41 protein-coding genes, 5 tRNA genes and 3 pseudogenes are annotated in these 48,144 nt (G+C 73.4%); 19 read left to right on the top strand and 30 right to left on the bottom strand.

From position 1 onward, the window contains the following. Positions 1-201: 201 nt before the first annotated feature. Positions 202-1,290 carry a 5'/3'-nucleotidase SurE gene (locus D476_RS0128495; RefSeq protein WP_017627292.1) on the top strand — a complete coding sequence of 363 codons (1,089 nt, stop codon included), beginning with the start codon at positions 202-204 and terminating at the stop codon, positions 1,288-1,290. 220 nt (positions 1,291-1,510) lie between these two features. Here the strand turns inward: D476_RS0128495 and D476_RS0128490 are convergent, their stop codons facing one another. From D476_RS0128490 to D476_RS0128470, 5 genes are read right to left on the bottom strand one after another with little or no spacing between them, the layout of a single operon-like run. Beyond that, positions 1,511-2,578, bottom strand: coding sequence for a quercetin 2,3-dioxygenase (locus tag D476_RS0128490; RefSeq protein ID WP_017627291.1), 1,068 nt, complete (start codon positions 2,576-2,578; stop codon positions 1,511-1,513). After that, on the bottom strand, positions 2,575-3,564 hold the full coding sequence (locus D476_RS0128485) for an alpha/beta hydrolase (RefSeq protein ID WP_017627290.1): 990 nt from the start codon (positions 3,562-3,564) through the stop codon (positions 2,575-2,577). The genes D476_RS0128490 and D476_RS0128485 overlap by 4 nt, the downstream gene beginning before the upstream one ends. A gap of 4 nt (positions 3,565-3,568) precedes the next feature. Continuing rightward, positions 3,569-5,356, bottom strand: a complete 1,788-nt coding sequence (locus tag D476_RS34880; protein WP_051061866.1) for a glycoside hydrolase family 3 protein — start codon at positions 5,354-5,356, stop codon at positions 3,569-3,571. Then, the gene (locus tag D476_RS34875) at positions 5,353-7,662 is read right to left on the bottom strand and encodes a glycoside hydrolase family 78 protein (RefSeq protein WP_017627288.1); all 2,310 of its coding nucleotides are present in this window, start codon (positions 7,660-7,662) and stop codon (positions 5,353-5,355) included. The genes D476_RS34880 and D476_RS34875 overlap by 4 nt, the downstream gene beginning before the upstream one ends. Before the next feature lie 50 nt (positions 7,663-7,712). Then, complete coding sequence (locus tag D476_RS0128470) at positions 7,713-9,179, bottom strand: MFS transporter (RefSeq protein ID WP_026123940.1); 1,467 nt, start codon at positions 9,177-9,179, stop codon at positions 7,713-7,715. A 263-nt stretch (positions 9,180-9,442) separates the two neighbouring features. Between D476_RS0128470 and D476_RS0128465 the strand changes: the two genes are divergently transcribed. Then, positions 9,443-10,072 carry a TetR/AcrR family transcriptional regulator gene (locus D476_RS0128465; protein WP_026123939.1) on the top strand — a complete coding sequence of 210 codons (630 nt, stop codon included), beginning with the start codon at positions 9,443-9,445 and terminating at the stop codon, positions 10,070-10,072. A 70-nt stretch (positions 10,073-10,142) separates the two neighbouring features. Here D476_RS0128465 and D476_RS0128460 read toward each other — a convergent pair whose 3' ends face one another. From D476_RS0128460 to D476_RS0128425, 8 genes and pseudogenes are all read right to left on the bottom strand, one after another. After that, positions 10,143-11,102 carry an amidohydrolase family protein gene (locus tag D476_RS0128460; protein WP_017627285.1) on the bottom strand — a complete coding sequence of 320 codons (960 nt, stop codon included), beginning with the start codon at positions 11,100-11,102 and terminating at the stop codon, positions 10,143-10,145. A 61-nt stretch (positions 11,103-11,163) separates the two neighbouring features. Continuing rightward, positions 11,164-12,519 (bottom strand): MFS transporter, encoded by a 1,356-nt coding sequence (locus D476_RS34870; RefSeq protein WP_083939678.1) that lies wholly within the window; start codon positions 12,517-12,519, stop codon positions 11,164-11,166. A gap of 474 nt (positions 12,520-12,993) precedes the next feature. After that, positions 12,994-13,788 (bottom strand): IclR family transcriptional regulator, encoded by a 795-nt coding sequence (locus tag D476_RS0128450; protein ID WP_017627283.1) that lies wholly within the window; start codon positions 13,786-13,788, stop codon positions 12,994-12,996. 135 nt (positions 13,789-13,923) lie between these two features. Beyond that, positions 13,924-14,726, bottom strand: a pseudogene (locus D476_RS34865) (3-keto-5-aminohexanoate cleavage protein). Between the two features lies 1 nt (position 14,727). Continuing rightward, positions 14,728-15,075: a beta-D-galactosidase gene (locus D476_RS0128440; RefSeq protein ID WP_017627281.1), complete on the bottom strand. Its 348-nt coding sequence runs from the start codon at positions 15,073-15,075 to the stop codon at positions 14,728-14,730. Positions 15,076-15,080: 5 nt separating this feature from the next. Beyond that, complete coding sequence (locus D476_RS0128435; RefSeq protein ID WP_017627280.1) at positions 15,081-15,917, bottom strand: cyclase family protein; 837 nt, start codon at positions 15,915-15,917, stop codon at positions 15,081-15,083. Positions 15,918-15,998: 81 nt separating this feature from the next. Next, positions 15,999-16,916, bottom strand: a complete 918-nt coding sequence (locus D476_RS34860) for a 3-hydroxyacyl-CoA dehydrogenase family protein (RefSeq protein ID WP_017627279.1) — start codon at positions 16,914-16,916, stop codon at positions 15,999-16,001. Further along, entirely contained in the window at positions 16,910-17,710 is an 801-nt protein-coding gene (locus D476_RS0128425) for an SDR family NAD(P)-dependent oxidoreductase (RefSeq protein WP_017627278.1), read from the bottom strand. Before D476_RS0128425 ends, D476_RS34860 begins: the two co-directional genes overlap by 7 nt. 1,406 nt (positions 17,711-19,116) lie before the next feature. On the opposite strand from D476_RS0128425, the pseudogene D476_RS37125 reads away from it, so the two are divergent. Both D476_RS37125 and D476_RS39460 read left to right on the top strand, forming a co-directional pair. Beyond that, positions 19,117-19,852: pseudogene (locus D476_RS37125) on the top strand (IS5 family transposase); the annotation flags it as partial. Next, complete coding sequence (locus D476_RS39460) at positions 19,812-20,165, top strand: hypothetical protein (RefSeq protein WP_192826444.1); 354 nt, start codon at positions 19,812-19,814, stop codon at positions 20,163-20,165. The pseudogene D476_RS37125 and the gene D476_RS39460, both read left to right, overlap by 41 nt. A gap of 96 nt (positions 20,166-20,261) precedes the next feature. Here D476_RS39460 and D476_RS0128415 read toward each other — a convergent pair. From D476_RS0128415 to D476_RS0128395, 5 genes are all read right to left on the bottom strand, one after another. Further along, positions 20,262-20,338: transfer RNA gene (locus D476_RS0128415), tRNA-Val, on the bottom strand. Between the two features lie 22 nt (positions 20,339-20,360). Further along, positions 20,361-20,432 (bottom strand) — tRNA-Cys (locus D476_RS0128410). Positions 20,433-20,474: 42 nt separating this feature from the next. Beyond that, positions 20,475-20,547: transfer RNA gene (locus tag D476_RS0128405), tRNA-Gly, on the bottom strand. A gap of 61 nt (positions 20,548-20,608) precedes the next feature. After that, a tRNA-Gly gene (locus tag D476_RS0128400) sits at positions 20,609-20,681 on the bottom strand. A gap of 198 nt (positions 20,682-20,879) precedes the next feature. Further along, a complete protein-coding gene (locus D476_RS0128395) occupies positions 20,880-21,311 on the bottom strand; it encodes a roadblock/LC7 domain-containing protein (RefSeq protein WP_017627276.1) in 432 nt (143 codons plus the stop codon). A 425-nt stretch (positions 21,312-21,736) separates the two neighbouring features. On the opposite strand from D476_RS0128395, the gene D476_RS0128390 reads away from it, so the two are divergent. Continuing rightward, positions 21,737-22,579, top strand: a complete 843-nt coding sequence (locus D476_RS0128390) for an aminotransferase class IV (RefSeq protein ID WP_017627275.1) — start codon at positions 21,737-21,739, stop codon at positions 22,577-22,579. Between the two features lie 213 nt (positions 22,580-22,792). Here the strand turns inward: D476_RS0128390 and D476_RS0128385 are convergent, their stop codons facing one another. Then, complete coding sequence (locus tag D476_RS0128385) at positions 22,793-23,212, bottom strand: SsgA family sporulation/cell division regulator (RefSeq protein WP_026123938.1); 420 nt, start codon at positions 23,210-23,212, stop codon at positions 22,793-22,795. A gap of 443 nt (positions 23,213-23,655) precedes the next feature. Here D476_RS0128385 and D476_RS0128380 point away from each other — a divergent pair. Next, positions 23,656-23,729 (top strand) — tRNA-Val (locus tag D476_RS0128380). Between the two features lie 417 nt (positions 23,730-24,146). On the opposite strand, the gene D476_RS0128375 is transcribed toward D476_RS0128380, so the two are convergent. Both D476_RS0128375 and D476_RS0128370 read right to left on the bottom strand, forming a co-directional pair. Then, the gene (locus D476_RS0128375) at positions 24,147-24,536 is read right to left on the bottom strand and encodes a PGPGW domain-containing protein (protein WP_239648851.1); all 390 of its coding nucleotides are present in this window, start codon (positions 24,534-24,536) and stop codon (positions 24,147-24,149) included. A gap of 178 nt (positions 24,537-24,714) precedes the next feature. After that, positions 24,715-25,881 carry an FAD-dependent monooxygenase gene (locus tag D476_RS0128370; RefSeq protein ID WP_017627272.1) on the bottom strand — a complete coding sequence of 389 codons (1,167 nt, stop codon included), beginning with the start codon at positions 25,879-25,881 and terminating at the stop codon, positions 24,715-24,717. A gap of 222 nt (positions 25,882-26,103) precedes the next feature. On the opposite strand from D476_RS0128370, the gene thrS reads away from it, so the two are divergent. Next, positions 26,104-28,077, top strand: coding sequence for a threonine--tRNA ligase (gene thrS / locus D476_RS0128365; protein WP_017627271.1), 1,974 nt, complete (start codon positions 26,104-26,106; stop codon positions 28,075-28,077). Between the two features lie 157 nt (positions 28,078-28,234). Beyond that, the gene (locus tag D476_RS0128360) at positions 28,235-29,473 is read left to right on the top strand and encodes a phospholipase D-like domain-containing protein (RefSeq protein WP_017627270.1); all 1,239 of its coding nucleotides are present in this window, start codon (positions 28,235-28,237) and stop codon (positions 29,471-29,473) included. Between the two features lie 42 nt (positions 29,474-29,515). Here the strand turns inward: D476_RS0128360 and D476_RS0128355 are convergent, their stop codons facing one another. Both D476_RS0128355 and D476_RS0128350 read right to left on the bottom strand, forming a co-directional pair. Further along, positions 29,516-30,637: an acyl-CoA dehydrogenase family protein gene (locus tag D476_RS0128355; protein WP_017627269.1), complete on the bottom strand. Its 1,122-nt coding sequence runs from the start codon at positions 30,635-30,637 to the stop codon at positions 29,516-29,518. Further along, entirely contained in the window at positions 30,637-31,800 is a 1,164-nt protein-coding gene (locus tag D476_RS0128350) for an acyl-CoA dehydrogenase family protein (protein ID WP_017627268.1), read from the bottom strand. Before D476_RS0128350 ends, D476_RS0128355 begins: the two co-directional genes overlap by 1 nt. Positions 31,801-31,901: 101 nt before the next feature. Here D476_RS0128350 and D476_RS0128345 point away from each other — a divergent pair, with 101 nt between their 5' ends. The 3 genes from D476_RS0128345 to D476_RS0128335 all read left to right on the top strand — a co-directional run bounded on the left by D476_RS0128345 (position 31,902) and on the right by D476_RS0128335 (position 34,672). Next, entirely contained in the window at positions 31,902-32,699 is a 798-nt protein-coding gene (locus tag D476_RS0128345) for an SDR family oxidoreductase (RefSeq protein ID WP_017627267.1), read from the top strand. Positions 32,700-32,818: 119 nt separating this feature from the next. Then, a complete protein-coding gene (locus D476_RS0128340) occupies positions 32,819-33,442 on the top strand; it encodes a TetR/AcrR family transcriptional regulator (protein WP_017627266.1) in 624 nt (207 codons plus the stop codon). Between the two features lie 36 nt (positions 33,443-33,478). Beyond that, a complete protein-coding gene (locus D476_RS0128335; protein ID WP_017627265.1) occupies positions 33,479-34,672 on the top strand; it encodes an acetyl-CoA C-acetyltransferase in 1,194 nt (397 codons plus the stop codon). A gap of 12 nt (positions 34,673-34,684) precedes the next feature. Here the strand turns inward: D476_RS0128335 and D476_RS0128330 are convergent, their stop codons facing one another. The 6 genes from D476_RS0128330 to D476_RS0128305 form a co-directional block, all read right to left on the bottom strand. Next, positions 34,685-34,939, bottom strand: coding sequence for a hypothetical protein (locus tag D476_RS0128330; RefSeq protein WP_017627264.1), 255 nt, complete (start codon positions 34,937-34,939; stop codon positions 34,685-34,687). After that, complete coding sequence (locus tag D476_RS0128325; protein WP_017627263.1) at positions 34,936-35,286, bottom strand: DUF6247 family protein; 351 nt, start codon at positions 35,284-35,286, stop codon at positions 34,936-34,938. The genes D476_RS0128330 and D476_RS0128325 overlap by 4 nt, the downstream gene beginning before the upstream one ends. Positions 35,287-35,357: 71 nt before the next feature. Beyond that, on the bottom strand, positions 35,358-36,446 hold the full coding sequence (locus D476_RS0128320; protein WP_239648850.1) for an NAD(P)H-dependent flavin oxidoreductase: 1,089 nt from the start codon (positions 36,444-36,446) through the stop codon (positions 35,358-35,360). Next, positions 36,443-37,180: a CoA-transferase subunit beta gene (locus tag D476_RS0128315; protein WP_017627261.1), complete on the bottom strand. Its 738-nt coding sequence runs from the start codon at positions 37,178-37,180 to the stop codon at positions 36,443-36,445. Before D476_RS0128315 ends, D476_RS0128320 begins: the two co-directional genes overlap by 4 nt. Continuing rightward, positions 37,177-38,010, bottom strand: a complete 834-nt coding sequence (locus D476_RS0128310) for a CoA transferase subunit A (protein WP_040728323.1) — start codon at positions 38,008-38,010, stop codon at positions 37,177-37,179. The genes D476_RS0128315 and D476_RS0128310 overlap by 4 nt, the downstream gene beginning before the upstream one ends. A gap of 270 nt (positions 38,011-38,280) precedes the next feature. Further along, on the bottom strand, positions 38,281-39,045 hold the full coding sequence (locus D476_RS0128305) for an enoyl-CoA hydratase family protein (RefSeq protein ID WP_017627259.1): 765 nt from the start codon (positions 39,043-39,045) through the stop codon (positions 38,281-38,283). A gap of 71 nt (positions 39,046-39,116) precedes the next feature. Here D476_RS0128305 and D476_RS0128300 point away from each other — a divergent pair, with 71 nt between their 5' ends. From D476_RS0128300 to D476_RS0128270, 7 genes are all read left to right on the top strand, one after another. Next, on the top strand, positions 39,117-39,926 hold the full coding sequence (locus tag D476_RS0128300) for an SDR family oxidoreductase (protein ID WP_017627258.1): 810 nt from the start codon (positions 39,117-39,119) through the stop codon (positions 39,924-39,926). After that, a complete protein-coding gene (locus D476_RS0128295; RefSeq protein ID WP_017627257.1) occupies positions 39,916-40,815 on the top strand; it encodes an SDR family oxidoreductase in 900 nt (299 codons plus the stop codon). The genes D476_RS0128300 and D476_RS0128295 overlap by 11 nt, the downstream gene beginning before the upstream one ends. A gap of 6 nt (positions 40,816-40,821) precedes the next feature. Next, positions 40,822-41,277 (top strand): hypothetical protein, encoded by a 456-nt coding sequence (locus tag D476_RS39455; protein WP_083939675.1) that lies wholly within the window; start codon positions 40,822-40,824, stop codon positions 41,275-41,277. 281 nt (positions 41,278-41,558) lie between these two features. Beyond that, positions 41,559-42,344 (top strand): class I SAM-dependent methyltransferase, encoded by a 786-nt coding sequence (locus D476_RS0128285; RefSeq protein WP_017627255.1) that lies wholly within the window; start codon positions 41,559-41,561, stop codon positions 42,342-42,344. A gap of 237 nt (positions 42,345-42,581) precedes the next feature. After that, positions 42,582-43,643 (top strand): ATP-binding protein, encoded by a 1,062-nt coding sequence (locus D476_RS0128280; protein WP_017627254.1) that lies wholly within the window; start codon positions 42,582-42,584, stop codon positions 43,641-43,643. After that, positions 43,640-45,442 (top strand): vWA domain-containing protein, encoded by a 1,803-nt coding sequence (locus D476_RS0128275; protein ID WP_017627253.1) that lies wholly within the window; start codon positions 43,640-43,642, stop codon positions 45,440-45,442. The genes D476_RS0128280 and D476_RS0128275 overlap by 4 nt, the downstream gene beginning before the upstream one ends. 43 nt (positions 45,443-45,485) lie before the next feature. After that, complete coding sequence (locus D476_RS0128270; protein WP_040728255.1) at positions 45,486-45,971, top strand: GNAT family N-acetyltransferase; 486 nt, start codon at positions 45,486-45,488, stop codon at positions 45,969-45,971. 13 nt (positions 45,972-45,984) lie between these two features. Here the strand turns inward: D476_RS0128270 and D476_RS34855 are convergent. Continuing rightward, a pseudogene (locus D476_RS34855) lies at positions 45,985-46,721 on the bottom strand (alpha/beta fold hydrolase). Positions 46,722-47,100: 379 nt separating this feature from the next. Here D476_RS34855 and D476_RS0128260 point away from each other — a divergent pair. Next, entirely contained in the window at positions 47,101-47,484 is a 384-nt protein-coding gene (locus D476_RS0128260; protein ID WP_017627251.1) for a hypothetical protein, read from the top strand. Positions 47,485-48,144 lie beyond the last annotated feature (660 nt).

The following is a 48,144-nucleotide window of genomic DNA, read 5'->3' as shown; positions in this document are numbered from 1 at the left end:
CCGTGGCTTCGAGGTCCGGGTGGTCGAGGGCCCCGGCCACTGCTCCCACCGCGACGACTTCGACGGCTACATGGCCAGCCTGAAGGGCTGGATCTAACCGGCGGCACGCCCCCCGCCGGGGCGGGCCTTCCGATGAGACGGAGGGCCGCCCCGGCGGGCGCCGCCGATCCCCCAATCCCCCGACGAGAGGGCACTGTGACGATGACGAACCGACGCGCCTCCCGCGCTCGCCCCGGCCTGCGCTGGGCCGCCACCGCCGTGGCGGCGGCACTGGCCCTCGCCGGCTGCAGCGGCGGGGACACCAGCGGCGCCGCCCCCGAGACCGCCGACTTCCCCGCCGCCTCACTGGAGGGCATGCGGGTTCTCCTGGCCAACGACGACTCGGTGCAGGCCGCAGAGGAGGACGGAGCCGACGGTCTCGGCCTGTACGCACTGCGCTCGGCACTGTGCGGGGCCGGTGCGGACGTCGTGACCTTCGGGCCCTGGGGGTACCAGAGCTCGATGAGCAGCGCCATCCACGGCGAGGGGTCGCTGGCCGTGGGCAAGCCGCCGGAGATCCCCGAGCAGTACGCCGGGGACTGCGCCGACGCCCCCAGCGAGGGCGTGGTCTACGGAGTGTGCATGGACGACGGCCCGTGCGAGGAGGGCTCCCCCAGCGCCACCCCGGTGGACTCCGTCTCCTTCGCCCTGGGCCACGGTCTGTCGGAGCTGGTCGGCTGGGACGGCGACCCCGACCTGATGGTCAGCGGCGTCAACTCCGGTCCGAACCTCGCCAGCCAGCTCCTGGTCTCCGGCACGGTGGGGGCGGCGCTGGCCGCGCAGCGCACGGGCGTGCCGGCGGTGGCGGTCAGCGCCGCCATCGACCTCGAGACCGGGGGCGTGCCGCCGGAGACCTACCCGGTCGCGGCGGACTTCGCGGCCGACCTGGTGGCCCGCATGCACGGCGCCGAGCTGCTCACCGCGGACTACGTGGTCAACGTGAACCACCCCGCGGCGGCCGACGGTGCGCCGGTGGGCGACGTGCGCTGGACCGAGGCGGGCGTGGGCACCGTCGTCGGCGTGGAATACGCCGAGGACGGCGGGGCCTACGAGATGCAGCTGCGGGCGTGTGAGCCCGAGGCCGAGGACTGCCGCCCCGAGGAGCGCGAGAACGCCGACGCTGTGGCCACCATGGCCGAGGGCGCGGTGTCGGTGAGCCCGGTGACCAGCGATATCGCCTTCGGGGCAGAGCAGGAGTCCGAGACCGTCGACGAGCTCGGGGACCTGGTGTCCTCCCTGGGCGCTGACTAGCCGCATCCGGAAGAACACCGCGCACAGGCCGGTCGCGGCGCGGCGGAGCACCCTCAGCGGGACCGCCGCCCGCGGTCGGCCCGAGGCGGTTCGGTCGGTGCGTGTGTGCCGTGCTCAGGATGCCGAATGCCCCACCGAATGCCCGACGCGATGGAAGCGGGCCGGGGCCGGGGCCTCTACAGGCCTGTGGCAGCGGCCCGCTGTTCGTCTGTGAGGAAGGTCAGAGTTCCCGTCCGACGCGGCGTTCGGGTGGTGGGCCCACGACCACGACGTCCAGGTCGGCCTGCAGCTGTGGCGACGGTGTGGGGGGTGTGAGCAGTTCGGTGCTCTCCTGCGGGACGTAGTCCTGGGTCGGTCGTCCGACTTCTTCGAAGAACCTCTCGAAGACATCGGGGGTGAGGATGCCGAGCATCTGCGTGTTGTGGGCGTCGAAGGCGAAGGTATGTATGGTGCCGGCCGGTGCGTGGACGAAGTCGCCGCGGGTCAAGAGCAGCTCTTGGCCGTTGACGTGTAGCCAGATCCGTCCCGAGAGGCACAGGAAGTTCTCGGTGTGCTGCTCGTGGAAGTGTCGGACGAAGTACGGGCTGTGGCCGCCCAGGGTGCCGATGGCGAAGTAGCGGTGATCGGTGTTCCGCCCCCGCGTGAGGTAGGTGTTCAGGGCGTTTCCCATCGTCACGCGGTCCCCCTCGCCGGCGCGCAGGAAGTACGGCTCGGCGCCCGGGGGCAGCCGGGTGTCCCATTCCTCGCTCGCCCGGACCTCCTCGTGGTCGGGAAAGGTGATCCCGAACGGAGCGCCGAGGGCCGCGCGCGCCTCGGCGGTGGTGCGGACGGTCGCACGGGGCGGGTGGATATGCCGCTCCACGGGCGTTCCGATCTGGTCGATGTAGGCCAGGGAACCGCCCGGCGCCGCCCAGGTGAGCAACCGCGTCAGGTGGGCCAGCATCCGGTAGGCCACCGGGGTGCCCGCAGGCACGTGGACGGAGTCGCCGGGGACGAGGACACGGCTCTCCCTGCCCAGCCATACCTGCACGCTTCCGTCGATTACCAGGAACGACCGCTGCTGGTCGCGGTGTGCGTGGAAGCCGGTTCGCGCGCCGCGTCCGCCGGTGATGTAGGCGGCGTCGAACAGTCCGCCGGTGTCCTGCGTGCGGGCGATGACGGTCCACAGCTGTCCGTCCACTTCGAGCCGGACGCCTTCGCCGGACGACAGGTAGTAGGGAACGGGCTCGCCCGGCAGTCGGCCGCGGAGAGGTGCCATGCGGTGGATGGATTCCAGATCCGTGTTCATGCTCTTCCCTTCTGTTGAAGGTGGTGGTGGAAGAAACCGCCGATCGTGTCGAACGAGAACGTGGTGCGCTCTCCTGGGGAGCGGTCTACGGGAGTGCTGTCATAACGCGTCGCCGCGGCATGGCGGTCGGACTCCAAGCGGCCGTCGTCCATCAGCTTCGGCCCGTCGACCTCGACGGTTCCGGCCGGGTTGAGGAACCCGTGCCGGTAGCCGTCCACGAGGTAGAGGACACTGTCCACCCCGGTTCCCTGGAGCGCCTCGTGCAGCATCACGCTGTGCTTCGGCCGCACCAGCACGTCGTCGGTGCCGTGCGCGATCAAGAACGGCGGAGCCTCGCCGGTGACGTAGGTCAGCGGGCAGGCCGCCCTGGCCCGCTCGGGCATCTGCGCCGGGTGCCCACCGATCAGGCGCGCCTCGGGTGCATCGGCCCCGGACAGGGACGGGATTCCGTGGCCCGCCTCGGCGACCGCCAGGTGCAGGTCCACCGGCCCGTAACCGTCGCAGACCGCCTGCACCCGGGCGTCCGAGGCGTCGGAGCCGGTTTCACCGGGCAGGGCCGCGCGGTGTCCGCACACCCCGGCCAGGGCGGCGAGGTGCCCGCCCGCTGAGGAGCCCCACAGGCCGATCGCCTCCGGGTCGAGGCCGAACCGGTCGGCCCGCGACCGCAGGAACCGGATCGCGGAACGGACGTCGTGCAGCTGGGCCGGGAAGGTCGCCTGCCCGCTCAGCCGGTACTCGATGCTGGCCATGGCGATCCCGCGTGCGATCAAGGTGCGGCCCGGATCCGGAGCCATGGACCGGTCCCCGGTGAACCAGCCTCCACCGTGCAACCACACCACGACGGGGACGCGTCGCTCGCGCCGCTCGTCCGCGGGCGGGAGCACGAGGTCCATGACGAGCGGGCCGGTCTCGCGCTCGGCGAAGACCACCCCGGCGCAGTGATCGCGTCCGAGCGCCTCCGGGCCGTGGCCGAACGAGTCCGCCATCTGCTCACCGCTCCCTTCGGACGCGCTCTTCGGGCCCGTGCTCGTGCGTCGCCGCGGGGTAGCGCAGGCCGTAACCGAACGGGAAGAGCGGATCCGGGCTCTCCTGGGGGACGTCCGGCCGGCCCGCCTCGACGTCGGCCATCGAGCGGGGCAGCTGGAAGGGCAGCGCTCCCCCCGGTTCGAACCGGCCGGACAGGACATCGAACAGGGCCCGGTCGCCGACGCCGTAGTCGGCGAGCAGCGCGGCGCAGCGGTCGGCGATCTCCGGGATCACCGCGGGGCGCTCCAGGTGCACGACCACCACCGTCGGCACGGTGGCCAGCAGGTCCAGGATTCCGCTGAGCCCGTCCTCATCGAAGTCGAGGCGTCCGGCGTGGAAAAAGGACTCGAAAACGCCGGGGCGGGGCTCGTGCGGCGTCACCAGGCGCACCACCGCGAGCTCGGCGCGGCTCGGATCAGGGGTGATCTCGGCGTACTCGCCCGCCACGGCGGGATCGACGCCCTCGACGTACAACCGAGGACGGCCGCGCAGCGGCAGCACGGCCTCGCGGTTCTTCAAAAGCGTCAGCGAGCACCGCTGCGCGGCTTCCCCGGCCATGCGGAATTCGCTGCGGCCGACGGTCTGCTCCGCGGTGTCAGGATCGACATAGCGGCGGTCGTCGAACAGTCCGAGCCGGAACTTCTCGGCGAGCAGACGGGACACCGAGGTGTCCACGCGGGACTCGTCGAGCCGCCCTGAGCGGACCAGGTCCACGACCAGCTCGGGTCGGGCCTCGCCGCCGAACTGGTCGACGCCCGCCTCCAGCGCCTTCAGGACGCGGTCGGCCGGGCCGAGCTCCTCCACCCCCCAGGCGCGGGCCTGGTGGAGCTCTCCCATGACCGGCTGGTCGGTGATCAGCCCCCAGTCGGTGCAGACGATGCCGTCGAAGCCCAGTTCCCCGCGCAGCAGCCCGGAGATGACGCCCTTGTTGAAGCCGAAGCCGACCTCCTCGTACCCGGCCCCGATCGGCACGCCGTAGTACGGCATCATCTGCGTCGCTCCAGCGGCGATCGCGGCTTTGAAGGGGGCGAGGTGGTGGTCGAAGAAGCCGCCCGGATAGACCTGCTCCTTGCCGTAGGGGAAATGCGGATCCTCCCCGTCCTTCTGCGGCCCGCCGCCGGGGAAGTGCTTGACCATGGCGGCGACGCTGTCCGGCCCCCACGTCCCGCTCGGGCCGCGCAGACCGTCGATGTAGGCGGCGACCAGGCGCCCGGTGAGGTCGGCGTCCTCGCCGAAGGTGCCGGAGATCCGGGCCCAGCGCGGTTCGGTGGCCAGGTCGGCCTGCGGATGGAGGGCCACCCGCAGGCCGACGGCCAGGTATTCGCGGCGCACGGTGTCGGCGTACCGGCGCACCAGGTCCACGTCGCCCATCGCGGCCAGGCCCGGCGTCTCGGGCCACTGGGAGAACGCGCCCGCCGGCATCGCGGCTCCCGGGTTGTCGGTGAACGCGTGCCTGGGGTCGGTGGACAGCGTCACGGGGATGCCCAGCCGGGTGTCGGCGGCCCGTTCCTGCAGGCGGTTGTGCAGCTCCGCCATCCCGCGAGGGCTCCCTGTTCCCAGCACGTTGAAGTGCGACATCAGGTGCTCGTCCATCATCTGCCCGGCCGTGCGTCCGGCGGGCGCGGAACCGGGCTGGGCACCGATCACATGGTGGAACAGCAGCCCTGCCTTCTCCTCCAGGGTCATCCGGGGCAGCAGGTCCGCCAGGCGTTCCCCCACGCCGCGGCTCGGCTCCTGATACGGATGCTTCACGGGTTCTCCTCGTTCTCGTTGTGCCGGACACGGAAGGTGTGAGCGCCCGGCCCGACCTCGGTGGGGGCGGCGCCGGGGAGATCGACCGCGGCCCGGGTGTCCTCCGGCACGGTGACGTCGACGGTGAGCCGCCCCTCATGCAGACGCCAGGCCACTTCGGCCCGGCCGTAGGGCGTCTCGTGTGCGGCCGCCGCCCGGGTCAGGCCTCCGCCGGGCCGCGGCCGCACGAGCAGGCGGCGGTAGCCGGGCGCGGCCGGCGCCAGCCCCGCGACGGTGCGGTGCAGCCAGTCGGCGACCGCGCCCAGCGCGTAGTGGTTGAAGGACGTCATCTCGCCCGGGTTGACCGATCCGTCGGGCAGCAGGCCGTCCCAGCGTTCCCAGACCGTCGTGGCGCCCATGTCGACCTGGTACAGCCACGAGGGGCAGGAGCGTTCGAACAGCAGTCGGTAGGCGGTGTCGACGTGGCCGGTGTCGGTGAGTGCGTCGCACACCGGCGGAGTGCCGAGGAACCCCGTGCCGATCCGGTGGCCTCGGTCGCGCACCAGGGCCGCCAACCGGTCGCCCGCAGCGGTGCGTTCCTTACCGCCGTCGAACAGGCCGAAGCGCAGCGCGAGCGCGTACCCGGTCTGGGTCTCCTCGGTCAGACGACCGCCCCCGCGGTGGAAGCGCGTCCGGAAAGCCGTGCGCACGGCGTCGGCCAGGGCGTGGTAGCGCTGAGCGTCGCGGCATCGGCCGAGGACGCCGGCTGCGCGGGCCAGTAGCCGTGCCGACCGGGCGAAGTAGGCAGTCGCGACCAGCTGCGGGGAGGTCATCGCCTGGCCCGGGGCGTCCGGCGGCGCGGTCGGGTCGAGCCAGTCGCCGAACTGGAGTCCTTCTTCTCCCCATAGGCGACCGGGACCTGCGATGGCGTCGACGGCATCCACCCAGGCGCGCATCGACGGGTACTGGTCGCGCAACACGTCGGCGTCCCCGTATCGCTCGTAGAGCGTCCAGGGCACGGTGACCGCGGCGTCGCACCAGCCGGCCATCGCCGGGTTGCCGGGCGGCATGGGGACCGGGATGTTCAGCGGGATCTCGGGGCTGATCACCGGCGGCACGCCCCGTTCGTCACGGCTCTGGTCGGCGGCGAGGTCACGCAGCCAGGACCGCAGGAAGGCCCGGGTGTCGTAGAGGAACGCCGCGGTCGGCGCGAAGACGGCGACGTCGCCGGTCCAGCCGAGGCGCTCGTCGCGCTGCGGGCAGTCGGTGGGGACGTCGAGGAAGTTACCGCGCATCCCCCAGACGACGTTGTCGTGCAGGCGGTTCAGCGACGGGTCCGAGGTCTCGAACCAGCCGATGCGCCGCAGGTCGCTGTGCACGACCACGGCGGAGACGTCGCCGGGGGCCACCTCACCTGGCCAGTCGTCGATCTCGGCGTATCGGAAGCCGTGGAAGGTGAACCGCGGCTCCCAGGTCTCGCCGTCGGCGTCCCCGCGCAGCGTGTAGCGGTCGGTGGCCGCGGCGCCGCGCAGCGGACGCAGGCACGGCTCGCCGTTCTCGAGCACCTCGGCATGGCGCAGTGTGATGCTGTGCCCGGCCTCGCCGCACGGGCGGATGCGCAGCCTGCCGACCAGGTTCTGCCCGAAGTCCACAATGGTCCGCCCGGCCGGCGAGGTGAACACGGCGACCGGCTCGACCGTCTCGGTCCGCCGCACCGGAGGGCTGTCGGCCTCGAACAACACCGAGGTGTCGAAACCGACGACCTGCGCCGGCTCCCACCGGCCGTCGTCGAAGCCGGGCTCACTCCAGCCGGGCGGCTCCCTGCGGGCGTCGTACTCCTCGCCCTCGTACAGCCCCGCCGCCACCACCGGCCCCTCAGCGGCCTTCCAATCGGCACCGGTCCCGAAGACCCCGGCCGTGCCGTCCCCGTACCGGACGCGCAATTCGGCCAGCAACGCCGTGCGGGAACCGTAGATGTCGCGCCTACCGCCGTTGAAACCCAGTCGGCCGCGGTACCAGCCGTCCGCGAGGTGGGCCCCCCACGCATTGCGGCCCGGCCGGAGCAGTCCCGCCACGTCGAAGACCTGGTACCGGTGCCGGTGGTGGTAGCTCGTCCACCCGGGTGCCAGCACGTGGTCACCGACGACGGCCCCGTTGAGCTCCAGTTCGTACACGCCGAGCGCGGTCACCCTGAGCTCGGCGGCCGTCACCTCGCCCTTCAGGGTGAACTCTGAGCGCAGCAGCGCGGCGGAGCGGCCCGCGTCCTCCCGGATCGGTGGGCCCTCGTGAACGGGCGCGATGGCGCGGGCGGTCCAATCGTGCGACATGACGACCTTTCTCGAGCGGCGGCCGGACGGGGCGGGGGTGGGCACGGCGGTCAGGTGGCGGCGCCGGGCTCTTCGGGGCCCCGGAGGGCGGGGATGAAGAGGGAGACCACGAGAGTCCCCGAGGCGATCAGCGCGCCGCTCCAGAACACCCAGGCGAATCCGGCGTCCCGGTAGAGGGTGGTGCCCTCCACGATGCTGCCGTGACCGGCGAGGACGGCGAAGAAGCCAGCGGTGGCGACCGTGCCGAACAGGCTCGTGAGCAGGTTCAGCATGCCGCTGCCCAGACCCTGCTCGCGCTTGGACACCACCCCCACGACCAGGGCCGGTGCCACCGCGACGACGAGCCCGGCCCCGAGGTGTGCCACGCACGAGGTGGCCACGAGCTCGGCCTCGCCGCCGTGGAAGAAGCCCATGAGGCCGTAGCCCGCCGCCATCACCGACAGACCCGCCCACCAGATCCGCCGGGCATCGATCCGGCGCAGGAGGCGGCTGGCCGCCAGGCCGGTCACGAACATCACGAGGTTCCAGCTCACACCCACGACGGCGTTGTGCTGCGCGCTCCACCCCAGGCCGCCGGACACCCCGGGAATGTGCGGGTAGAGGGCGAGCAGGATCGCCATGGCCGGCATCGTGTAGGCCACGGCCTGTGCGAGCCCGCCGGTGAGCAGGACCAGGGCGACCGGGCGGCGCCGGAGGACCTCCAGGTCCAGGATCGGGTGCAGGCTGCGGCGTTCCACCACCAGGAAGAGCACCACGGCTGCCAGGCCGGCCGCCAGCCAACCGAGGGTCTTCCCGCTCGCCCAGCCCCAGGCCTGGCCCTGGCCGACCGCGAACACCACGGCGCTCAGGCCTCCGCCCAGGGTCAGCCCGCCCAGCCAGTCGAATCCGGGGCGCGCGTCGTGCCTCGGGGTCGGCGGGACCAGGACGGCGATGAGCACGAAGGCGACGGCCGTGGCCCCGGCGAGGAACCACATCGCTCCCTCATAGCCCCAGTTGTCGACAAGCCAACCGGCCAGGAAGGGCGCGGCCAGTGCGACCAGGCCGACGCTGCTGCCCAGGATGCCGCTGGCGGGTTTGACGAGTCGGCGGGGGAAGACGTCGCGCACCGCGGGGAAGGCGAGTGCGGCGAACGGGCCGTAGCAGCCGCCGATCGCCCGGCCCAGCAGGAGCAGCGGGAAGCTGCCTGCAGTGGCGGCGATGACGTCGCCGATCACCCCGAGGCCCGTCATGACGAGCATGACCGGCTTCCGGCCGTACTTGTCGCCGAGCTTGATGACGAAGGGCGTCAGCAAGGTGGAGACCAGGGTGAACGTGAGGCCGAACCAGGCGACGTGCGCGGTCTGGAAGCTCTGCGCCACGCTGGCCGTGGAATTGGCGCCCAGGATGCCCGCGGCCGCCAGTAGTTGGGTGGGCCAGGCCAGTGCCACTAGCACCGCCACCAGCCGGGGTGTCCATCTCGGGGCGTCCTCGACCGGGGTCGCGGTCCTCGACTGCGGCTTCGCTGACGTGGGTTCCATGCGGCCGCTCCTTTCGCGCACGGGGGGTGATCAGGAGACGGGGTGATCAGGGGACGGGGGGCAGGAGATCCGCAAGCCGGTCATCACTGCTCGGCATCCACGGTCGGCGTCGGACCGCCGCATCGCGTTCCGACGATGATGAACCCAATACCTAGTGAACACTAGGTATTGGGAAAGTGATTGACATCACATTCCGATGTATCTCTGGAGCGTGCAGCGGGAGGCCCGCCGACCGCAGACGTGCGCCCGGCTAATGTGGCCGCATGGCGAGATCGAGGGGACCGCGCGGCGCCTATGCGACGGGACTGGCCCGGCGCGACCAGATCCTTGAAGCGGCATTGGTGCGCTTCGGCACCGACGGCTATCGGAAGACCTCACTGGCGCAGGTCGCCCGAGAGGCCGGCATCACCGACGCCGGTCTGCTCCACCACTTCCGCGACAAGCAGCAGTTGTTGCTTGCATCCGTGGAGTACTGGCACGCCCGGCTCGACGAGTGGTGGAAGCGCGTGTCGGCCTCGGCCCCCATTCGGCACGCTCTCCGGTGCTACCTGGAGGACGCCGAGGAGACCCTCGAAACGCCGGGCATGATCGAGCTGGCCGTCGTGGTCGGCGCCGAGGCGACCGCCCCTGACCACCCCGCCCACGACTTCTTCAGCGACTGGCAGGAGAAGGGAGTCCGCGAGCTCGCCGACCGGCTTCGCGCCGCGGCCGCCGAAGGCGAACTCAAGCCGGGGCTGGACCACGACGCCATCGCCCGCGAGTGCGCCGCCCTCGTGTCCGGCCTGCAGTGGCACTGGCTCGCCAGCGGACGCCGATTCGACCTCATCGCCATCATGCGCGCACACCTCGACCGGCTCATGCAGGGGATATCCGCCGACGGCCGAGGACTGTGACCGCCCCGCCGGAAGCGGCGGGGGCGTGTCGGCGCAGGACATTGCCGGGGGCGGCGGGCGCGGCGTCGGATCACAGCCCGAGCAGGCGCTCGGCGTTGCGGTGGCAGATCTTCGCGCGGTCGGGCTCGCTGATCGGAGCGGTCTCGATGAACCGGACGGCCTCGTGGTTGCTCTCCAGGGGGTAGTCGGTGGCGAACATGATGCGGTCGGCGCCGAGCGCGAGCAGGCTGCCGAGCAGGGGCGCGTGGGCGCACACTCCGCTCGTGGTGATCACCATGTTGTCGCGCACGTAGTCGGAGGGGCGCGGCTTGGCCAGGCGGATGCCGCGCTGGTCGAGGAATTCCCAGCGGCTGTCCAGGCGCCACAGGAGAGCGGGCAGTCCTTCGCCCATGTGGCCGAGGACGAGGGTGGTGCCGGGGAAGCGGTCGAAGACGCCGCCGAAGAGGATACGCAGGGCGTGGGTGGCGGTCTCCACGCCCCAGCTCCACATGGGACCGATCAGTTCCTCGTGGCCGCGCAGGTTGTGCCACACGTCGTAGGAGTTGGCCGGGTGCAGGTAGATCGGTACGCCGAGGGCCTCGGCGCGTTCCCACACGGGATGGAACTTCGCCGCGTCCAGGTACTCGCCGTGGGTGTGGCCGTTGACCAGCGCTCCGCACAGGCCGAGTTGGGTGACGGCGCGTTCCAGCTCGGCCGCCGCGCCGTCCGGGTCCTGGAGGGCCAGTGCGGCGAAGCCGGAGAAGCGGGTGGGATGCGCGCGAACGATCTCGGCCAGGGCGTCGTTGGCCTGGGCCGCACGCTTGACGGCGAGGGCCCGGTCGAGCTCGGCCTGGATGCCCGGCGCGGTCAGGGACAGCACCTCCATGTCGATGCCGAGTTCGTCCATCTGGGGCAGGCGGACGCCGGTGAAGTCCAGCAGCCGCCGCATGGCGGTCTCCCATCGGGCAGGGTCGAACAGGGCGGCGGCGGGCTCGCTGTAGTGGGCCAGGGCAGCGGTGGTGAAGTGTTCTTCGATCGCGATCTTCTTCATGGGGGGTTCTCCCTCTGGTGCGCGGCCGGGCTTCCGGCGGAGTGGCGATTGGGGATGGGAGTCAGTCGGCCGTGGGGTCCTCGACGGAGCTGAGGGGAGCGGCCGTCCGGCGGGGCGCGCGCTGATCGGCCGTTCGGGTCGGGACGGCGATCGCCGCGGCTGCGCCGACGGCCGCAGCGGCGGCGAAGACGTAGAAGTTCCATTCCAGCCCGAGCCCGGAGTCGAGCACGCGCCCGCCGAGCGCGGGGCCGACGACGGCGCCGACCCGGCCGACGGACAGCGCCCAGCCGACAGCCGACACACGCAGGTCCGGCGGCATGCGATCGATCAGGTAGGCGTTGACGAGCGCCTGGCAGGCCAGCAGCCCGAACCCGCACACGAGCAGGCACAGGTACAGCACCCAGGCGGGCGGGCTCTGGCCCATCACGACCAGGCCGGCAGCGCCGGAGAGGAAGGCGCCGGCCACGACGCGCTTGGGGCCGAACCGGTCGGCGAGCAGACCGCCGGGGACCAGGCCCACGCCGGCACCGATCCACGACAGGGACGCCATGGTCAATGCCGAGCCGATGGAGAAGCCGCCGGTCTGCATGATGGTCGGCAGCCACGTACTGAAGCCGAAGATCAACAGCAGGCCGCAGAAGGACATCCCCCAGAACAGCAGCGTCGTACCGGCCAGCGGACGGGTGAGCAGCGGACCGAGCCCGAGGAACCGGTGCGCGGGCGCCGTGGCGGCGGGCGGCCGTGGGGCCGGAAGCCCGAATCGGGCGGCGGTCCGGTGGGACTCCTCTGCGCGGCCGGTGCGCAGCAGGAACAACGGGCTCTCGGGCAGCCTCAGGAAGGCCCAGGGCACCACGGTGAGCAGAGCGGCCGCGCCGACGAGGTACAGCACGCGGAAGGACGCCTCCGGCAGCAGCCATGCGCCGAGCAGAGGGGCGCCCAGGGAGCCGGCGCAGGAGCCCGCCATGGTGATGGCGATGTTGCGGGCGCGGACCTTCGGCGCGGACATCTCGCCCACGACGGCCATGAGCGTGGGCAGCACCACGCCCAGGCCGATCCCGGCGAGCAGGCGGGATGCGGCGAACACGCCGGGCCCGTCGGCCAGGGCGGAGCCGAGCATGCACAGGGAGAAGAAGGAGAGGCCGAACAGGAGCAGTCCGCGGGCACCCAGGCGCCGCCCTGCGGCCCCGGCGATGCCGGCGCCGACCAGCATGCCGAAGGGGACGAGTGATCCTATGTCGCCGGCTTCCCCTGTGGACAGGTCCCAACCGGGCTCGCGCAGCAGGGCGGGCACGGTGGCCCCGTACACGGACAGGTCGTACCCCTCGAACAGCGCGATCATCGCGGCAAGCAGGACGAACAGGCGCGGCTCGGCGGGGTGTGGTCCGGACGGGGGCCGTGGCGACGGTTTCGCTCCCATGGGGGGGTGCCTCCGGGGGATCGGGGAGAGCGTCGGGGTGGCGGAGAGGACGGTGGCCGTGTACGGACATGAGGACACGCCCTCCTCGCGGGGAGCCGGGCGGGTTCACGCGCTTCGCCCGGTGGAATCAGGTGGCCCGGTGCGGTGGGGCTTCCTGCGTCGTCAGGTTCCGGCTCTTGCCAGGAACCCGGTCATGGGGTGGTGCTCCGGAAGCCGCGGTCTGCACGGCCGACAGGGAAGGTGAGGGAAGCCGCAGGGGGCGCGGTGGTGGGTGTGTGGGAGACGAGCGAACGCCCTGGGGCGGCCGTGCGCCGGCCCCGTCCGGTGTGCGCTCCTGGTAGGAGAGGTTCCCGGGTCGGGCGGTCCCGCCGATCTCGGACAGGTCCATCGGACAGGCCCATTGGGATGCTCCTGATATCGGGCCGGGGCGGAGGGGGCGCGGGAGGGACCTGTCCGAGGCGGCGGGTCACGCCGTCACGGTGTCGGCTCCCCGGGGGCCAGGTCTGCGGTGATGCGGTCCCGGGCACGCTGCAAGGCCTCGACGATCGCCTGCTCGCGCCCGGCGAAGCGTTGCGTCGGCGTGGGCACGCTGATGGCTGCGGGGCCCCAGGCCGCGGTTCGAACGGCGACACCGACCGCGGAGATGCCGAGGGTGTGCTCTTCGCTGTCGAAGGCGATACCGGTGTGCCGGACCTCGTCGAGCTCGCGGCGCAGCGCGGAGCGGGTGGTGATGGTGTTCGGGGTTTCGGCGGTGAGCCGGTTCGGGACGGCGGCCTCGAACGCGGCCTCCGGGAGAGCGGCGAGCAGGGCCTTGCCCGGCGCGCAGCAGTGCAGGGGGAAGCCGGCGCCGACCGCACTGACCGCGCGCAGCCGCCGGTCGGCGACGACCTGGTCGACGAAGACCACCTGATGGTCCTCGACGACCGACAGGTCGACGGTCTCCTCAAGCTCGCGGGACAGGTCCTCCAGGTAGGGGCGGAGGTCGACGATCATCGCCGATCGGGCGGAACCGGCCATGCGCGGTATCTCGGGTCCCAGGCGGTACCGCCCGCGGGTGTCGGCCACGGTGACCAGCCCCTCGGCCTCCAGCGCCCCGAGGATGCGATGGACCGTCGACTTGGCGAGGCCGATGCGTTCGACGACCTCCGCCTGTGTCAGGCCGGACGGGGTTGCCTGGAGGAGGCGCAGCACCTCCGCCGCCCGCGCGATCACCTGGATGCCGCCCGCGCCGCCGCGCCCCGGCCTGGCCGGCTCGTCGACCACCGTCATGGATGGGGTCCTTTCTCACGTGGTGCCTCCCGCACAGACTGCCGCATGGCCGCGGTCCGGGCGGTACGGCACCCCGCACCTCCTTCCTCCCTGCCTCCCCCGGCCCCCCGGGAGAGGCGGACTCGGCTTCTGTGCTCAGGTCTCCCGGTCCGGCAGACCGAGGAGCCTTTCGGTCTCCTCGACCCCGGCGAGGGTCAGATCGAGGTCGCGGGCGAGGGCGACCGCCCGGTCGACCAGGGGCCGGTTGCCGGAGGCGAGCTCGCCCTTGCGGAGGTGCAGGGTGTCCTCCAGCCCTGCGCGGGCGTTGCCGCCGAGCGCCAGGCCCATGCCGGTCAGCGGCAGGTTCTGCCGTCCGATCGCGATGACCTGCCAGACCGCCCCCGGCGGCAGCCGGCGGACCATGGTGAGGAGGTTGTCCGCCGTGGCCGCCATGCCGCCGCGGACGCCCAGCACGAGGNGAGCAGCCCCTCCCCCCGCAGCCGCAGGCACGCCTCCAGGTGGCCCGTGTCGTAGATCTCCAGTTCCGGCTTGACGTCCAGCTCGCGCATGCGGGCCGCCAGGCGGCGCACCCCGTCGGGCGGGTTGCGGAACTCGCCCTCGCCGAAGCTCATCGAGCAGGGGTTCAGGGTGGCCATGCGGGGCCGCAGCTCCACCAGCCGCTCGCGCTCCTCGAACGGCACGCTCAGCCCTACTCCCGTGGAGAGCTGGATCAGGATCGGGCAGCGCGTGCCGATCAGGTCCATGGTCCGGCGTGCGGTGTCCAGGTCGGCGGTCGGCCGCTGGTGCTCGTCACGCAGGTGGATGTGGGCGACCGACGCGCCGGACCGGTAGGCGTCGGCGACGGCCGCGGCGATCCCCTCCGGGGAGGTCGGCAGGTGGGGGTTGTCGGCCTTGGTCGCGATCGGCCCCGTGGGGGCCACGGTGATGACGGCGCCCATGTCAGTCCTCCCCGGGCGGCAGCGCGATGGTGACGAGCAGGGTGGCGGGGAGGGGGGAGCGGTTCTCCACCGAGCGGATCTGGCCCTTGGCGAGGTGGACGGAGTCGTGCCTCCGCAGGATCTCCTCGCGGCCGTCGGCGGTGACCACCAGCTCGCCGTCGAGGACGACGTAGACGGTCTCTTCGGGCGCGGGTGAGGGCTCGGCCGCTCCGCCGGGCAGATAGTAGGAAAGGCCGGTGGAGAACCGTTCGGTCGGCCCGGCCTCGTGGCCCTGCAGGCGGAGTGCGCGAACGCCGTGGTGCGCCGGCGGCCGGTAGGCCGGGGCCTGGCGGAGCCGGGTCACGCGCATGGGGCTCATCCGCGCTCGCCCCGCTCGATCCGGTAGGTGCCGGTCGGGTCGACGATGGCGACCAGGCGGACGATGCACCCGTCGCCGCCGGTCCAGCGCCAGGGGAACGCGGCGAAGGTGACGCGTCGGCCGGTGACCGCGTCCAGGTCGCCGCCGACGTTCTCGAAGCCGATGATGCCTTTGGACAGGATGGCGCGGTGGCACGGCTCCCACTCCGGGAAGTCGTCGAGGACCTTCCGGCCGGTCTCGGCCTCGTACTCCTCGCAGGCCCACGGCAGCAGGCCGTTCGGGGCGCCGGGGCCGTGCGGGCCGATGGCGGTGGCCAGCGGGTGGTCCAGAGCCTGGGTGTCGGTCCCCACCGCCTTGACGCCCTTGTCGGCGAACCACTCCCCGGCCTCCTTGTAGAAGCCGGGGGAGTAGGCGTAGTAGTCGCTGTTGTCCCCGTAGGTGTGGTGCCAGCCGGTGTTGACGATCACGATGTCGCCGGGCCGGATCTCCGGCGCGGCCGCCTCCAGGTCGGCGGCGGTGACGACCTCCCACTTCTTCTTGGGGATCGACACGACCACCCCGGTGCCGAAGAAGGAGCTGAGCGGGACCTCGTCGAGGAGCGGAGTGTTCTCCACGACGTGGCCGGGGGCGTCGATGTGTGTGCCCGAGTGCATCACGGTGCTGATCCGCTGCGTCAGCACGCGGGACTTCGACATGCTGTGCAGGCGCTCGATCTTCACGTCCTCGAAATACGGCCAGCACGGGGTTCCGTGCCCCCACGGGTGGGACAGGTCGTAGAACTCCAGGCCGCTTTCGTTGCGGCCGAGGGGCCAGGTGAAGGAGGTGTCGGTCATGGTCGTCCGCCTTTCATGGAGAGGGTGTGCGGATGCGGTCCGGCCCGGCGGGCGGACCCGGGGCCTGTCAGTGCGGCGGTCTCAGTGCGGGTGCCCCGTCGGGCGGCCGTCCGGACCGCCGTCCGGGGTGTCCGGTGCGGTGGCGAGCTGCCGGGCGATGTGTCGGGCGAGCCCTTCTCCTGCCCGTTCGCGGCTGCCGTGGGGCCAGGTGAAAAAGCCGCGGCCGCTTTTCGCCCCCACGTCTCCGGCCGCCACGAGGTCGCGCAGCAGCCGCGAAGGAGCCGGGGAGCGGTCCAGGGCGGGCAGAACCGCCTCGTGGATGGCCAGGGTGAGGTCGAGGCCGACGTAGTCGGCGTTCTCCAGCGGGCCCATCGCGGCCAGCCGGAGGCCGATGGTGTTGCGCACCACGGTCTCGACCGTCTCGGCGGTGCACACTCCGTGTTCGACCAGCGCGACCGCCTCACGCCACAGGGCGTGCTGGAGGCGGTTGCCGACGAACCCCGGCACGTCGCGCTCGACCCGGACCGGCAGCTTGCCGAGGGAGGCCAGCAGGTCCGTGGTGCGCTCCATGGTCTCCTCGCCGGTGTACTCCCCGCGCACCACCTCGACCACGGGGACCAGGTGGGGCGGGTTCCACCAGTGGGTGCCGACCACCCGCTCGGGGCGGGTGGCGCGCTCGGCGATGGCGCTCACGGGCAGCACGGAGGTGTTGCTGGCCAGCAGCGCCTCAGGCAGCAGGCCGTCCAGGCGGGCGAACAGGTCCCGCTTCGCCGGCAGATTCTCGGTGACGGCCTCGATGACGAGGTCGGCCCCGGAGACGGCGGTGGCCAGGTCGGTGCTGCCGTCGACGGGCCGTTCGGAGCCGCGCAGGCCGTCCACTGCGCGGTGCAGGGCGTCGGCGTCGACGTCGTGCAGGCGTACCGGGTGACCGGCACCCGCGAACACACCGGCTATGCCGCGGCCCATGAGGCCGGCTCCGACGACGGCGACGGTCAGCATGCGGTGTACCCCCCATCGAGGTACAGCACCTGTCCGGTGACGAACGAGGAGGCGTCGCTGAGCAGGTACACCAACGCCCCGCCGAAATCCGCGGGCTCGGCGAGACGGCCCAGCGGTATGCGGGCGACCATGGCGTTGCGGGTCTCGGTGGCCTTCTCGTCGTCCTCGTACATCCAGGCGGTCAGCTCCGACCGGAACACGGTGGGGGCCAGGACGTTGACCCGGATCCCCGCGCCGCCCCACTCGGCGGCCAGGCTGCGGCCGAGCAGGTCGACGGCCGCCTTCGACGGGCAGTAGGCGGAGTACCCGGCCGGGTGGCCCAACCGGCCGCGCGTGGACGACACCAGCACCACGCTGCCGCCTCCGCCGCGGCCGAGCATGTGCCGCCCCACCGCCTGGCACATCAGCCATGGACCGCGGACGTTCGCGGCCTGCACGGCGTCGAAGTCCTCGACCCGCATGTCGGTGACGGGGGCGACGTGGTTCATGCCGGAGGCGACGAGCAGGCCGTGCACGTCGCCGTGTTCCTCGACCGCGGCCGACACGATGGCCGCGGCGTCCGCCGGGGTGTCCGGGCGGCGCCGAACGGTGCGGACCCGGCCGGGCCCGTCCAGCTCCGCGGCCAAGGCGTCGAGCTTGTCGCCGCTGCCGCCGGCCAGCGTCAGGCGGCAGCCCATGGCGTGCAGGGTGCGTGCCGCCGCGCTGCCGAGGGAGCCGGTAGCACCGGTGATGATGAGCGAGCGCTCGGCGAGGTCGAAGTCGGTGAGCGGCGAGACAGCGGGAGCAGGTGCCACGAGTACCCCTTGAGTTCCACGATAAGGATCATTCGTCCCGTATAGCGGTCCAATGTAGGGACGGGGGGAAGCGCGGTCAATGGGTCCCATGCGATATACCGCTGGAATCCGAGGTCGGACGGCCGACGGGGTTCTCAGGGCCGGTACCGGGTTGCCCAGGCTGTTCGGCCCCGTCCGGCGCGGTGAGACCATGCGGCTGATCGCCGGGTCCCAGCAGGAGAGCGGATCGGACGGCCTGGTGCAGCGGTCGGCCGAGGAGAGGGGGCCCGAGTGCGACGAGAAGCTGGCCCGATACCGCCGGGAGCTGGAGGCGGGCACCGCCCCGGGGTGGTGTCAGCGTGGATCAGGGAGGTCCAGGACGACCGCTCGCCGGCGCGTGCTCAGATCAGGCCGGCGCCCTCTACACGGGGCTGGACTTTCGGCTGACCTGACCGCCCCGAGAAACGCGAAGTGGAGACCCGAATCGAACCGGACCTCCACGGCATGTGCCAATGGCTGGTGTCCGGGGGAGTCGAACCGTTCCCCCATTTCCTGGCCCGCAACTGATGCGCGAACTCCGGCGTGAGCAGGGCGCGAGCGCTGAGAACGCACCCGATGAGCCCGGCGCAACTGCGAATCCGGTTTCCGCTGAGCAGCATGACCGACCAGGGCAGGGCAACGTCGACCGGCCCCGCCTGCATGTGGTCGAAGCCGTGGACCGCGACACTGAGCCGGCCCGCGCCCTGTCACCGGACCGACCGGGCGCCCCTCGCCTCCAGGTGGGGGCATGGAGGTGGGCCCAGGAGAACCGAGGAGAAGACGGCTCCCTTCCCGCAGGTAGGGAGATCGCCCTCCGCTTCAACCGCAAGGAACGCTGGGGACGCCTGGTCAAGCAGTGGGGACAGGAGGGGCGTTTCGGCCAAGGGGCGAGTACTTCGGCGCCCCGTATCTCCTCGTCTGCGGGTTGATCTTCGGTAGGCGGGTCCTTTCCTCCCATTCGGCTCTCGAGGAACGGCGGGCTGATGTAGCTTCGAACTCTGAATACTCATCGGGCCTGACCTCTCACTCAGCCGGAGTACACCCGCACCCTCCGGGCAAGGAACGGCATGCGTCGCTGGGATCCGCTCAACGAACTGCAGTTGTCGGTGCTGTCGCGGATCGCTGACGGCGACGGCCTCGGTGGTCCGGAGCAAACCGGTTACCGCCTCTCGGTCTACGCGCTGCGCGATCGGGGCCTGGTAACGGCGGGCAAGCGCCACGGCAGGTGGCAAGCGCACATCACGGAGGCAGGGCGTTTTTACCTGGAACACGGGCGCCATCCGGACAAAACGACCGGAAAGGAGTCCACGAAACGAACACCTCCTGGTGGTGCGAAGCAGGCGAGTCCTAAGAGGTCATCTCATTTGGAGTCTCGGTAGCCCGGCCGGGTGTCGATGGCCGAGCGCCTTGTCCCGGACCGACTGCGGGAACTCTTCCAGCGCGTGGTTCCCGATGCGCCCACCCGCCCGCAGGGCGGGGGCCGGCGCAGATACGGCGACCGCGAGGTGCCGGCCGCGATCATCTTCGTGGCCACCACCGGCTGCACCTGGGCCCGGCTCCCGCCGGTCTTCGGCCCTTCGGGCCCCACCGCGCACCGGCGCTTCACCGAGTGGAGCCGCGCCCGCGTCTGGGCCAAGCTGCACCGCGTGGTCCTGGACGAGCTCGGATCGCGCGGTGAGCTGGACTGGTCGCGGTGCGCGATCGGCTCGGTCAACATGCGCGCGGCAAAAGGGGGGCCTGACGGGCCCGAATCCTGTCGACCGCGGCAAGAACGGGTCGAAGATCCACCTGATCACCGAACGGAGCGGTCTGCCCCTATCCGTCGCGATCTCCGGGGCCAGCACCCATGACAGCCGGGCCCATCAACCGCTGGTGCGCCCGATCGCGCCGATCCGCTCCAGGCGCGGGCCCCGCCGCCGCAAACCCGCCGAGCTGCACGGCGATAAAGGCTACGACTACGCCCGCCTGCGCCGATGGCTCAGCCGACACAGCATCGGCCACCGCATCGCCCGCAAGGGCATCGAAACCTCCCAGCGCTTGGGGCGGCACCGGTGGCAGGTCGAGCGGACCATGGCCTGGCTGGGTGGATGCCGAAGACTGCACCGCCGCTACGAGCGCAAGGCCAGCGTGGCTGCGGGGGCCGGTGCTGCCGGGGTTCACCTTCAACGAGGGGCGCCACACCCACCGGACCTGGCTGTCGGAGGACGGGGTGCCCGAGGTGGCCCGCGCGGCTCGGCTGGGGCACCGGATGCCGGGGATGGGCGAGGTGTACGAGCATGTGACCCCGCCGATGAAGAAGAAGGTCCGTGATGTCCTGGAGGAGCGCTGGCGGCAGAGCCTTCAGGCGCTGCAGCCGGGGGAGCGTGAGCGGCTCATGGAGACGGTTCCACGGGTCGGTGAGTACTACCGTGCTCTGGATACAAGAAGGGCCTCGTGATGGTGCCGGAGGAAGATCATCTCCTCTATGGCTCCATCAACGAGGCCACTGACCACTGACCGAGACCGATGAACGGCCTCTGACCTGCAGTGATGCTGGTGGGCGATACAGGATTCGAACCTGTGACCTCTACCGTGTCAAGGTAGCGCTCTAACCAACTGAGCTAACCGCCCGAGTGGAACCCGGTACGTCTAGAGGCGGAGACGGGAATCGAACCCGTGTACAGGGATTTGCAGTCCCTTGCCTAAGCCACTCGGCCACTCCGCCATGAGCCGTGCGGCGTTTCGAGTGCCCCATACGGCTTCTCCGAGCGGACGACGGGATTCGAACCCGCGACCCTCACCTTGGCAAGGTGATGCTCTACCAGCTGAGCCACGTCCGCGTGTCACGTGAGCGGTACCCCGTGCACATGTGTGTTGTCGCGGACCGCCGGGGCGGTCCAGAGCGGACGACGGGATTCGAACCCGCGACCCTCACCTTGGCAAGGTGATGCTCTACCAGCTGAGCCACGTCCGCATCGGAGGGGGTCGGTCCGGCCGGTGTTCCCGCCGGTCCGCCTCGCTGCGATGTGTTGAACTCTAGCGGATATCGGCGCCAGCGCGAAATCGGAATCGGGGAGTGTGGGCCGGGCCTCCCTCGGGGCGGGCGCGCTCGCGTACGCGCGAGCGCGCCGTGGAGCCGTGCCGGTCGCCGTGCGCCGTCACCCCGGCGCCGTCAGCGCTCCGCGCGTGCGGGCGTGCCCGGCATGTCCGGGCGGGGCGGGGCCGACAGGTACTGGCCCACCCGTTCGATCACCTTGTTCATCTCGTAGGCGATCAGCCCCACGTCGCTGTCGGTGTCGGACAGCAGCGCCATGCAGGCGCCCTCACCGGCGGCGGCGACGAACAGGAAGGCCCCGTCCATCTCGATGATGCTCTGCCGGATCTCCCCCGCCTGGAACTGCCGCGCCGCTCCTCCGGCGAGGCTGTGCAGTCCGGATGCGATGGCGGACAGATGCTCGGCGGCGGAACGGTCCAGCCCGCTCGACGCCGCCATCAGCAGGCCGTCGGTGGACAGGACGATGGCGTGCCGTGTTCCTTGCGCGCGGGTGAGCAGGTCGTCCAGCAGCCAGCTCAGTTCGCCAGGGGCGGTGCTCCGTGTGGTCATAACTCTCAAGCTCTGTCGTGGGGTGGGTTCGTGGGCCGTCCGTCCCGGCCCACCGGGCGACGCCCGTGGGTGGGGATCCCCATAAGCGTTGCCCAGATGATAGCCATTCGTAACCCGTGGGGCCGGTTTCCATCGCGATGTCGGAGTGGTGCGCGGTGCCGCGGGAGACGGCGGATACGCCGGTTACCCAGCGGTCACGGTACTGACCGGGGTGCCCCGTGCCGAGGTTCCGGCCAATGCCGGACACGGGGCTTGCGCCTGCCGGGCGGGCGGTCGTAGCCGGGCCCGCCGCGGAGGCGCCGTGTGGGGCTACAGGGGCCGCCGGGAGGGGCCGCCGGGAACGGGGGCCGCCGATCCCGCCCGATCCGGGGCCGTGCGTGGCAGGATCGGCCGCACAGCACATGTCGACATCGGGGGTGGATGCCATGCGGGTGTGGATCGCGGGCGCGGGCTTCGGCCGGGGCGAGGTCCTCGCCGAAGAGGAGGCCAGGATCCCCGCGCTGGACCACGGGATCACCGTGGGGGACGGGGTCTTCGAGACCGTCAAGGGGGTGGCGGGCCGCCCGTTCGCGCTCTCGCGGCACCTGCGCCGGCTCGCCCGGTCGGCGGCCGGCCTCGGGCTGCCCGAACCCGACCTGGAACTGGTCGCCGAGGGGGTCCGCCGCGCGGTCGAGGCCAACGCGGACACCGACCCCTCGCGGATCCGGATCACCATGACCGGGGGCCCGGCGCCGCTCGGTTCGGAGCGGGGCGCCGGGGAGCCGACCTACATCGTGGGGATCGGCCCGTTCCCCCCGATCCCGCCGTCCGTTCCCGTGCAGACGGTGCCCTGGCCCCGCAACGAGAAGGGCGCCCTCGCGGGCCTGAAGACGACCTCCTACGCCGACAACGTGCTGGCGCTGAAGTACGCCCACGACCGCGGCGCCAGTGAGGCGGTCTTCGCCAACACCCGGGGGAACCTGTGCGAGGGCACCGGCAGCAACATGTTCGTGGTGCTGGACGGCCGCCTGGTGACGCCGCCGCTGTCGGCGGGCCCGCTGGCGGGCATCACCCGGGAGCTGGTGCTGGAGTGGGCCGGGGGGCAGGAGGCCGACGTCCCCATGGCCGACCTGGACCGGGTCTCCGAGGCGTTCCTGACCTCCACCGGGCGCGACGTGCAGGCGATCAGCGCCATCGACGGCCGGGACCTGCCCGCCGCCCCGGGCCCGGTCACCCGCAAGGCCATGGACGTCTTCGCCGACCGCTCCGCCGCGGACATGGACCCCTGACCGCGGGGAGGGCGGGATGCGCGAGTGCCGCGGGCCGTGGGCCCGCGGCACTCGTCCGTATTTCGGGGGAATGATTCGCCCCGCGATGTGTTTGTCATGCAATGCCGTGGGTAAACCACCGGCGGCATATGCGTCTCCGGCGCGTCCGGGCGCGCCCGCACTGGCCCGGAACCGCTCCCGTAGGCACCGGGGCGGCGGGCGCGGGCCCAGACGTCAGGAGTAGAGGTGGCGCTCGATCTCGGCGTCGAGGTCGATGTGGCCGCCCTCTTCCCCGGCCGGGACGATCTCGTAGGTGCGGTGCAGGAACTCGGCGAGGGGGGCCACCGGGGCGTCGAACTGCGCCTGGCCGAAGGGCGAGGAGAGCGCGATGTTGACGGTGCGCTCGTCGCCGCCCTTGGAGGGCCACACCTGGACGTCGCCCTCGCCGACGGGGCGCACGATGCCGACCGTCACCAGCTCGCGGGCGAAGATCCACTCGACCGGCTCGTCCTCGCCGGTGTGGAAGGCCACCTTGATCGCGTAGGGGTCGTCGGCGGTGTAGTCCAGCCGCGCGACCAGGGGGACCGAGGTGCGGTCGGGGACCACGAGCCGCAGGCCCAGCTCGGCGCTGGCGGTGGTGCCGCTACTGTTCATGTTCGCCAAACCTTTTCTCGTCCGGCCCCGCGGGGTGCGGGTCCGTAGTGCCGTCTCACCCGCTCCAACGCGGCCGTCCGCGATGTATGACGCGTAACCGCGGGACTTTTTGCCATCGGATCGCCAAGAGATGCCCAAGCGGAGCCTCGCCGACCCTCCGTCACTGTAATGAGCTGCGGAAACCAGGAATTTCCGGATGATCTGTGTGCCGCGTCACGTGCGGGGACGTGTCGGGTGGGCCCCGCCGCCACCGGCCGTTCACATCCCCTTTACCGAAGGGGTTTCACGTTTTGCGCGCCCTTGGAGCGGCCGGGCGGCACCGGTGATGAGACCTCGATCACACCCCGGGCCGCCCTTCTGGGACGCTCGGGTTGCGCGAGCACCCCGTCGGATGCGCTAGAGTTTTCCTTGTTCGCCCCGCCGGACAGGCGGGGAGACACCCGGGGCGATTAGCTCAGTTGGCTAGAGCGCGTCGTTCACACCGACGAGGTCACTGGTTCGAGTCCAGTATCGCCCACTCCGGATCAAGGTCGGCTCCGTTCCCACGGAGTCGGCCTTTTTCGTTGAGGTTTCGGCCTGCCCGCCGGACACCGTGCCGCCGGGACCGCCCCCCGGACGGCGTCGACCGGAGCCCGGGGCGGCCGCCGCGCGCGGGTCCGCCGACGGTTCCTTCCACACGTTCGGACCAGCGTTGGAGCCGAACGGTTCGGCCTCTACCCCGGTGAGGTGCGCAACACGTCTCCTGGGGAGCCAGAGGCGGTCCACGGGCCATTGGGGGCGGATACCCCGCGGAAACATACGGCCCGAATCCCCGAACGCCCCTCCCGGGCGTTGTCGGCCCTCTCCAGGTGTTCGCGGCGCACTCGGGGGAGAACGTCCCCCCGAAGCGCGCATCGGCCGTCCGTGCGCGGTTCTCAGCGGTCTCCGGCAGGGCTCAGCGGCCCTTCCGGGCGCGCCTCTCGCGCCGCTTGCGGTCCGCCTCCATCGCGACCTTCTTGGCGCGGCGCGCCCACATGCGCGCACGGTGCAGCAGCCCCCGCGCCCAGGCGTACTCGGTCGCGAGGATCGCCAGCCCGAGAACGATGCCCGCGGCCCCGGGGCCCGGGGTCACGCTCATGATGATCCCGGCGATGAGCACGGCCCCGCCGACGATGGTCACCAGCGTCCGCCAGGTCACATGGAGGACGGGATGGGCGTGCATGCGCATCCGCCACACGCGCAATCGTGCCCGGAACCGGCGCCAGCGGCGCGTTCGTGCGGGCGAGGGGCGCGATCCCGACGGATCCGGCTGGTCTTCGAGGCCGGTCAGTGGGGTCTTGGGCATGCGCAGAGGATATCGGCCCGATCAAGCCCGGGTATCGGGACGTGACCATGAATCCGATGCTGACCGGCGCGAACACCGTCGCGATTCGGCGTGTCTGGGCCCCTCCGGGGCCGGTACCGGCGAAGGCGCGGCGCCACCCGAACCCCTGCCGCCCCCGGCGCCACACGCGCCCCGCGCCTCACGCTGACGGCGCCTCTTCGCCCGCGTCGTGCCCGTACACCCAGTCCGCGTTCTCCATCTCGACGTCGGCCAGCAGCCGGGGCCGGCCGTCGGGCGCGGCGCCCTCCCGCACCAGCACCTCCATGGAGCTGCGCCCCAGGGCGTGGATGCGGTCCGTACGCGCGCGGCGCGCCGCCGCGTACCGCGACAGCGCCCGACCCGCCGTCAGCGCCGTGGCCCCGCGCAGGCAGCGCGCCAGAACCACCGCGTCCTCCACGGCCTGGTCGGCCCCCTGGGCGAAGAAGGGGAGCATCGGGTGGGCGGCGTCGCCCACCAGGGCCACCCGCCCGCTGGTCCACGCCGGGACGGGGGCATGGTCCTGCAGCCCCCACTCGCCGACCCACTGGGCGGCGGCCACGGTCTCCAGCACCTCCGGCGCCCACCCCTCGAAGGCCCGGTTGAGCACCTCCACGCGCCCGCCCGCCGTCCACGAACCGGGCCCCGGCCCGTGCGCGGGCACCATCGCGTTGAAGCTGACCCGCCACCCCCCGGACACCGGGTACCGGGCGAAGTACCGGTCCGGCCCGATCCACACCCGCACCCCCGGCTCGGCCGTGGCCTCGGGCGCCTCCGACGCGGGCACCAGGCCGCGGTAGACGCTCAGCCCCGAGGGCCGCTGGTGCTCGGGCCGCAGCAGCGCCCGCACCGACGAGTGCACCCCGTCCGCGCCGATCGCCACGTCCCCGTGCACCTGGCGCCCGTCGGCGCAGTGCAGCGCCACCTCATCGCTGTTCTCCAGGATGTCGGTGACGTAGTGCTCGGTGCGCACCGTCCCCTCGGGCACCGCCTCCAGCAGCAGGGCGTGCAGGTCGGAGCGGAGGAGCGTGTAGAAGGGGGCGCCGTAGCGCTTCTCCGCCTCCTCGCCCAGCGCAGTGGTGTGCAGCAGCCGCCCGTCGGTGCCCTCCAGCACCTCCCGCCGGGCCGGGCGGACCGACACCTCGGCCAGCCGCTCGCCCAGGCCCAGCCGCAGCAGCAGCCGCGAGGCGTTGGGGGCCAGCTGCACCCCGGCACCGACCGGCGCGAACCCGCGGGACTGCTCCAGCACCACGCAGCGCCGACCCGAGCGGTGCAGGGCCAGCGCCAGCGCCAGTCCGGCGATGCCCGCCCCCACGATCACGATGCGCACTCCGCGCCCCCCCCTGTTCCTACCGAGTGTCCACCGGTGTCCGGTTTCCACCTCCGCGGGTTGCATACCCGTGCGGGCGCTCGCGGTACCCCTCCGCGATCCGCGCGGAGCGGCCGGTCGGGGCCCGGCCAACCGATAGCATCGTGCGTGGGAGGCGGCGCGCGGCCGGAATTCAGCGCGCCCGGCCCCTCCCCGCCACGAACACCGAGACAAGGAGCCACCGTGTCCGCCGTGCCAGAGCTGCGTATCACCCTCGCCGGAACCGAGCGTTCGGTGGCGGCGGGGACGACGGCCGGCCAGGCGTTGGAGGCGGACGGCCGGACCGTGATCGCCGCGCGCGTCGGCGGGGAGCTGCGCGACCTCGCCTGGGAGCTGTCCGAGGGGGACGCGGTCGAGCCCGTGGAGATCTCCTCCGAGGACGGCCGCGCCATCCTGCGCCACTCCGCGGCGCACGTGCTCGCCCAGGCCGTCCAGGAGCTGTTCCCCGAGGCCAAGCTGGGCATCGGCCCGCCCGTGGAGAACGGCTTCTACTACGACTTCGACGTCGCCGAGCCCTTCACCCCGAGCGACCTCAAGCGTCTTGAGAAGAAGATGCAGGAGATCGTCAAGCAGGGCCAGCGCTTCGACCGCCGCGAGGTCACCGACGACGGGGCCCGCGAGGAGCTGGCGACCGAGCCCTACAAGATGGAGCTCATCGGCCTCAAGAGCGGCGCGGACCAGGCCGCCGACGGGGCCTCGGTCGAGGTCGGCGAGGGCGGCCTGACCATCTACGACAACGTGCACCCCCGCACCGGCGAGCTGTGCTGGAAGGACCTGTGCCGGGGCCCGCACCTGCCCACCACCAAGGCGATCCCGGCCTTCAAGCTGATGCGGTCGGCCGCCGCCTACTGGCGCGGCAAGGAGACCAACCCGCAGCTCCAGCGCATCTACGGCACCGCCTGGGAGACCAAGGACGCTCTCAAGGCGTACCTGACCTTCCTAGAGGAGGCCGAGAAGCGCGACCACCGCAAGCTCGGCACCGAGCTGGACCTGTTCTCCTTCCCCGACGAGATCGGGTCGGGCCTGGCGGTCTTCCACCCCAAGGGCGGGGTGATCCGCAAGGAGATGGAGGACTACTCCCGCAGGCGGCACGAGCAGGCGGGGTACGAGTTCGTCAACACCCCGCACGCCACCAAGGCCAAGCTGTTCGAGAAGTCGGGCCACCTGGACTGGTACGCCGACGGCATGTACCCGCCCATGCAGCTCGACGGCGGGGTGGACTACTACCTCAAGCCGATGAACTGCCCGATGCACCACCTGATCTTCGACGCGCGCGGGCGCTCCTACCGGGAGCTGCCGATGCGCCTGTTCGAGTTCGGGACCGTCTACCGGTACGAGAAGTCCGGCGTGGTGCACGGCCTGACCCGGGCCCGCGGCTTCACCCAGGACGACGCGCACATCTACTGCAGCAAGGAGCAGATGGCCGGCGAGCTCGACTCGCTGCTGACCTTCGTGCTGGACCTGCTGCGCGACTACGGCCTGGACGACTTCTACCTGGAGCTGTCCACCAAGGACCCGGAGAAGTACGTCGGCACCGACGAGGTGTGGGAGGAGTCCACCGAGGCCCTGCGCGCCGCCGCCGAGAAGCAGGGCCTGGAGCTGGTCCTGGACCCGGCCGGGGCCGCCTTCTACGGCCCGAAGATCTCGGTCCAGGCGCGCGACGCCATCGGCCGCACCTGGCAGATGTCGACCATCCAGGTCGACTTCAACATGCCCGAGCGCTTCGACCTGGAGTTCACCGCGGCGGACGGCACCCGGCAGCAGCCGGTCGTCATCCACCGCGCGCTGTTCGGCTCGATCGAGCGGTTCTTCGCCGTGCTGCTGGAGCACTACGCCGGGGCGTTCCCGGCCTGGCTGGCCCCGGTGCAGGCGGTCGGCATCCCGATCGCCGACGAGCACGTGCCGTACCTGGAGCGGTTCGCCGAGCGGCTGCGCGGCGAGGGCCTGCGCATCGACGTCGACTCGAGCGACGACCGGATGCAGAAGAAGATCCGCAACGCCCAGAAGCAGAAGGTGCCCTTCATGCTGTTGGCCGGGGACGAGGACATCGCCAAGGGCGCCGTGTCCTTCCGTTACCGGGACGGATCGCAGAAGAACGGCGTGCCGCTGGACGAGGCGGCCGAGGAGATCCTGGCCGCCGTCCGCGAGCGGCGGTAGCCCCCGGCGGCGGCCCCGCCGCCCGGACCCGGCCCCGTGTCCCCCTCCGCTGCGCGGCGGGGGACACGGGCGTGTCGGGGTCCGCGGCGCGGGCGGCCCCGAACGGTAGCTTGGTGCCCGTCCGACGCCGGTCGGGCAGGGACCGGAGACTGACGCAATGGTACGAAGATCCACGGTCATCACCGTCGTCAAGCGGGTGGTCGCGGCGCTGCTGGCGGCCCAGGCGGCCGCGGTCCTCGGGCTGGTCGGCATCGACCTGTGGCGCAAGCGGGTGCGCCCGCGCCGGGCGCACTTCCCCCGGACCGCGCCCAAGGAGCTGCCGGTCGGCGAGACGCTGGTGACCACCTACACCTACGGCGAGGACCTGTTCTCCGACATGCTGGAGGCGATCCGGGGGGCCCGCACCCGGATCCTGTTCGAGTCCTACATCATCAAGGGCGACCAGGTCGGGCGGCGCTTCAAGCGGGAGCTGATCGCCGCCGCCGAGCGGGGCGTGGAGGTCCACGTCATCTACGACGGGTTCGCCAACCTCGTCGTGCCCCGCTCCTTCTTCCGCTTCCCGCCGTCGGTGCACGTGCTGCGGTTCCCGGTGGTGCACCCGGGTGTGCTGCTGCTGGACGTGCGCAAGCTCGGGCGCGACCACCGCAAGATCCTGTCGGTGGACGGCGAGGTCGGCTTCGTCGGCGGCTACAACGTGGGGTCGGCCTACGCCACCGAGTGGCGCGACACCCACCTGCGCATGGTGGGCCCGGCGGTCTGGGAGCTGGAGAACGCGTTCTGCGAGTTCTGGAACCGGCACCGGCGGGCGGGGCACCCGCGGCTGTCGGCGTTCGGCCGGGCGCAGTGGACCCCGGCGGTGCGCTCCCAGCGCAACCAGCCGGACCTGCTGGTCTACCCGATCCGGGGCATGTACCTGGACGCGATCGACCGGGCGCGCGAGCACATCTACATCACCCAGGCCTACTTCCTGCCGGACCGGGAGATCCTGGACGCGCTGGCGGCGGCCGCCCGGCGCGGGGTGGACGTGCGGGTCCTGGTCCCGGACGAGTCCAACCACGTGATCGCCGACTGGCTGTCCCGCGGGCTGTACGCCTCGCTGCTGCGGGGCGGGGTGACGCTGTGGCGCTTCCAGGACGCCATGGTGCACGCCAAGACCGCGACCATCGACGGGCGCTGGTCCACCGTGGGCACCGCCAACGTGGACCGGCTGAGCCTGACCGGCAACCACGAGATCAACGTGGAGATCTTCGACGACGGGATGGCGCGCCACCTGGAGGAGATCTTCGCCAACGACATCGCCAACGCGGTTCCGCTGAGCGAGGCGGCGTGGAGCCGGAGGCCGCTGCTGGCCAAGCTCACCGAGCGCATCATCGGGCCGCTGCGCCCGTTCTTCTGACCGGCGGCCCCGCGCCGGTGGCCGCGGCGGCCACCGCCGGGGTCACCGGTGGGCGTCCGCCCGGTCCAGGGCGTGCAGGACGCGGGCGCGGTGCGCGGCCGGGGAGCCCCAGGCGCGGCGCAGGACGTGCGCCTTGCGGATCCACAGGGAGGGCGGGAACTCGTCCGTATAGCCGATGGCGCCGTGCAGCTGCAGGGCGGTCCGTGCGGCGGTATGGGCGGCGTCGCAGGCGGCGGCCTTGGCGGCGGAGACGTCCCGGGCGCGCACGAGGGCGGGCGGGGATGCCGCGTCGGCCGTCTCGTCGGCCACGGCGTCGGTCATGGTGTCGGCCACGGTGTCGGCCGCCCTGTCCTGCGCCCCGCCGCCGTCCGGTGGAGCGTCGGGCCCGAACGCGGCCGCGGCCCCCAGGACGAGCGGGCGGGCGAAGTGCAGGGCGGTCGCGGTATCGGCCAGCCGGTGGCGCACCGCCTGGAACCCGCCGACGGCCTGGCCGAACTGGTGCCGGGTCCTCACGTGCTCGACGGTGGCCTCCAGCAGCCGCTCCCCGACGCCGAGCGCCTGGGCGGCGCAGCACAGGACGGCCAGGTCGAACGCGACGGCGGCCGTGCCGTGGGGCGGGCTGTCGGGCAGGCTCTCGGGCGGGCCGTCGGGCGGACCGCCCGGTAGGGGAGCGGCCGCCCGCACCCGCCACGGCTTCCTGGCCGGGTCCAGCGACTCCAGGGCCTCCACGGGCTCGGCGGCGCGGAGGGACCCGCCTTCCAGGATGAGGACCGTCCCGGCCCAGTCGGCGTCCAGGGCGTGCGGCGCCCACGGCGGGACGGCCAGCGAGACCGCCAGGTCCCCTTCGGCGATCCGCGCCGCGGGCGCCCCGCCGAGCAGGACCGCCGCGGCCGCCGTCTCGACCAGGGGGCCGGGGGCCGCGTGCCTCCCGGCCTCGACCATGCCCAGGGCGAGTTCGACCGGCCGCAGGCCCGCGCCGCCGTGCTCCTCGGGCACGGCCAGGCCGAACAGGCCGGCCTCGGCGAGCCCGCGCCACAGCCGCTCGCCGGGGCCGCGGTCGCCGCGCGACCAGGAGCGCGCGGCCGCCCCCGGCTCCCCGGAGCCCAGCAGGGCGTCCAGGGTGCGGGAGAACAGGCGCTGCTCGCGGGTGGGGGCGAAGCGCATCAGCCCTCCCTCCTCCGCGGCCGGGGCAGGCCCAGCACGCGTTCGGCGACGATGTCGCGCTGGATCTCGTTGGTCCCGGCGTAGACGGGCCCGGCCAGGGAGAACACGTGGCCGCGCATCCACGGCCCGTCGAGTTCGGCCTCCGGGCCGAGCAGGTCCAGCGCGGTCTCGTGCAGGCCGGTGTCGAGCTCGGACCAGAACAGCTTGTTCATGCTGGCCTCGCCCGCGTCCGGGGGCCCCTCCGCGCAGGCGGCGGCGTAGGCGTGCAGCCGGTAGGCCTGGGCGCCGATCCACGCGCGGGCGACGCGGTCGGCCGCCGCGCCGTGCGCGGCATCGGCGCCGTCCCGCCCGCGCTCCCGGCGCAGCGCCGCCAGCCGGTGGGCGGAGGCCAGGAACCGGCCGGGGCCGCGCAGGCCGGTCCCGCGCTCACCGGCGGCGGTGCCCATGGCGATCCGCCACCCGTCGCCGGGGGCGCCGATGACATCGGCGTCGGGCACGAACACCCCGTCGAAGAACAGCTCGGCGAAGGCCGGGCGGCCGTCCAGGCGGCCGATGGGGCGGCGGGTCAGCCCGGGGGCGTCCAGGGGGAACATCAGGTACGTCAGGCCGCGGTGGCGCTCGGGGGAGGTGCGGAAGAGCCCGAATCCGCGGTCGGCGAAGGCGGCGCGCGAGCTCCAGGTCTTCTGGCCGTGCAGGAGCCAGCCGGGGCCGCGGCCGGGGTCCTCGGCGCGTTCGGCGCGGGAGCGGATGGCGGCCAGGTCGCTCCCGGCCCCGGGCTCGGACCACGCCTGCGCCCAGACCACCTCCCCGGAGGCCATCGGGGGCAGCACCCGCGCGCACTGCTCGGGGGTGCCGTGCGCCAGGAGCGTGGGGGCCAGCAGGCCGATGCCGTTCTGGGAGACGCGCTCGGGCGCGCCCGCCGCGTGGTACTCCTCGTCGAAGAGCAGCCCTTCGACGGGCCCGGCGGCGCGGCCGCCGTAGCGGGTCGGCCAGGTGACGGCCGACAGGTGGGCCCGTGCCAGGGCGCGCTCCCAGTCGCGGTGGGCCGCGAAGCCCTCGGCGCCGTCCATGGGCGGCAGCGGGGCGGCGGGGGCGTTGCGGCGCAGCCAGTCGCGCACCTCGTCGCGGAAGGCGCGCTGGGCGGGGGTCGGGTCGAGGTCCATGCGCGGCCCCTTCCGGTGGCCGGGGCCCGGTCGGCCGGGGCCCGATCGCTGGGGTGCTGTCCGCTCATTCTTTCTAACAATCGTTTGGTAGGGTAGCACCCATGGTGAACCCCGAGCAGGGCCGCCCGGCGGCCCCCCTCCCCGGCCACGGGCTGCTCCGGGGCCGCACGGCGCTGGTCACCGCCGCCGCCGGGACCGGCATCGGCGGGGCGGCCGCGCGGCGCCTGCTGGAGGAGGGGGCGCGCGTGGTGGTCACCGACGCGCACGAGCGCCGCCTGGCCGAGTGCGAGCGCGCGCTGGCCGCCGGGTTCGGCGCCGCGCGCGTGGCGGCGGTGCGCTGCGACGTCACCGACGAGCAGCAGGTGCAGGCCGCCTTCGACACCGCCGAGCGGCGGTTCGGCCCGCCGGACGTGGTGGTGAACAACGCCGGGCTGGGCGGCACCGCGCCGCTGGTCGGGATGGAGGACGCCGAGTGGTCCCGGGTGCTGGAGGTGACCCTCACCGGCACCATGCGGTGCACCCGGGCCGCGATGCGGCGGATGGGGCCGCGGGGGCGCGGGGCCGTGGTCAACAACGCCTCGGTGCTGGGGTGGCGGGCCCAGCCCGGACAGGCGCACTACGCCGCCGCGAAGGCGGGGGTGATGGCGCTGACCCGGTGCGCGGCGATGGAGGCGGCGCCGCACGGTGTGCGGATCAACGCGGTCGCGCCGAGCCTGGCCATGCACGAGAACCTGGCCAAGTCGGCGCCGGCGGAGCTGCTGGAGGAACTGGCCCGGCGCGAGGCCTTCGGCCGGGCGGCCGAGCCGTGGGAGGTGGCCAACGTGATCGTCTTCCTCGCCAGCGACTACGCCTCGTACATGACGGGGGAGGTGGTCCCGGTCTCCAACCAGCGCGCGTGAGAGGCGCCCGCCCGAGCCCCTGAGGGGCGCGCGGGTGCCACCCTGGGGCCCAGGCCCCGATCGACACATCAGGCCGCACCACCGACCGACACCACCCACCCACCAGAAGGCGACGAACGATGAGCCCACGGCGCAGGGACGCCGAACGCACCGCGGCCGCGCGGGAGCGGCGGCGGGCCGAGATCCTGGACACGGCGGCGGAGGTCTTCGCCCGGCAGGGGTATGCGGCCACCACCATCCGGCAGGTGGCCGACGCCGCCGGGATGCTGGCGGGCAGCCTCTACTACCACTTCGACTCCAAGGAGTCGATGGCCGACGAGATCCTCTCGGGCTTCCTGGACGACCTGTGGGCCTCCTACGACGCGGTCCTCGCCGAGGGCGCGGACGCCCGCACCACCCTGGAGCGCCTGGTGGAGGCATCGTTCGCGTCGATCCACCGGCACCGCCCCGCCGTCGTGATGTACCAGAACGAGTCCCGCCACCTAGCGCTCAACCCGCGCTTCGCCTACCTGGCCGAGTCCCAGACCCGGTTCCGCTCCATGTGGTCGGACCTGCTCACCCGGGGCGCGGACGAGGGGGCGTTCCGCGCCGACCTGGACGCCTCGCTCGTCTACCGCTTCATCCGCGACACCGTGTGGGTCGCGGCCAACTGGTACGACCCGCACGGCCGCCTGCCCGCCTCCGACATCGCCGAGCAGTACCTCGCCATGGTCCTGGAAGGCATCCAGGCGCCCGGCGAGTGACGCCCGCCTCCGCCACGCCCCCGTAAGGAGCGCACCATGCCCGAGGCCTTCATCGTCGACGCGGTCCGCACCCCGGTCGGGCGGGGCCGCGAGGGAGGCGCCCTGGCCGGTGTGCACCCGGCCGACCTGGGCGCCCGGGTGATCACCGCCCTCATGGAGCGCTCGGGGGCCGACCCGGGCGCGGTCGAGGACGTGGTGTTCGGGTGCGTGGACGCGCTCGGGCCGCAGTCGGGGGACATCGCGCGCACGGCGTGGCTGGCGGCCGGGCTGCCCGAGCACGTGCCGGGGGTGACCGTGGACCGCCAGTGCGGGTCGGGGCAGCAGGCGGTGCACTTCGCGGCGCAGGCGGTGCTGGCGGGCACGGCCGGCCTGGTGCTCGCGGGCGGGGTGCAGAGCATGTCGGCGGTGCCGATCGGCGCGGCCATGCGGGCCGGGAAGGCGCTCGCGCGCGCCGACGGGCGCGACCCGGACGGGCCCGGCGCCGAGGGGCCCTTCAGCGGGTCGCGGGGGTGGCGGAGCCGTTACGGGGACGCCCCGGTGTCGCAGTTCGCGGGGGCGGAGGCGATCGCCCGCGACTGGGGGCTGACCCGGCGGGAGCTGGAGGACTACGCCGTCGAGTCGCACCGGCGGGCGGTGCACGCGGCCGACGGCGGAAGGTTCGCGCGGGAGGTGGTCCCGGTCGGCGGGGTGGACGCCGACGAGGGCCCGCGCCGGGACACCTCGGCGGAGAGGATGGCGGAGCTTCCGGTGCTGGTGCCCGGCGGCATGCACACCGCCGCGACGGCCTCACAGGTGACCGACGGGGCGGCGGCCCTGCTCATCGCGGGCGAGCGCGCGCTGGAGGAGCACGGCCTGGTGCCCAGGGCGCGCATCCACCACATGTCGGTGCTGGGCGAGGACCCGATCCGGATGCTGTCGGCGCCGATCCCGGCGACGGCGCGGGCGCTCGACCGGTGCGGCATGTCCATCGGTGACATGGACGCGATCGAGGTGAACGAGGCGTTCGCGGCGGTGGTGCTGGCATGGCTGAAGGAGACCGGCGCCGACCCGGAACGGGTGAACCCGAACGGGGGCGCGATCGCGCTGGGCCACCCGCTGGGCGCGACGGGGGCGCGGCTGATGGTGACCCTGCTGCACGAACTGGAGCGCACCGGGGGCAGGTGGGGCCTGCAGACCATGTGCGAGGGCGGCGGCCAAGCGAACGTGACGGTGGTGGAGAGGGTCAGGTGACGTTAAAGGAAGTCATTCGTGCCAGACGACCCTGACGATCACGATGTCCTTATGGTGGTCGTCGACAAGGAAATAGAAGTAGCCGCGACCACCGAGGATGAGGAACTGCCTGAGCCCTCCGCTCCGCTCTTCCGGGCGTCCGACCATGTTGGCGTCGTGGCCGAGGTTCGCCAGTTCGGCGGCTAGCCTCTCGATTTCGGCGATGACTCCGACAGGGAGCCCATTGCACAGGTCTGCAGGCTCAAAGGCGTAACCCCAGTCGTTCACAGACCTGCGTCCGTCTCAGCCTGGGCGAGGAGGGCCTGGATCTCTTTGATCGCTGCCCGTGAATCGGGGGAACCGCTGTCGACGACCGCCTCCAATTCACGGAGCCGACTCTCCCGCTCGGGGAACCGGGTGATGGCGACGACGGTCGACCAGTGGTGCGTGAAGGCGCGGATCGGGGCCAAAGAGCCCGTGCTCTCGGCGTTCGTCGTGGCTTCGGCCAGGTGCGAGTGGAACTCGGGCAACCGGGAGGGAGCGATCTGCGCGACCGCCGCCCGGAGAGCGGCGACGTTCGGTGGCGGCTGCTCGATCAGCGCTCGGCCGGGTTCGTCAAAGAGCGGCTCGCCCACATCTCCTCCTCGCAGTGTCCATCAGGAACACACGGTCGAAGTCTAGCGCCGGACATGGGCGTCGCGGGGGATCATTTCGGAAGCTCGGCAACGGCCCGCCTCGCCTCCTCGACGGTCCGGTGGACCAGCTCGCGGCAGCTCGGGAGGTCGGTGATCGCGCCGACCGTCTGGCCCGCCGACATCACCCCGGCGTCCGTCCTCCCCTCCACCATCGCGGCGCGCAGCATCATCGGTGTGTTCGCCGCCGACAGCGTCTGAGCGATCCCGGCACCCTGCGACCGGCGCATGGACCAGCCCCCGCGGAGCATCGCCCCCCACCCCGTCCCCGCCTCCGCACGGAACGCGCGTGCGTTCCGCAGGGCGAGGACCAGGCGGCGCGCGGACCCCGCGCGCTCCAGGGCATCGACGGCCGGGGTGCGCAGCACCCGGTGCGGGATACCGTCCACCGCGCGCGTCACCACGGTCTCGTCGGCCTCCAGGTACGCCCGCTTGACCGCCTCGGGCACGGCGCTGTCCGACGTCAGCAGGAACCGCGTCCCCATGCCGATCCCGCTCGCCCCGAAGGCCAGCGCCGCCGCCAGCCCGCGCCCGTCGCGGAAGCCGCCCGCCGCCACCACCGGGATGTCCACGGCGTCCAGCACACGGGGTAACAGCACCGTCGTCGCAACCGAGCCCGTGTGGCCGCCGCCCTCCGCACCCTGCACCATCACCGCGTCGGCGCCCCACGAGGCCACCTTTTCCGCGTGGCGCGGCGCCCCCACGGTCGGCACCACGGCGACGCCCCCCTCCTTCAACAGGTTGATCAGGTCCCGGCGCGGTGCCAGGGCGAAGGAGGCCACCCGCACGCCCTCGGAGACCAGCAGCTCGGCGCGCTCCCGGGCATCGGCGGCGTCCGAGCGCAGGTTCACCCCGAAGGGGGCGCCCGTCCTGCGCTTGACGGAGCGGATCGCGGCGGCCGTGTCCTCCAGGGACATGGTGGCCGAAGCCAGAATGCCCAGTCCTCCGGCGCGGGCCACGGCCGCCACCAGGCCGGGACCGGCCACCCACCCCATGCCGGTCTGCACGACCGGGTAGCGGCACCCGGCCAGCCGGGTGAGCGGCGTGTCCATGGGGGCGGGCGCGGGGACAGGGCCGGGTCCGGGTGCGGGTCCCGCGCTCATCCGGGGACCTCCGTGTCGCGGACCCCGCCGGGGTCGAGCACCTCCCGCAGCAGCCGCAGCTCCTCGCCCGTGGGAACACGGGTCTCGGGAACGGCCGCCGCACCGCCCTCGGGCAGGGCGAGGTCGAACCCGGTGGCGTCGCACGCCTGCTCCGCCGTGCACCCCGGGTGCACCGACACCAGCCGCAGCGTGCGGCCGGGCCCGGCGAAGTCCATCACCGCCAGGTCGGTCACCACCCGCCGAAGCTCGTGCGCGTCGGCGGCGGCGACGCCGCTGACCATGTCGACCTTCGGGGTGAAGACCCGCCGCGAATGCCGGGGCACCCAGTAGCTGACCGTGTTCCGCACCGTGTTCCCCGGGCAGCCCCGGACGCCGAGCAGCTGGGCCGTCGGCCGCTCCCAGTCGCCGACGCAGGAGATGTTGGTCCTGCCCTCGGCGTCCATCTGGGAGGCGCCCAGCATCACGTGCCTGCGGCCGTGCAGCACCAGCCACAGGTGGTCGCGGAAGGGCAGCCAGCCCTCGGCCTCGCCGTCGGCGCCCAGGGGGACCGGGTCGCGGGTGAGCACGGCCGCGCCGTCGGTGGTGAGCAGGTCGGGGGAGGAGGTCGCGCGGGCCAGGCGCGCGCCCAGGACCGGGCAGGGGGCCATGGCGGCGGCGAGCACCTCGCCGTCGCCGCGCCAGGCGTCGGCGCAGGCGGCCACGGCCACCTCGGAGCGGGTGGGGGGAGCGGTCACCGTCGGGCCTCCCGCTGGTAGGCGTCCTCTCCGGCGTCGATGGCCGAGGCGCGGAAGCGGTCCCACGCCTCGGGGTCCTTCGCGGTGGCGGCGTAGGCGCGTTGGAAGCGCTCGTCGCGCCCGTAGTCGGGCTCGCAGGAGGTGAAGTGCGCGCCGCCCGGGGTCTCGGCCACGCCCGCCACGGTCGCCCGGCTGACCAGGAGGGTCTGCGGCGGCCCGGCGAAGCCCTCGACGAGGCGCTCGCAGGACAGGTAGGTGCGGTCGGCGGCCTTGGCGAACAGGTCGTCCAGGTAGGGGTCGGGGCCGAGGTACTGCCCGTTGCCCCGCCGGTCGGCCCGGTTGACGTGGACGAACGCCGCGTCGAGCCGGAGCGCGGGGGCGGCCGTGAGCTCCTCCCCGGCGGGGTGCCCGGGGGAGGGGTAGGGGGAGCGGACGGTGCGCAGCTCCGGGTTGACCCGCATGACGTCCGAGTGCAGGCCCGCGGGGGTCGGCAGGAAGGGCAGCCGGTGCGCCGCCGCCAGCAGCCCGAACATGAACAGGCCTTCGTCGTACTCGGTGAGCGCGATGCGCCCTTCCTCGCGCGCGCGGCGGAACCAGGGCTCCAGCGGGATGCTGTCGAGCGTGGCGAAGGGGACGACGGCCCGGCGCACCTTCCCGTAGGCGCACAGCAGGCCGAGGTCGGGCCCGGCGCAGGCGACCACGGTCAGGTCGCGTGCGGGGGCGCGGCACAGGGCCCGCACCAGGGCCATGGGCTTGCGGCGGGACCCCCAGCCGCCGATGCCCAGCACGGCCCCGTCGGGGATCGATGCGGCGATGTCGTCGGGCGTCATGCGCTTGTCCAAAGGGCGGCCCTCCTCGGGAAGCCGGGCGCGCGGGTGCGCGGCGTCGTGCGCGGTCGGGGACGCGTGGGGCGGGACCGGTCCTCGGCGGGCCCGGCGGCCCGAGGGCGTCCGCCGGAGCGGCGGTGCTTCGGCCGACGGCCGTCGGCACCCGGCCGGGCGGAAGCGCCCCTGTCCCCGGGGGGCGTGACCGGCGGCCGTCGTCTCCGTCCGCCCCGGCGCGGGCGCCGTCCCCCCTCGGGTGGTGCACCGGCCATGCCGTCACCCCTGTCCGCCGTCGGGACGGGCCCCGTGTTCGACGAAGGCGTCGCGCAGCCGGTCGCCCGCCCCGTTGAGGCCCAGTTCGAAGGTGAACCCCTGCTCGAAGCGGTAGGAGCGGCGCGGGTCCACCGGGTCGATGCCGTTCAGGGACTCCTTCGCCCGCCGGACCACCTCCGGATCCTTGGCGGCGATGTCCCCGGCGACCTCCAGGGCGGCCTCGCGCAGCCGCTCGGGCGGCACCACCTCCAGCACCGAGCCGAACGTGTGGAGCTGGGCGGCGGTCGCCGGGCGGCAGGTGTACACCATCGCGCGCGCCAGGTGTCCCGGGACCAGCCGGGACAGGTGGGTGGCCGCGCCCAGTGCGCCCCGGTCGACCTCGGGCAGGGCGAAGTAGGCGTCCTCGGCGGCCAGGACGACGTCGGCGTTGCCCGCCAGCCCCACCCCGCCGCCGAGGCAGTACCCCTGCACGGCGGCCACCACCGGCACCGGGCAGGCGTACACGGCGGCGAAGGCGGCCGCGCACCCCCGGTTGACCTCGACCAGCGCGGAGCCGCCGCCCCGCTGGAGCTCCTTGATGTCGACCCCGGCGTTGAAGCCGCGCCCCTCGGCCCGCAGCAGCACCGCGCGCGTCCGCGGAGCGGCCCCGGCCGTGCGCACCGCCGCGGCGAGCCGGTGCCACCCCTGGGCGGTCAGTGCGTTGACCGGCGGAGCGTCGACCGCCACCTCGGCGGTCCCGTCCGGGTGGAGGGCGGTGGAGATCTCCATGCCTTACCTTTCCACCAAACGTTTGTTAGAAAGAACGTAGCAGCGGTCCGCGGCGGCGGAAAGGGGCCCAGATGACCGGTCTGGACGGTGGGACGGTGCTGGTCACCGGCGGTGTGCGCGGGGTGGGCCGGGGCGTGAGCGCGGCCTTCGCCCACGCGGGGGCCCACGTCGTGGCCTGCGCCCGGCACGCGCCGGCGGACCCGCCCGAGGGGGTGCGGTTCGTCCGCGCCGACATCCGCGACCCCGGCGACCTGGAGCGCCTGGCCGCCGAGACCGGCCCCGTGCGCGCGGTGGTCGGCAACGCGGGCGGCGCCCCGCCGCTGCGCGCGGCCGACGGGCGGGCCCGCACCCACGCCAAGATCATCGAACTGAACCTGACCGCGCAGCTCCTGCTCGCGCGCGCCTTCTACGGGCCGCTCCGGGAGAGCGGCGGCACCCTGACGTTCATCGGGAGCGTCGGCGCCGTGCGCCCGTCGCCGGGCACGGCGGCCTACGCGGCGGCCAAGGCCGGGCTGGAGAGCCTGACCGCCTCGCTGGCGGCCGAGTGGGCGCCCGAGGTGCGGGTCAACTGCGTGCGCGCCGGAATGGTGCGTACCGAGCGCAGTGGCCTGCACTTCGGCGATGAGCGGGGACTGCGGGACGCCGGACGCACCGTTCCGCTCGGGCGTCCGGCCGAGCCGCGCGAGATCGGCGAGGCGTGCGTCTTCCTGGCCTCCGACGCCGCCTCCTACATCACCGGGGCCTGCCTGCCCGTGCACGGCGGCGGCGAGCCCCCCGCCTACCTGTCGGCGCGCGCCGGGCCGCAAGCGGAGGGCGGGGCGGACGGGGCGCCCAATGACGCCGGGCGGAACGGGGGAAAGGAGAGCGCCCGTGATCTGTGAGCACAGAGTCGTCCTGGTCACCGGGGCCGGGCGCGGGCTTGGGCGGGCGCACGCGCTGGAGTTCGCCCGGCAGGGCGCCCGTGTGGTCGTCAACGACCTGGGCGTCGGCCCGGACGGCACCGGAGGGGCCGACGGCCCTGCGCGGGAGACCGCCGCCGAGATCCGGGCGCGCGGCGGCGAGGCCGTGGCCTGCACCGGCGACATCGCCTCGGCCGACGGGGCCCAGGGAGCGGTGCGCACCGCCCTGGAGTCCTACGGGCGCCTCGACACGCTGGTGAACAACGCCGGGTTCGTGCGCGACCGGATGCTGGTCAACCTCACCGAGGACGACTGGGACGCCGTGGTGCGGGTGCACCTGCGCGGGCACTTCCTGGCGCTGCGGGAGGCGGCCGCCCACTGGAGGGCTGAGGCCAAGGCGGGGCGGCGCCCCCGGGCGCGCGTGGTGAACACCTCCTCCGGCGCGGGGCTGCTGGGCAGCGTCGGGCAGGCCAACTACGCGGCGGCGAAGGCGGGGGTGGCCGCGCTGACCCTGGTGGCCGCCGCCGAGCTGGGACGGTACGGGGTGGGCGTGAACGCGATCGCCCCGGCGGCGCGCACCCGGATGACCGAAGGCGTCTTCGCCGACCGGATGGCCGAGCCGGAGGAGGGCTTCGACGCCATGGACCCGGCCAACGTCTCCCCACTGGCGGTGTGGCTGGGGTCGGACGGCGCGGAGGCGGTGACGGGCCGGGTCTTCGAGGCGGAGGGCGGGCGCATCCGCCTGATGGACGGCTACCGCCCGGGACCGGAGGCCGTGCGCCCGGCCCGGTGGGACCCCGCCGACGTCGGCGGCGCCGTGGCGGACCTCGTGGCCCAGGCGCCCCCGCCGGAACCGGTCTACGGGGTGTAGGAGCGAGTGGCCGCCGAGGAGCGCCTCACCGTGCTGTGCAGGTCGCACCGGGTCGACCTGGCCCTGTCCTGGGGCGACCGGGAGGTGGGCCTGCGCGGCGGCCGCGCGGCGATGACGACCGCCCCCGCTCCGCCTTCTCCGACTGCACCGACCGGGACGCCGGGCGGAGGGGCCGGGCCGCGCCCCCTGCCGCGTCCGCGCCCGGCCTCTGCGGCTGCGGCACTGACCAGCGCCGCTGCTGGAGACCCTCGCCATCGTCACCGCCGCCACCGTGCCGTCGGTGGTGCCGCGCACCTCGCCGACGGTGTGGGCGGCGGGCGGTACGGGCGCCTGACGTACCGGCTCGACGTGGACATCCGGTCGGCCACGGCGCTGGGCATCGTCGGAGCGGGCGGCATCGGCGACGAACCGCTCGACGCGGCACGCGTGCAGGGGTTCGGGACCGTCAACTTTTCACGCTGATGGTGTTCGCGGTGGTGGTGGCGGTGGAGGGCCTGGCCTTCCGGCTGCGCCCCGTCGCGGCCTGAAAAGCCCGGCGCCCCAGGGATTCCGGACACGGGGCGGGGCGAGTAGGGTCACCGCCGAGCGCCCGCATTCCGCGCCCGCCCCCGGCCGCGCGCGGCGACCGCCCCCCGACGGCGCGCGCATCCGGCCCGTGTCACTGCGGGCCTGCGCCGGGCCCGCGGTGGAGGATCGGATACGGGATCCGGTGGGCAGTGAGGAAGCAAGAGGAGTTGAGAGTGATGCCCGACAAGAAGGCGGGAGCGCTGGCCGCCGACCGGTCCTCCCTCGGCCACAAGCTGCGCTACGCCCTGCGCAACCCGGCGCGGGTGGTGCCGTACGCCTCGCGGGCCCTGCGCGACGCCGCCCTGCGGATCCGCCACCGGGGCGACCACGTCTCCTACTACCGCGCCGTGATGGCCTCGGACACCGCGCGCGACCCGAAGGCCGCCGTGGGCAGCCAGTCCGAGAAGCGGTGGCTTGCGCTGGGCCGGATGCAGTTCGACTACCTGGTCGGGCACGGGCTGGGCCCGGAGCACCGGCTGCTCGACATCGGCTGCGGTAACCTGCGGGCGGGCTGGCGGTTCATCGAGTACCTCGACGAGGGCAACTACTACGGCATCGACATCTCGCCGGACATCCTGGCCTCGGCGACCGGTGTACTGGCCGAGCGCGGGCTGCAGGCCAAGCTGCCGCACCTGACGCTCACGCGCGACCTGACCTTCTCCTTCCTTCCGGAGGGGAGGTTCGACGTGGTCCACGCGCACAGCGTCTTCTCGCACTCGCCGATCGAGGTCATCGACGAGGCCCTGGCGAACGTGGGGCGGATCCTCGCTCCGAAGGGCTTCTTCGACTTCACCTTCGACCGCACCGAGGGCGCCGAGCACCACGTCCTGCGGGAGGACTTCTACTACCGGACCGAGACGCTGGTCGCGCTGGCGGAGAAGCACGGCCTGTCGGCCCGGTTCATGGACGACTGGGAGGAGCTGCCGCACGGGCAGTCCAAGATCCGCGTCAGCGCGGATTGACCGCGGCGTATTGACCGCGGAGTGACGGCGGAGTGACGGCCGCCGTCTGAGGGCCGGACCGCATATCCTGGATCCCCGTCCTCCGACAGGGGACCGAAAACCGCTTGTGCCAGGGCGCCCCGCCGCCGCACTCTTGTGCGGGCGCGGGGCGCCCCTGCGCGTTCGGTCCCGTTCCGCCCGAGGAACGCCCCCGCATCCCCGCCCCTCCCCCCTCTGCTCGCGACAAGGAGCCCCTGCTTGCAGGCCGCCGTCACCGTCACGCCCGCGCGCGTCCCCGAACTCCTCCTGGGCCTGGCCACTGTGCGCCCCGTCTTCCTGTGGGGCGCCCCCGGCATCGGCAAGTCCTCGCTCGTGCGGTCCTTCGCCGAGTCCTTGGGCCTGGAGTGCGTCAGCCTGCTCGGCACCCAGCTCGCACCCGAGGACCTGATCGGGGTTCCGCAGATCCGCGACGGCCGCTCGGTGTTCTGCCCGCCCGAGGCCATCGCCCGCGACGAGCCCTACTGCCTGTTTCTCGACGAGCTCAACGCCGCCACCCCGGACGTGCAGAAGGCGTTCTACTCGCTGATCCTGGACCGGCGCATCGGCGGCTACGAGCTGCCCCCGGGCAGCATCGTCATCGGCGCGGGCAACCGCGCCTCCGACAACGCCCTGGCCCGCCCCATCGCCTCGGCCCTGGTCAACCGGCTCACCCACGTGCACCTGCGGGCCTCGGCCACCGACTGGCTCGCCTGGGCGGCCGGGAACGGCATCCACCCCTGGATCACGGACCACATCACCGACCGCCCCGACCACCTGTGGTCGGCCCCGCCCAAGAACGAGGAGCCGTTCTCCACGCCGCGCTCCTGGCACATGCTCTCCGACGCGCTGCACTCCTTCGGCGAGGACGTGGACGACGAGACGCTGCAGGTCGTCGCGCACGGCACCCTCACCCCCGCGCACGCCACCGCGTTCTGCGGCTACGCCAAGATCGTGCGCAGCCGGTTCGGTCTGGAGGCCGTCATCAAGGGCGATGCGCGCTGGCCCTCCGCGGTCGAGGACCGCGACCTGCTGTACTTCCTGGCCGAGTCCTTCCGCGGCCGCCTGGCCAAGGAGCTGCCCGCCTCCCGCGAGCACGCCTCCCCGTCGGCGATGCAGTTCGCCCACCGGGCCAAGTCGCTGCTGGTGCAGCTCGCCGAGATCTCCGTGGAGGTGGCGCGCACCGTCGTCGCCGAGGACGCGGACGGGCTGCCGCTGCTGCCGTCCTGGTTCCTGGTCGAGGCGGCGCGCGACATGCCGCGCCTGGTCGAGGCCCGGCGGTGACCAGGGGCGTCCGGGGGAAGAAGGGGGGGACGCGGCCCGACCCGGCGGCCAAGGCGTTCCTCGAAGGGTGCAGGATCGTCGCCGGGAACAGGGCCCTGGGGTCGATGGCGCCCAACTACTGCCGTGAGGACTGCGGGGACGTACCGCCGGACGGCTGGGCGGCGGTCGACTCCAACGGCACCGTGCACGTCCACCCCAAGCGCATCGCCGAACCCCACGAGTGGGCCTGGGTTCTGGCGCACTGCCTGCTGCACCTGGGGTTCGGGCACGTCCCTGCGGCGGTGGGCGAACGGGAGGAGCCGGACCGCTTCGCGCTCGCCGCGCGCTGCGCCGCGGTGGTCCGCTTCCAGGAGACCTTCTCCGTGGGGGCATCGCCGTTCCCGCCGCATCCGCCCGTCCCGGGCGGCGATGAGGAGGAGCTGGCCCGGCGCTGGCGCCGGGACGGCATCCCCGCCGGGCTGGAGGCGTGCGGTGTGGCGGGCACGGGTGACGACCAGCTGCTGGTGCCGTGGAGGTCCTGGTACGACCCGCCCGACTGGAGTCGGGAGTTCGCACACGGCCTGGCGCGCACCATGGCCGAGGCGATGGAGGACGCCGGGGCGCGCACCGGGCACCGCACCAAGCGGCGGCACGAGCGGGACCCCTGGGAGCGCGCGCTGGGCTGGTTCGTGTCCTCCTACCCGCTGCTCGGCGGCATCGCCGCCGGTATGGAGGTCGTGGCCGACGCCGACCTCGCGCGCGCCCACGACATCTCGGTGGCCGCGGTCGACGCCTCCGCGGGCGAGATCTACGTGAACCCGCTGCGCGAGCAGACCGAGGAGGAATGGCGCTTCATCCTGGCCCACGAGATGCTGCACGCCGCCCTCCGGCACGCGGACCGGTGCGGCCCCAGGGACCACTTCCTGTTCAACGTGGCCTGCGACTACGTCATCAACGGGTGGCTGGTCGAGATGGGCGTGGGGGACATGCCGCAAGGGCTGCTGTACGACCCGCGGCTCGCCGGGATGTCGGCCGAGGAGGTGTACGACCGCATCGCCACCGACCGGCGGCGCATGCGGCGCATGGCCACGCTGCGCGGCAAGGGCGGGAGCGACGTCCTGGGCGAGCCGCTGGCGCACCGCCCCAAGGACTACGTCGATCTCGACGAGTTCTACCGCCGGGGCCTGGTGCAGGGGCTGGAGCTGCACGTCAGCCAAGACCGGGGGCTGGTGCCGGTCGGGCTGGAGTCGGAGATCCGCGCCTTGGCGCACCCGCCGCCGCCGTGGGACGTACAGCTCGCGCGCTGGTTCGACGAGTTCGTGCCCCGGCCCGAGGCGGTGCGCAGCTTCGCCCGCCCGGCGCGTCGGCAGGCCTCCACACCCGACATCCCGCGCGCGGGGCGGTACTTCCCGCCGGAGGAGATCGCGCGGTGCACGTTCGGCGTCGTTCTGGACACCTCGGGGTCGATGGGCAACCGGCTCATGGGCAAGGCCCTCGGAGCGATCGCCTCCTACGCCGAGGCGCGGGACGTGCCCGCAGCGCGCGTGGTCTTCTGCGACGCGGCCCCCTATGACGCGGGGTACCTGCAGCCGCACGAGATCGGGGGGCGGGTGCGCGTCAAGGGCGGGGGAGGAACGGTGCTGCAGCCCGGGGTGGACCTGCTGCACGCGGCGGAGGACTTCCCGCCCGGGGCGCCGGTCCTCGTCGTCACCGACACCGCCTGCGATGTGCTGCGCGTGCGCAGGGAGCACGCCTACCTGGTGCCGAAGGGGCAGCGGCTCCCGTTCCGCCCCAGGGGCCCGGTGTTCGAGGTCGCGTGACCTCCGTGCGCCGCTGTCGTCGACGTCTGGTTCACTCGGGCGCATGATCATTCGTCGTGTGCGTCCGGAGGAGCGGGAGGCGGTCGGGGATCTGCGGGTCGCCGCCTACGAAGCGGACGGGATGCTCAAGGCCGGCCCGGACTACGCGGAGGTCCTGCGCAGGCTCGGCGCCGACGGCGGCGGAGAGGTACTGGTCGCCGAGGACGCCGACGGTGCCCTGCTGGGCACGGTGATGCTGCAGGACTACCGGCCGTCGAGCGAGGTCGCCCGGGGCCCTGAGGAGACCGAGGTGCGCGCACTGGCGGTCTCCCCGGCGGCACGCGGGCGCGGCGTCGGGCGCGCCCTGGTCGAGGCGGTGGTGGAGCGGTCGGCGGCCGAGGGGGCGCACCGGGTGGTGCTGTCCACGCAGCCGACGATGGCCGCCGCGCAGCGCATCTACGAGCGGCGCGGGTTCCTGCGCCTGCCGGACCGCGACTGGGAGCCGCTGCCCGGGCTCACCCTGCTGGCCTACGGGCTCGACCTGCGCTGAACCCGCCGGTCGCTCAGGCCGACCGGGTCGTCTGCAGGATCTCGGCGGCGACCAGGCGCGGGGCGTCGGCCATCGGGATGTGCCCGCAGCCCAGCAGTGACACCAGGCGGGCGTGCGGGATGCGGCGCAGCGCCGTGCGCGCCCCCGACGGGGGGAGCAGCCGGTCGCGGTCGCCCCAGGCCACCGTCACCGGGCACGGCACGTCGCGGTGGCCGAACCGGTACCCCGCCACGTGCGGTACCAGGCGCGCGAACGGCGACCCGGCGCTGACCAGCGTCGCATCGAAGGCCAGCCCCTGCGCGGCGGGCGAGGACGGGTCGCCGCGCAGGACACGGCGGGCGATCGAACGGGCGGGCTGGTGGCCGCGGCGACCCGCACCGGCTCAGGGACCAGCCCGGCCACGCGCGCCCCGGCCGCCAGCGCCCGCAGGCCGGTGCGGCTCCCTGTGGGGGCGAACCCGACGGGGGAGAACACCGTCACCGAGGCCGCCGCCCCGCGCGCCCCCAGCTCCAGGGCGATCGCCCCGCCGAGGGAGTTGCCCACCAAATGCGGCCGCTCGGTGCCGAGTTCGGTGCACATCCGCTGGACGGTGTCGACGAGCCACTCCACGTCGTAGGGCGCACCCGGGGCGGGTGCGGTGGACTCGCCGAATCCGGGCAGGTCCAGGGCGATCAGCTCGTGGTGCGGGGCGAGTTCGCGCATCACCGGGTACCAGGTCCGGCGCCGGTGGCCGATGCCGTGCAGGAGCATCACGGGAGAGCCGCGACCGGCGCGGTCGTAGGCGATGCGGGGCGCGCCGGCGCGGTCGGTCGCGGGGGCGGTCCCGGTGGGCGTGGACACGGTCGCCTGTTCCCCTTCCAGCGGCGCGGGCCGCGTGTCGGTCGGACGTTCCTGCGGGGGCGGGGGAGGGGCCGCAGGTTCGGGCCGGTGGCCGCCGGAGCGGTGCCGCCGGGGTGCGACCGCCGGAGTGCGGCTGTCGGACGGCTCCACCGGAACCTCGTCAATGCCCATTGTTGCAGTCGTGGGGAGTGGCGGGGGCGCCCGGGGCGGAACCGGCCACCCACCGTGGGCGTGCGTGCGTGGTGCGGAGGCGATGGAACGCGGGCGGCACCGCATGCATCGCAGGTACATGACATCTGCGCGTTTCCTCTACGCCGCGACGGTCCTGGGCGCCGTCGCGGTGCTCACCGCACCCGTCCCGGCGTCGGCCTCCGCCGCCGGGGCACCCCCTGCCGCGACCGCGCCCGCCGCGCCTGCCGCGGCCGGCACCACCGCCGCCCGGGGAGCCGCGGAGGAGGAGCAGAGTCCCGCCGTCCTCGTGGCGGCGGAGTCGGTGGAGGACACCGAGGACATCGCCTTCCCCTGGACGGCGGTGGGCGCCATCGTGCTCGTCTTGGCGGCCATCGGGTTCCGCGCCTGGCAGATGTTCGGCCCCAGGTCCAAGAAGTCCGACGGGGCGTCGAACGGCGAAGCCCCGGCCGCCCGGAAGGCCGAATACCCCCGCGACCCCTGAGGGGCCGGGCGGGGCGGTGCGGCGGGTCCCCGCCGGGCGATCCCCCCGTAGGGGCGCCTCTCGGCCGGCGGGCGTGCTCGGACGGGCGCGATGACCGCGACCGGAGCGCCGTCGAACCGGCGGCTCACGTTCCGGGTTCATGCATCCGTCGCCCTTGCCCATGCGGCGGTCGTGCTGCTGTCGGCCCATGTCGGCCGGTCTGCCCGCGACCTGTCGGGGCGGCCGCCTTTGGGCCGGGCGGGCGGCCGCGTGCTCGCGCCGTTCGCGGTTCCGGGGGCGGGTTGCGGGTGCGCCCGCCGGATCGTGGTGCGGTCGCGCCCGAGGAGTCCGGAGGTCCGGGGCCGCCTGCCGACGGCGTCCGCTGAGCTGGCGCAATGTCTCGTTCCGGGTGTGATGGAGGATCTCAGGCCCGGGAAAGGGTGAGGGGCATGCCGACACCGGGGAAGTGCCCCGATGAGCTGCGTGAACGCGCCGTGGGTCGGGTCCCGCCGGGACCCGGCCGCACGCCCCGGAGCACCCACGCGGGCTGGCGAGCAGCCGGGCACCGACCCCGAGACGCCGCGCGACCGGGCTCCGTCGGCCGAGTCCGAAGCAGACCTCTACCGGCGACAAGAGGCCCCAGCCGAGGGCCGGGCGCTGTTTCCGAGCCTCCGATGAACC

The organism is Nocardiopsis chromatogenes YIM 90109 (assembly GCF_000341185.1).
Lineage (GTDB): Bacteria > Actinomycetota > Actinomycetes > Streptosporangiales > Streptosporangiaceae > Nocardiopsis_A > Nocardiopsis_A chromatogenes.
Note: the sequence above shows the minus strand (reverse complement) of the source record. Positions and strands in the feature narration are given on the sequence as shown.

Bases quoted from the DNA above. Each gene is read 5' to 3' on its own strand.
- D476_RS0128340 (WP_017627266.1), top strand. From the start codon at position 32,819: ATGAGCCCACGGCGCAGGGACGCCGAACGCACCGCGGCCGCGCGGGAG.
- D476_RS0128270 (WP_040728255.1), top strand. From the start codon at position 45,486: ATGATCATTCGTCGTGTGCGTCCGGAGGAGCGGGAGGCGGTCGGGGAT.
- D476_RS0128350 (WP_017627268.1), bottom strand. From the start codon at position 31,800: ATGGACCTCGACCCGACCCCCGCCCAGCGCGCCTTCCGCGACGAGGTG.
- D476_RS34875 (WP_017627288.1), bottom strand. From the start codon at position 7,662: ATGTCGCACGATTGGACCGCCCGCGCCATCGCGCCCGTTCACGAGGGC.
- D476_RS0128260 (WP_017627251.1), top strand. From the start codon at position 47,101: ATGACATCTGCGCGTTTCCTCTACGCCGCGACGGTCCTGGGCGCCGTC.
- D476_RS0128435 (WP_017627280.1), bottom strand. From the start codon at position 15,917: ATGACCGACACCTCCTTCACCTGGCCCCTCGGCCGCAACGAAAGCGGC.
- D476_RS0128490 (WP_017627291.1), bottom strand. From the start codon at position 2,578: ATGAACACGGATCTGGAATCCATCCACCGCATGGCACCTCTCCGCGGC.
- D476_RS0128310 (WP_040728323.1), bottom strand. From the start codon at position 38,010: ATGACGCCCGACGACATCGCCGCATCGATCCCCGACGGGGCCGTGCTG.
- D476_RS0128300 (WP_017627258.1), top strand. From the start codon at position 39,117: ATGACCGGTCTGGACGGTGGGACGGTGCTGGTCACCGGCGGTGTGCGC.
- D476_RS0128375 (WP_239648851.1), bottom strand. From the start codon at position 24,536: ATGCCCAAGACCCCACTGACCGGCCTCGAAGACCAGCCGGATCCGTCG.
- D476_RS34860 (WP_017627279.1), bottom strand. From the start codon at position 16,916: ATGCTGACCGTCGCCGTCGTCGGAGCCGGCCTCATGGGCCGCGGCATA.
- D476_RS0128345 (WP_017627267.1), top strand. From the start codon at position 31,902: ATGGTGAACCCCGAGCAGGGCCGCCCGGCGGCCCCCCTCCCCGGCCAC.
- D476_RS0128485 (WP_017627290.1), bottom strand. From the start codon at position 3,564: ATGGCGGACTCGTTCGGCCACGGCCCGGAGGCGCTCGGACGCGATCAC.
- D476_RS0128450 (WP_017627283.1), bottom strand. From the start codon at position 13,788: ATGACGGTGGTCGACGAGCCGGCCAGGCCGGGGCGCGGCGGCGCGGGC.
- D476_RS0128460 (WP_017627285.1), bottom strand. From the start codon at position 11,102: ATGAAGAAGATCGCGATCGAAGAACACTTCACCACCGCTGCCCTGGCC.
- D476_RS0128385 (WP_026123938.1), bottom strand. From the start codon at position 23,212: ATGAACAGTAGCGGCACCACCGCCAGCGCCGAGCTGGGCCTGCGGCTC.
- D476_RS0128470 (WP_026123940.1), bottom strand. From the start codon at position 9,179: ATGGAACCCACGTCAGCGAAGCCGCAGTCGAGGACCGCGACCCCGGTC.
- D476_RS0128305 (WP_017627259.1), bottom strand. From the start codon at position 39,045: ATGGAGATCTCCACCGCCCTCCACCCGGACGGGACCGCCGAGGTGGCG.
- D476_RS0128395 (WP_017627276.1), bottom strand. From the start codon at position 21,311: ATGACCACACGGAGCACCGCCCCTGGCGAACTGAGCTGGCTGCTGGAC.
- D476_RS0128355 (WP_017627269.1), bottom strand. From the start codon at position 30,637: ATGCGCTTCGCCCCCACCCGCGAGCAGCGCCTGTTCTCCCGCACCCTG.
- D476_RS0128335 (WP_017627265.1), top strand. From the start codon at position 33,479: ATGCCCGAGGCCTTCATCGTCGACGCGGTCCGCACCCCGGTCGGGCGG.
- D476_RS0128320 (WP_239648850.1), bottom strand. From the start codon at position 36,446: ATGAGCGCGGGACCCGCACCCGGACCCGGCCCTGTCCCCGCGCCCGCC.
- D476_RS0128440 (WP_017627281.1), bottom strand. From the start codon at position 15,075: ATGCGCGTGACCCGGCTCCGCCAGGCCCCGGCCTACCGGCCGCCGGCG.
- D476_RS34870 (WP_083939678.1), bottom strand. From the start codon at position 12,519: ATGGGAGCGAAACCGTCGCCACGGCCCCCGTCCGGACCACACCCCGCC.
- D476_RS0128390 (WP_017627275.1), top strand. From the start codon at position 21,737: ATGCGGGTGTGGATCGCGGGCGCGGGCTTCGGCCGGGGCGAGGTCCTC.
- D476_RS0128495 (WP_017627292.1), top strand. From the start codon at position 202: ATGACGAACCGACGCGCCTCCCGCGCTCGCCCCGGCCTGCGCTGGGCC.
- D476_RS0128360 (WP_017627270.1), top strand. From the start codon at position 28,235: ATGGTACGAAGATCCACGGTCATCACCGTCGTCAAGCGGGTGGTCGCG.
- D476_RS0128285 (WP_017627255.1), top strand. From the start codon at position 41,559: ATGCCCGACAAGAAGGCGGGAGCGCTGGCCGCCGACCGGTCCTCCCTC.
- D476_RS0128465 (WP_026123939.1), top strand. From the start codon at position 9,443: ATGGCGAGATCGAGGGGACCGCGCGGCGCCTATGCGACGGGACTGGCC.